Below are 57671 nucleotides of genomic sequence, written 5' to 3'. Positions count from 1 at the left end.
GCCGAGCGTGCCTTCGCCAGTGACCCGAACACCACCCTGATCAAACTCCGCCAGCTGGGCGAAGCCCTCGCCCAGCACCTGGCTGCACTGTCCGGTATCGAGTTCGACGAACAAACCAGCCAGTCCGAACTGCTGTACCGCCTGAACCGGGAATTGCGGCTGGAACCGCAGATCAAAGAGCTGTTCCACATCCTGCGCATTGAAGGCAACAAGGCCACGCACCAGTTCCGCACGCAGCACAAAGAAGCCATGGACGGCCTGAAAGTGGCGCGGGCCCTGGCCATCTGGTTTCACCGCTCCTTTGGCAAAGCCGGTGCCGGCTTCAAGCCCGGCCCCTTTGTACCGCCAGCCGACCCAAGCGCTCAGTTACGCCAGCTTCAGGGCGATATCGAAAAACTGCGGCACGATCTTCAACACGCCAATATGGCGCTGGACAGCAGCCAGCAGCTCAGCCAGCTGATTGAGAAAGAAAAAGCCGAATACGAAGCCCTGGCGCTCGCCATGGATGAAGAATCCCGCGCTTTGGCGGAACAGGCCCGCCAGCACGAACAAGCCCTGAGCCAACAACAACAAGCCTACGAGCAAAAGATCAAAGCGCTGCAACAACAGCTCACGGAGCAGGGCGAACAAACCGTTAATCAGCAGCGCCAGCAGGTAGCCAAACAGACCAAAGCCGCTACCCACACCCTGGTACTGAACGAAGAACTCACCCGCATCCTCATCGACCAACAACTGCAGGACGCGGGCTGGGAAGCCGACAGCCAGGACATCACCTTCCAGAAAGGCGCCCGCCCGGAGAAAGGCACCTATCGCGCGATTGCCGAATGGCCCACCAATCACAATGGCGAGAAGGGCCGGGCCGATTACGTGCTGTTTGCAGGCCTTACGCCCATCGCAGTGGTAGAGGCCAAGAAAGAGAACACCAACGTCGCCGGCAAAATCCGCCAGGCCGAACGTTACAGCAAAGGCTTCAAGGTAGACGCACCCTTAGTCGGCGCCTGGGAGTTGATGGGCCGCACCATCGCCTGGCCCGCCGATGAAAGCGGCCATTACCACGTACCCTTCGTGTATTCCTGCAACGGCCGGCCCTATATTCCGCAACTGGCGGAACAGTCCGGCACCTGGTTCCGGGATGTGCGCGAACCCAGCAACCTGCGCCGGGCACTGCCGCAGTTCCACACCCCCGGCGGCCTGCTGGATTTGCTGGAAAGGGACAAGGAAAACGCCGAGAAGTTGTTAAAAGACGAACCCTTCGGTTACCTGAAACTGCGGGATTACCAGCAGAACGCCATTGTCGCCACCGAACACGCCCTGGCCCGTGGCGTGCGCGCCGCACTGCTGGCCATGGCCACCGGCACCGGTAAAACCCGCACCATCATCGGGCTGATGTACCGCTTCCTGAAAGCCGAACGCTTCCACCGCATCCTGTTCCTGGTGGACCGCACCGCCCTGGGCCAGCAGGCCATCGACGCCTTCAACGAAGCACCGCTGGAACAGAACCACACCCTCAGCAAGATCTACAACGTGGCCGAGCTGGGCGACATGGCCGCCGAAGCGGAAACCCGCATTCAGGTGGCCACCGTGCAGGCCATGGTGAAACGCATCTTTATGAGCGACAACCCGCCGCCCATCGACCAGTTCGACTGCATCATCATCGATGAAGCCCACCGGGGTTACACCCTGGACCAGGAAATGACCGAAGGCGAACTGGCCCTGCGGGACACCAGCCAGTACCTGTCCAGCTACCGCCGCGTGCTGGATTACTTCGATGCGGTGAAAATCGGCCTCACCGCCACCCCGGCCAAGCACACCAGCGAAATCTTCGGCAAACCCGTCTACACCTACTCCTACCGGGAAGCCGTGGCGGATGACTGGCTGATCGACCACGAACCACCCATTCGCTACGAAACCCTGCTCAGCCAGAATGGCATTACCTTCGAGAAGGGCAAGCCGGTCGAAGTCATCAACACCCGGACCGGCGAAGTGGACACCACCGAACTGGAAGACGAACTCAGCTTCGAAGTGGACGCCTTCAACCGGCGGGTAATCAACGAGAACTTCAACCGGGTGATCTGTGAACAGCTGGTACAGGAGCTGGACCCGTTCGGCGACGAGAAAACCATGATCTTCTGCGCCACCGACCTGCACGCGGATATGGTGAAAAGCCAGCTCGATAAAGCCTTCAAGGACTTGTACAACGGCCGCTACAACGAAGCCGCCGTGGCCAAGATCACCGGCCAGAGCGACAAGGTGGACCAGCTCATCCGCCGCTACAAAAACGAGCGTTATCCCAACATCGCCATCACAGTAGACCTGCTCACCACGGGCATCGACGTACCGCGCATCTGCAACCTGGTGTTCATGCGCCGGATACGCTCACGCATCCTGTACGAACAGATGATCGGCCGCGCCACCCGCCGCTGCGACGAGATCGGCAAAACCGTGTTCCGCATCTACGACCCGGTAGACATCTATGCCGCGCTGCAGGATGTAAACACCATGAAGCCCCTGGTGAAAGACCCCAACATCACCCTGGAACAACTGGTGGACGAACTCACCGACGACGAGCAGCTGGAAAAGGCCCTCAACAGCCCCGGTGAACAACCCGATGAAAGCCACGCGGATGTGGTACTCAGCCAGCTCAGCCAGAAACTTATGCGGGTGCTGCGCAAGGCCGACAACATAGCCGAAAACCGGCCGGAACTAAAACAGAAACTGGACGAACTGCAGCAGAGCTGGGGCGTGGAACCCAAATCCCTCCACCGGCACCTGCATAAACTCGGCCCACGGCAGGCCTCGGAATTCATCAAACAACACAGCGGCCTGCTGAACCAGCTGGCCGAGGTGAAGTCCCTGGTGGGCAGCGAATACATGCCGTTGATCTCCGACCACGAAGACGAAATCCGCGAACGTATCCAGAGCTACGGTGTACACGACAAGCCGGAAGACTACCTGGACAGCTTCAACGAGTTCATCAAACAACAGCTCAACCAATCCGCCGCGCTGGCCGTCGTCGTCAACAAACCCCGTGACCTCACCCGGGAACAGCTACGGGAAGTAAAACTGCTGCTGGACAACCACGGCTACTCCGAAGCCCGCCTGCAAAGTGCCGTGCGCAACCAGACCAACAAGGACATCGCCGCCAGCATCATCGGCTACATCCGCCGTGCCGCCCTGGGCGAGCCGCTGATTCCTTTCGAACAGCGCGTAGCGGAAGCCATGGATCGCATCTACACCCAGCACAACTGGACCCCGAACCAACGCAAATGGCTGGAGCGACTGGCCAAGCAGCTGGTGCACGAAGTGATCATCGACCGGGAGTTTGTGAACCACCGGTTTGCCGACGATGGCGGGGCCAGGCAGATGAATAAGGTGCTGGGGCAACAGCTGGATACCGTGCTGGAGGAATTGAATGAGGCGATGTGGCCGGAGCGGAGTGCTTGAGAATGCCATGTTTATGGAATCGACATAGGTTTAACCTGTGTCGATTTTTCAGTATTTTTTCGACACAGATCATTGCTATGTTTACCGCATAAACATAGACTGCGCAAAACACACACCTTTGTCGAAATTTTCAAGGAATTTAAACATGGCCTGGCGACCGGATCAGCCTTACAACCAGTTACCGCCGCTTCCGCCTGCCAAAGAAGTGACCGAGACTCTGGGCATCCTCAAAGCCTGCATTCCCGCCCGGGCCGCTCTGGCTGAGCTTAAACAGGCAGGTGAACTGATTCCGAATCAATCACTGCTGATAAACCTTCTGCCACTGCTGGAAGCCAAAGACAGTTCCGAGATCGAGAACATCGTCACCACCACCGACAAACTGTTTCAGTTTTCGCAGGAAGATCAGGGGGCCGATCCGGCCACCAAAGAAGCGCTCCGATATCGCACAGCCCTTTATGAGGGCTTCGTTCATCTTCAGCGCAAACCACTGTGCGCGAGCACCGCTATAGAGGTGTGCAGCACGCTGAAAGGCGTGGATATGGATGTACGTAAGGTGCCCGGGACCATCATTGGCAATCAGGCAACCGGTGAAACCATCTACACCCCACCGGTTGGTGAAGAGGTTATTCGCAACCTGCTCACCAACTGGGAAAACTATCTGCATGCAGACGACGACACGGACCCACTGATCAAAATGGCCATCAGCCATTACCAGTTCGAAGCCATTCATCCGTTCCACGACGGCAATGGACGAACCGGCCGTATCGTCAATGTGCTTTACCTGATCGAACAGCGGCTACTCACCCTGCCCATACTCTACCTGAGCCGCTACATAGTTCAGCACAAAAACGATTACTACCGCCTACTGACCCAGGTTACCCGCACCGGTGAGTGGCAGGAGTGGATTATCTTTATGCTTAACGGCGTGGAGCAGGTATCGTCCTGGACCTGCGCCAAGATCGCCGCCATGAGAAAGCTCATTACTGAAACTGAAGACCATGTCAGACAAGCGCTGCCCAAGATCTACAGCCACGAACTGGTCCAGACCATTTTTGAGCAGCCCTATTGCCGCATCAGCAACCTGGTAGAAAAAGACATAGCCAAACGGCAGACAGCATCCAGTTACCTGAAACAGCTGGTCGAGATTGGCGTACTGCAGGAGAAAACAGCAGGCAACGAAAAGCTGTTCCTCAATCCGCGCCTGCTACGCCTGATGACCAGCGATAGCAACGAGCTTCAGCCTTACCACTGAATTCAGCAACCTTGAGAACACACATGACCAACAACGACATCGTCCAGAAACTCTGGAACCTCTGCGACGTTCTGCGGGACGACGGCATCAACTACTCCGACTACGTCACCGAACTGGTGCTGTTGCTGTTCATCAAGATGGTGCACGAGAACACCGAAGCCGGCACCCTGAAAAAGCACCCGCTGCCGGAAGGCTGCCGCTGGACCGACCTGAACGGCAAATCCGGCATCAACCTGCTGAACGACTACAAACGCATCCTGCTCAGCCTGTCCACCGGCAACGACGGCGACGGCAATCTGGTACACGACGACCCGCTGATCAGCGCCATCTACGCCGATGCCCAGACCCGACTGCGGGAGCCGCGCCATCTGGAACAGATGATCAAAACCCTGGACCAGATCGACTGGTTCAGCGCCCAGAAAGACGGCCTGGGCGACCTGTACGAAGGCCTGCTGGAAAAGAACGCCAATGAAACCAAATCCGGTGCCGGCCAGTACTTCACACCCCGCGCCCTGATCAACACCATGGTGCGCTGCCTGAAGCCGCAACCCGGCGAACGCATCCAGGATCCGGCAGCGGGCACGGCTGGCTTTCTGATTGCCGCCCACGAATACATCAAGAGCCAGACCGACGACCTGTACGACCTGACCACCGAACAGAAAGCCTTTCAGACCACCAAGGCCTACGTGGGCATCGAACTGGTGCCCGGTACCCGCCGCCTGGCCCTGATGAACTGCCTGCTGCACGGCATGGAAGGGGATACCGAAGGCGTGGTGCACCTGGGCAACGCCCTGGGCCAGACCGGTGCCGGACTGGAAAAGGCCGACGTGATTCTCGCCAACCCGCCCTTTGGCACCAGCAAGGGCGGCGACGCCAGCATCACCCGGGACGACCTGACCTACAAAACCAGCAACAAACAGCTGGCCTTTTTGCAGCACATCTACCGCAACCTCAAACCCGGTGGCCGCGCCGCCGTGGTACTGCCGGACAACGTGCTGTTCGAAGCCGGCGTGGGCACCGACGTGCGCCGGGATTTAATGCACAAGTGCAACCTGCACACCATCCTGCGCCTGCCCACCGGCATCTTCTACGCCCAGGGCGTGAAAACCAACGTGCTGTTCTTCACCAAGGGCAGCGCGGCAGACAAGTACCAGGAAGAAAACTGCACCGAAAACGTCTGGGTCTACGACCTGCGTACCAACATGCCCAGCTTCGGCAAACGCACCCCCTTTGGCGACCCGCACCTGAAGGCGTTTGAAGCCGTGTATGGCGAAAGCCCCAACGGTGACAGCGAGCGCAAGGAAGGCGAATACAGCTTCCATTCCGAAGACATCGAACTGCCGGAACACAGCGACGAAAACGAAGGCATCGACCCACGCCTGGCCCACAGCCGCTGGCGCAGCTTCAGCCGCCAGTGGATTGCCGAGCACAAGGGCGACTCGCTGGATATTTCCTGGCTGAAAGACAGCGACAGCGTGGATGCCGCCAACCTGCCGGAGCCGAGTGTGTTGGCGGGTGAGGCGATGGGGGAGCTGGTGCAGGCGCTGGGCGAGCTGGATGCGTTGATGCGGGAGTTGGGGGCTGAGGAGGAGGCTGATGGGGCCCGGGTGCTTTTGCAGGAAGTAATGGGTGAGGTTAAGTAATGGCCCAGCTCAAACTGCCCCAGGAATGGCTGCAAATTCAGCTTGGCGATGTCGCTTCCTACGGTAAAACTCAGAAATGCGAGCTCTCGGATGTCACTGACGACACATGGGTTCTGGAGCTTGAAGATATTGAAAAAGACAGCTCCCGAATAATCAGTCGGAAGACGGCCAAAGAACGGCCATTTAAAAGCACGAAAAACCGGTTTGAGAGAGGGAATGTTCTATATGGCAAGTTGCGCCCCTATCTCAACAAAGTGGTTGTTGCCGACACTGACGGAGTTTGCACCACAGAAATCATCCCGCTCGATTCTGAGCCATTTGTCCTTAACCGATACCTGTTCCATTGGCTTAAAACCCGCGATTTCCTGAATTACGTTAACGATGTCAGCTACGGCGTCAATATGCCTCGGCTTGGTACAAAAGATGGAGTGGCTGCACCCTTCATACTGGCACCCCTCGCCGAACAAAAAGTCATCGCCGACAAACTCGACACCCTGCTGGCCCAGGTGGAAAACACCAAAGCCCGCCTCGAACGCATCCCGCAAATCCTGAAACGCTTCCGTCAGTCCGTGCTGGCTGCGGCGGTGAGTGGGCGGTTGACGGAGGAGTGGAGGAGCCAGAACTCTCTCACTCCCCCAAGAGACACATGGCCTGACTATGAGGAAATAACTAAACCTTTCGATATTCCGAGCAATTGGGCAGGTGTTGCCCTTGGGTCAGTTTCAGAAAGGGTTTCAGTTGGCCATGTTGGGAAAACATCAGAATTCTATACCGATGAAGAGAGCGGCATTCCATTTCTACGTTCCCAAAATGTTCGTCCGGGCAGGATCTCCCTTGATGGTTTAGCCTATATCACCGAACCCTTTCATCAGTCTCTCAGAAAATCTCAGCTGCAGCCTGGTGACCTGTTAATCGTTCGTGTAGGCGCAAACCGGGGAGACGCTTGTGTACTTCCCTCAATATTTCCGCAGGTAAATTGCGCCAATATCGTCTTCGCTCGTCCCCAGCGCGGACTGTCACCTTATCTGAACCTATATTTTCAGTCGCCTCTATCCCAGGAATTGCTATTAGGCACAACTGTCGGTGGTGCTCAAGGGGTAATCAACACCAAGTCTGTAGCTCAGACCTTCCTGGCGTTACCGCCAGTAGAAGAACAAACCGAAATCGTCCGCCGAGTAGACCAACTCTTCGCCCACGCCGACCGCATTGAACAACAGGTCAACAACGCCCTGGCCCGCGTCAACAACCTCACCCAGTCCATCCTGGCCAAAGCCTTCCGGGGCGAACTCACCGAGCAATGGCGCAAGGACAACCCGGAGCGGATCAGTGGGGAGAACAGTGCGGAAGCTTTGCTGGAGCGGATCAAGGCAGAGCGGGCGGCTGTGGCAAAACCCAAGCGCCGAAAAGCGAACGCATAAATAACGCAATCACCTACAAGGAGTGTAAGTAATGGACAAGCAATTGCAGCAACTACACGAGAGCCTGAATCAACGGCTGCAACGCCCGGACGAGCAATCGGACATCGAATTCTGGTTTGCCCGGGACCTTCAGCAGCCCCTCGGATACGCCCGTTGGGAGAACTTCCTTACCGTCATCAACAAGGCCATGGCGGCCTGTGAGGGTACCGGAATAACTGTCGACGATCATTTTCGTGGCGTCACGAAAATGATCAGCCTCGGCAAAGGTGCAGAGCGCGAAGTCGAAGATTTCATGCTCACCCGCTATGCCTGCTACCTGATTGCCCAGAATGGTGACCCGCGTAAACCGGAAATCGCCTTTGCCCAAAGCTACTTCGCAGTTCAAACCCGCAAACAGGAAATCATTGAAGACCGGATGAAACTCCAGGCCCGGCTGGAAGCCAGGGATCGCCTCCGGGAATCGGAAAAGGCTCTGTCACAAAGTATCTATGAGCGTGGAGTTGATGACGCAGGTTTTGGCCGCATTCGTTCCAAGGGCGATCAGGCGTTATTCGGCGGTCGAACAACCCAAGCCATGAAAGAACGCTATGGAATCGTAAAGAGCAGGCCACTGGCAGATTTCCTGCCCACTCTGACCATCGCTGCAAAAAATCTGGCCACGGAGATGACCAACCATAACGTCACTCAGGAAGACTTGAAAGGCGAGCAGGCAATTACACGCGAGCATGTACAGAACAACCGAAGTGTCCGAGGCATGCTCGACCAGCGTGGTATCCAACCAGAACATTTGCCCGCAGAGGAAGACCTCAAGAAGCTGGAGCGAAGGGTCAAAGCTGAGGAAAAGAAGCTCAGCAAGCAAACACCAAAGCTACCGAAGGATGACAACGATGCCTGATGCCCGGGGTCTTCAAACTTAAGCCGGCTGAGGGGCGATGTGCTAAAGTTCGGTTGGTATATTGATTAAAACTGCCAAACTCAGGTGAATTGTGGGAAGCCATCACGAGATCAATGACCTAGAGGCGAGTCTCCTTGGCGTGGGTTTATACACACCTGCCGAGGCCGCTGCTTATACTGGGATTCCTGCGCCGCAGATTCGTCGATGGCTGTTCGGCTACGAGTCTGGTGGGAAACACTATTCCGGCCTGTGGCACCCTCAACTGGAAGGTAAAGCGGATCAGGCTCTGGGATTCCACGACTTGTTGGAAATTCGCTTTGTGAATGCCTTCAGGCGCCACGGCGTTAGTTTACAAGCTATTCGTCTTGCTTCCATGCATGCCCGGGAAATGTTCAATCAGGCCTACCCGTTTACCTGCAAGCGTTTCCAGACAGATGGAAAGGCCATTTTTGCCATCGTGCTGGAGGAAACCGGAGACGAAAGCCTCCTCGATCTGGCGAAGAAGCAGTATGCCTTCAAGCAAGTGATCTCCTCCTCCCTGTATCGGGGTATCGAATACTCCAATAATGAAGCCCAGCGTTGGTTCCCCCTGAACAGGAACCGACGGGTGGTGCTGGATCCCGCCCGGAACTTTGGCAAACCGGTTCTGACAGAGGCGGGTATGACGGTAGAGGCCATTGTCAGTGCCTGGCATGCAGAAGAAAAGAATACTAAACGTGTGGCCTCGCTGTACGAAGTGAACGTGGCTGATGTGGAGGCAGCCATTCAATTTGAGCAAAGGACTGCTGTTTGAAGTTTTTATTAGACAATAACCTACCTCCGCCATTGGCGAGAGCCCTCAATGAACTGTCAAAAAAAGAGGGCCATACCGTTGTTCATTTGAAGGATAAGTTCCCTCCCTCCACGCCGGATATTGAGTGGGTAAAAACCCTGAAAGCCGAGGGCGATTGGGTGGTGGTTTCTCAGGACCAGTTCAAGAAAAGCGATTTGGAGAAGCAGGCGTTTCGCCAAGCTGGCTTAACAGTGTTTTGCCTCGCGAAGCACTGGAGCAAAGCGTCTTACTGGGATAAAGCTCATCAGATCGTTCGCTGGTGGCCAGCTATTCTAGAACAGTCAGAGCGATTCATGGGTGGGGCAACACTGCGAGTGCCATGGCAGTACCGAGGCCGGTTTGAGCAGATCAAATGATAAAGCCAAAGCGACCGAACGCACTAAACTGACCAAAACCTCGAAATTACCGCCAAAAACGCTTTTTACTGGCCTGAACGGGCATAAAAAACACTAAACTGATTTCATTGTTAAATTTTGGGCTGCTTTTTCACTTTACTGATTGAGTGACCTCACTGCTCCACCACTATCAACTCCCCAAGCTCAAACCCCTCAGCCTCAGCCCGCCCCCTGAACGCATCCAACACCTCATCACTCACCTCCGGCGTGCGGGACATCAGCCACAGGTAATCCCGGTTGTAGCCAGTCAGGTAGGCGGTGGAGTAGTCCTCGTCCAGCCCAAACACCACGTACGAGCCATAGAAGGGCCCGAAGAAGGACACTTTCAGGTGGCCCACGTCGCTGTCGCCCACAAATTTTGCCCGGCCTTCGGCTTCTTGCCATTCGCCTTCCTCGGCGTTGTAGCCCCGGTTGATGACCTTGATGCTGCCGTCGTCGTTCAGGGTGTATTCGGCAGTCACCTTACTCAGGCCTTCCTCGAAGGAGTGGTCCAGGCGGGCGATTTCGTACCAGGTGCCCAGGTAGCGGTCTTTGTCGAAACCGGTAACCGGTTCGATGCCTTCAGGCAGGCCGGTGCAGCCGGCTAACAGCAGCAGGGTGGCGGTAATCAGGCTCAGTGCTTTCATGGTTCTATCCTCAAACCGACAGGTGTCTGCGGAACAATATCAGAGCGGTGGAGAAAAACACTCCGCCAATGGCCACCAGCGCCAGCATTTGCGGCCACACCACCTCCAGCCCGGCACCCCGGTACAGAATGGCCTGGGCCATGCTCACGAAGTGGGTAGTGGGGGCGGCCAGCATGATGTTCTGCACCAGGTCCGGCATGCTTTCCCTTGGGGTGATGCCGCCAGACAGCAGCTGCAAGGGCAGGATGGTGAGGATCAGCAGCAGACCGAACTGGGGCATGGTGCGGGCCACGGTGCCGATCAGGATGCCGATGGCGGTGGTGGAGAACAGGTGAATGAGCGCCCCCAGCAGGAACAGCCACACCGAGCCGGCAATGGGTACGTTCAGCCAGCCCTGAATCACCAGGGTGATCGACACAGACGCCGCCAGCAGCACCACCAGGCCGTTGGCCCAGACCTTGGACGCCATAATCTCGAACGGCCGCAGCGGCATTACCATCAGGTGTTCCACGGTGCCGTGTTCGCGCTCGCGAATCAGCGCTGCGCCGGTCAGGATAATGCTGATCAGGGTCACCTGGCTGATCAGTTCCATCACGCCGCCAAACCAGGTGCCGTCCAGGTTGGGGTTGAAGCTGGCGCGGGTCACCAAAGTCACCGGCAGGCCGTCCCCTGAGCTACCCGGCTGCAGGAATTCCGCCACTTCGGTCATGGCGAAGCGTTCTATGTAGGTGGTGCCGATAAAGGCCTGGCTCATGCGGGTGGCGTCTATGTTCAGCTGCAGGCTTACCGGCTGGCCCTGGCGCACCTTGCGCTCGGAGCCTTCCGGGATTACCAGGGCGAAGGTGTGGCTGCCCTTGTCCAGCAAGTCGTCTATCTGGTCATAGCGCACCATGTCTGGCGGCAGAAACCAGGGCTGCTGCAGGGCATTGATGACCCGGCCGGAGAGCACGGTCTGGTCTTCATCCACCACCGCCACCGGGGCGTTGTGCAGCTCCATGGAACCGGCGGAGCCGGCGGTGTAAATCATCAGGGTGAAGGCCACCAATACGAACACCATCAACACCTTGTCCTGCCAAAGGCTGCGCAGTTCCTTGATGCCCAGATGCCAGATGTTACCGAGAGATTCCATCATCAGCGCCCCTGTTTCCGCAGCAGTACCATGGCCAGGCCGGTCAGCACCGGAATAAACGCCGCCAGCGCCAGAAACGCGCCCTGCATGTCGGCCAGGGTCAAACCCTTGGTGAACACGCCCCGGCTGATCTGCAAAAACCAGGTGGCCGGCCAGAAGGGGCCGATCCAGGCGCCAGCACCGCTCAGGGACGATACCGGCTCGGTCAGGCCGGAAAACTGCACGGTGGGCAGAATGGTGAGTATGGCCGTGGCCGCCAGGGCGGCAATCTGGGTGGAGGCAAAGGTGGACATCACCTGGCCCAGGGCGGTGGTGGCGGTAACAAACAGCAAAGCGCCAAAGGTCAGGGTGAGCAGGCCGCCCTTGAGGGGCACATCAAACACATAGACCGCCAGCAACACCAGGCTGGCGTAGCTGACCATGCTGAAGGCGATGTAGGGCAACTGCTTGCCCAGCAGGAATTCCAGCCGGGTGACCGGGGTGACGTACAGGTTGGTGATGGAACCCAGTTCTTTCTCCCGGACAATGCCCAGGGCCATCAGTATGGCCGGGATGAAGATCAGCAGGATCGGAATCACCGCCGGCACCATGGCATCCAGACTGCGGAAATCCTGGTTGTAGCGGTAGCGGTCTTCCAGGCTGACCAGGCTCAACGTGGGTACTTCGCCCCACGCCTGCCGGGCCTGTTCGCTCAGGTAGCTGATGTGCATGCCCTGTACGTAGCCGAGGATGGTTTCGCCCCGGAACGGCATGGCGCCATCCACCCACACCGCCAGCTCGGTGTCGCGGCCCCGTTTCATATCCCGGCCAAAGCCGGAAGGAATCTCGATAGCCAGGCTCAGCTCCCCGGAGCGCATGCGCCGCTCCAGCTCCTCCGCCGTCGACAGCGCCGGTTGCTCGACAAAATAGCGGGAGCCGGAGATCGCCGCGATGTAATCCCGGCTCTGGGGCGTCTGGTCCCGGTCCAGCACCGCAAAGGGCAGGTCTTCTACATCCATGGTGATGCCGTAGCCCAGAATCAGCATCAGCAGGGCCGAGCCGATAAAGGCAAAGGCCATGCGGATCGGGTCCCGCAGCAGTTCCCGGGCTTCGCGCCGGCCGTAGGCCAGCAGCCGTTGCGGGCTGAAGGCCCTGGGGCGTTCCGGCTGGCCGCCCTCTTTATTCAGCAGGGTGCCGCCAGTCTGGCTTTCCGGTTCCTTGTCCACCGCTTCCAGGGTGGTCATAAATGCGCCTTCCAGGCTGTCACTGCCGGTTTGTTCGATCAGTGCTTCGGGGGTATCACAGGCCAGTACTTCGCCCGCGTGCATCAGCGATATCCGGTCGCAGCGCTCGCCTTCGTTCATGAAGTGGGTGGAGATAAAGATGGTCACCCCGTCTTCCCGGGACAGCCGCATCAGCAGCTGCCAGAACCGGTTACGGGCGCCGGGGTCTACACCGGAGGTGGGTTCATCCAGAATCAGCAGTTCCGGCTCGTGCACCACCGCCACCGCTAAAGACAATCGCTGGCGTACCCCCAGCGGCAGTGCGCCGGCCTGGTGGTCCAGCACCTCTTCCAGGCCGAATTCCCCGGCCAGGCTGCTGATGCGCCCGGCAATTTTTGCCTCCGGCAGGTGGAACAGCCGGGCGTGCAGGTCGAGGTTCTGGCGCACGGTCAGCTCGCCGTACAGGGAGAACGACTGGGACATGTAGCCCACCTTGCGGCGGGTGGCCAGGTCTTTGGCATTCAGCGGCTCACCGAACAACGCCACCTTACCCTCGGTGGGGGTCAGCAGGCCGGTGAGCATTTTCATGGTGGTGGTTTTGCCGCAGCCGTTGGAGCCCAGAAAACCGAAGATCTCGCCTTTCGGGATGGTAAAGCTGACGTCTTTGACCGCGGTGAAGCTGCCGAATTTCAGGGTCAGGTTCTCCGCCACGATGGCCGGAGTGCTGTTTTCGGGAGTGGGTGAAGCTGTCGCTTGTGCCGATACCGGCACGCCCAGCTCCTGCTCCCGGCGGCTGTCCGGCAGCAGGGCGATAAAGGCGTCGTCCAGGTTATCGGTGCCGGTTTGCTGGCGCAGCTCGGCAGGGGAGCCGGTGGCCAGCACTTTGCCTGCGTCCATGGCCACCAGCCAGTCGTAGCGTTCCGCTTCTTCCATGTAGGCGGTGGCGACCAGCACGCTCATGCCACTACTTTGCCCGCGGATGGTGTCGATCAGGTCCCAAAAGCGTTTGCGGGAAAGCGGGTCTACGCCGGTGGTGGGCTCGTCCAGGATCAGCAGGTCCGGGTTGTGGATAAGTGCACAGCACAGGCCCAGTTTCTGCTTCATGCCGCCAGAGAGCTTGCCGGCGGGGCGGTCCCGGAAGGCCAGCAGGCCGGTGGCATCCAGCAGGCGGTCGATCTGCAGCCGGCGGGAGGCGCCGGTGAGGCCGAACAGGTCGGCAAAGAAGGCAATGTTCTCGTCCACCGTCAGGGTGTGGTACAGGTTGCCGCCCAGGCCCTGGGGCATATAGGCAATGCGCGGAGCGGCCCGGTTGCGAAACCGGTGGCTGGCCATGTCGCCGCCCAGCACCTGCAAACGCCCCTGTTGTAACTCCCGGGCACCGGCAACCAGCCCCAGCAGGGTGGATTTGCCCACCCCGTCCGGGCCGATCAGGCCCACCATGCAGCCAGCGGGGAAATCCAGCGTAATGTCGCACAGCGCAGCGGTTTCCCCGTAGCGGTGGCTGATTCCTTCCAGCCGGGCTACGGTGTCAGTCATTGGGCAGGCTCACCTTCAGGCTGTCGGGCCAGGGCAGGCTTTCATCCAGGCGCACATAGGCTTCGCCCGGCACACCGGTTTTTACCCTGTCCCGGTAAGCTTTGAGCAGGTCCGGATTGATGCGGATACGCACCCGGAACATCAGCTTCTCCCGCTCGCTGCGAGTTTCCACCGATTTGGGGGTGAACTGGGCTTCTGCCGCCACAAAGCTGACCTCCGCCGGCACCACGTAATCCGGCAGGGCATCCAGGATGATGCGCGCTTCCGAGCCGACCCGCACTTTGCCGGCCTGGGCCGTGGGCAGGAAGATGGTCATGTAGACGTCGGTCACATCCAGCACTGTGGCCACCTTGCCGCCGGCGGCCAGTACTTCGCCGGGTTCCGCCAGCCGGTAGAGCACCCGGCCACCCACCGGGGTGGAAAGCTGGCTGTCATCAATGTTGGTCTGGATCTGCCGGATGGCGGCCCGGGCCGATTCAATGCCGGCATCGGCCGAAGCCACCTGTACCCGGGCCGCCTGCAGGGCAGCCCCGGCGGTTTCTGCCGCCGTGCGGGTGCGGTCCAGCTGCTCCCGGGAGGCATGGCCCCGGTCGACCAGGGTTTCAATACGGGCGAGTTCGGCACGGGCATAGCGCTGCTCGCTTTCCCGCTGCACAACGACGGCTTCGGCCAGCAGCCGGGCCTGTTCAGCCTGGTGCAAGTTGGCTTCAGCGGCGGCCGCGCGGGCCTTGAGTTCGTCGGTGTCCATTACCGCCAGCAGCTGGCCGGCTTCTACCATGTCGCCTTCACGCACCTCGAAGGATTCCAGGCGCCCGGGTATACGGGTGGCGATATCCACTTCGGTGGCTTCAATACGGCCGTTGCCGGAAGCAATGTGCTCGGGGAGTTCGTCGCCGTTCGGCATCAGGTACCAGACAGCAGCCGCTATCACAGCCACAATCAGCAGTGCCAGCAGGAGTTTGGAGGCAGTTTTGGCACTTTTACCGGCCATATGACGTCCTTGATCAGATGAGTACTACGGAAGGGAAGTATAGAAAAAAAGTGTGACGATAGGGCTGACAGAAGTCAAGATAGCTTACGATCTATCCCGTCTGTCAGCCTGCGACACCCCTAATAAGCGCCGCGGATCAGATCAATTCCCGGCTTCAACACTTCCCGCCAGGCTTCGCGCAGTGCCGGCGTGTATTCAGGATCGTGCGTGCGCACGGTTTTCAGCAGTGAGTCTTCCCACAAGTCATACCACTCTGGCTGGATGTTGTGGTTGTGCCGGTTGTGGCTTTCGCCCAAGTCCTTGAGTTTGCGATCAGACATTCCGCGGGCGACCAGGATGATCTGCATAACACCATTACGCAGCAGGTGGCGCTGGGCGCCCATGTCGGTATTCTCAAAGCGGTTGCGAATGGCATCGGAGCTGGACATGAAGAAGTTGTAGAAATCCACGAAGAACTCATCGTTTCGGCAACAGCGCCCGTAGCTCTGGAAAACAAGATCCGTGTTGTTCATTTGCAGTGGTTGTCCTTGTAAAAACCGAGGGAATTCTGATCAGGGCAGTGATTGTAAGCAAGCGACCGAAATTAGATATAGCGGCATGCCGCTACTACCAGTGCTGCGACAAAATGTCGCCGACCGCGGAAAAGCGTTATTCCGAACCGACCTGAACGGCAACTCCATTCGTTAAATTCTGCATGGCAAAATAATGTAAAACGAGCTTTCAAATTCACTTCGCTAAGCAGGGTTTGCGATAGACTTGCCGGCAAATACCCAGGAACCACGTTAAGGAACTAACGAATGGCGTTTGAATACGGTACCCAGAAACTCAACATCCGGAACCCGTTCCGGTTCGAAGGGCTTGTCCGGTCTGTTCGAGGTCTTGTGCTGACGGCGATCGGCGTTTATCTCCTGTTGCAGATCCAACCATTGCTCTCGACGGACAAAACTCAGGCCTGGGTGAATCTGGTGATTGGTGGTTTATTTGTGATTGGTGGTTTCAAAGCTCTGGGTGTCGGGCTGTTTCAGGTTATGCGTTTTTTCGTGGGCCGGGCAGCCCCCGCCTCGCTGACCGGCAACGTCGCCCGGGAAGCGGTTCAGGAAAAAGAACCAACGCTCTACACAGCACGCAGCATACACAACATGCTGATGAGCAAAAGTAACCCGACCTTTACTGAACCCCAGGGGTGGTTTGCCCGCGCCGTGCATTCGGTATTTCCTGGGCTGATCGTAACGCCCTGGCCTATCCGGAACATGGCCAAAACGCTGGTGATGAAAATCACGCGTAGCCTTATCGCGCTATGCGCCTTCCTGATCGCCTCCCTGGTGGTGATGATGGTGTTCTCCGGCACTGCCGGCGGCGAAGCGGGCAGCGTTGTGGTGTCGTTGGTTTTTCAGCTTGTGTTGCTGGTTTATCTCGGCTTGATTTGGGTAAAACTGGGCAATCCACTCACTCGCCAAAACATGACCAAACTGCACACATACTCCAGTGGCGGGCTTGCCCTGGTGGTCATTGGTGCGATCGTTGTTCCGGTATTGGTTGCGCAAGGCTGGATTGCGCTCTGGTCCGAGCTGCGCCCTGGAAGCCGCGCCGAATTTGTTGAATTGTTGCCCATTCTCGAGCCGGTCTTTTACACCGGAACTCTGATCACGCTGACGCTGGTTTGCGCAGCCATTCTTGCGGCCATTGCCGTGATGATGATTCGCGCGCGTATTCGGATGGTTGAGATCAAAACCAGTAGCTCGGAGAAAAACAACAGTTGGCGCTACGACCTGCACCCAAGACAAATCTTCACCACGCTGAGAGATCTGGTTTTGATGGGAAAACGGGAGCAGGAACTTCCGAATCGCATGTACCTGGATGAAAACGACACCGGCCAGGCTAACCGGGATAACGAGCAATTTAATGGCGACTTGATTACCGAAATTCAGCCCGTGGCCGAGGATATGCCTGAATCCGTTGTTATGCGCTACTCGCGGATCGGTGGCACGGTATTAGCCCAGATCCTGATGTTGTTGGGTGCCGTCTTATTCTGGCTGGGAGCACAAAGCGTGTTGCCCCATATCGATACATGGCGTCAGCTGGTCAGCCAAAGTGCAGGTGTTGAAACCGTGGTCAGTCAGCTATTAGTGCCGGTTGGTGCGACCGCAGCCACTTTGCTTGCGGGTCTTTTGCTGATGGGCTTTGGCCGTACGCTGGACAGAATCTGTCATATGTTCTGGGCCGAGATTTTCTTCCGCTCCAGGATTTTTGATTTTCATTGCGAGGGTACCGTCATGCGGGCCACTCATTTTCGCGGGGCTGACCGCCACAGCGCTTCCAGCGAGCAGGATGTTTTTACCTTTGATGCAACCTACTTTGCTTTGGCGGCAGACACGGTAAGCTCCACTTTTGCGGTATCTGGTCAATACAATCTTGAACAGCCACGCTATGTGTTATCAATGAGCCCCTGCGATGGCTTCATGGAAAGCGTTATGGGCGATCTGGAGCAACAGTTCCGCCAGCGGAATGAAGAAATTCAGAACGAAAAGCGGTCAGACAGGGAGCAGCGTCTTGACTATATTCGTCAGGAACAGGAAGCCCGCCGCACAGGCGATATGACAGCGCAAGGCCTGGTGCCTCCCCAGCAACCTGCGCTGGACTCTGAGATGGTAAGCCCGAATGCCGAGCGTGAAAAAATTGCTCGCTGGGAAGGGGATAACGACTGAGGCTGCCCGGCCGGAATCAGCCGGGACCTGAAAACCACCAGCGGGGCAGTAACCGGTTAACGCCGGGCTGCAGAAAGCGATCGTCGATCAACCAGATCACGCCCCGGTCGTCCGGGGTGCGGATCACCCGGCCGGCGGCCTGGGCCACTTTCTGCAGGCCGGGAATCAGGTAGGTGTAGTTGTAGCCTTCACCGAAGCGCTGCTGCAGGCGGTCTTTGAGGATTTCGTGCCAGGCATCGAAGGGCGGCAGGCCCAGGGTAGCCACGAAGGCGCCGATCAGCTGGTCGCCGGGCAGGTCGATGCCTTCACTGAACACGCCGCCGAGTACCGCGAAGGCAACTGAGCCTTCAGGTTTCTGGAATTCTGCCAGGAACTGCCGGCGCTGCTCCGGGCTCATGCCCGGTTGCTGGGCGCGTTGGGGAATATCCGGTGCGTGTTGCGCCAGGGTGTCACTCACTTCCTTCGCATATTTAAAGCTGCTGAAAAACGCCAGGTAATGGCCCGGCCGTTCCCGGTATTGCCGGGCGATCAGTTCGGCGATGGGTTGCAGCGAACTCTCACGGTGCACCTGCCGGGTGCTGATGCCGGGGGTGAACTGCACCTGCAATTGTTCGGCGCTGAACGGGCTGGGCAGGGAGGTGAAGCGGGCGTCTTCAGGCAGGCCCAGCAGGTCCCGGTAATAGACGCCGGGGCTGAGGGTGGCGGAGAACAGCAGTACCGAGTGGGCAGCCTTGAAGCGCTCCGTGAGGAAATCCGCCGGGACCAGGTTCTGGATGGTCAGGCTGGCGCGGCCCCGGCCGGTGCGCTGGAACTCACACAGGGAGTGGTCACCGAAGCTGTCCGCCAGCTTCATAAAGGCCACGCTTTCGAACATCACTTCCTGCAGGGCCAGGTCCGGCGGGTTGTCGGCCAGGTAATCGGTGATCACAGAAACCATGGCCTGCAACGCGCCCAGTAATTGCGGTGGCAGAGTCGCCAGGAACACCGGCTGGGGCTGTTCGCCGTGATCCCGGATCAGCGCTTGCCAGGCCCGGGCGGTTCGGTCGAGCGCCGCTTTTACCGGTTTGGGGGCAATCTTCTTCAGCTTTAACAGCCGCTGCTGCTCCAGCTGCACCGAATACATGCCCCGGGCACGGTCCACCAGGTTGTGGGCTTCGTCCACCAGCACGCTGGCCTGCCAGTTGTTCTGGCGGATCAGGCCGTGCAGCAGGGCGGACTGGTCGAACATGCGGTTCACATCAGCGATCACCAGGTCACTCCAACGGGCCATTTCCTGGGCGAGGAAGTAGGGGCAAATGTCATGCCCTGCGGCGATTTTCGCCAAATTCTGCTGATTTAACGGCTCTTTGCTCTGCACCGCCTCGGCCCGGGCATCGGGCAGGCGGTCGAAGAAGCCTTTTGCCAAGGGGCAGGACTCGCCGTGGCAGGCTTTGTCCGGGTGTTCACAGGCGTCGTCTTTCGAAACCAGTTCCAGGGTACGCAGGGGCCAGGGCTGCAGCTCATCTTGCGCGGCCCGCAACTTATCCACAGCATCCAACGCCAACTGCCGGGCGGTGTTGCGGCAGGTGAGGTAGAACAGCCGGTCCTGCTTTGCGGCAGGCATGGCCATCAGGGCCGGGAACAGGGTACCCAGGGTTTTACCCAGGCCAGTGGGGGCTTCCAGCAGCAGGGTGCCGGCTTTGACCGAATTCTTGTACACGGTTTCCGCCAGCTGCCGTTGCCGGGGGCGAAAGTCCGGGAACGGAAAGGTCAGGGTGGCCAGCAGGGCATCGCGCTGCTCCCGGTGGTGTTCTTCCTGCTCGGCCCAGTCCTTGTAGAGGCGGCACAGGGTTTCCAGTTCCTGCCAGAGTTCGTCGGCTTTGGCGGTTTCGGTAAGTACCGTTTCCTTGTCCCGACCCGTGCCGTAGTAGACCAGCGCCAGTTCCACGCTCTTGCGGTTTTCCTGCCGGCACAGCAGGGCGCCATAGGCCCGTAACTGGGCCCGGTGCAGGGCCCGCTGGTGGGGGCGAATACGGGACACATCACCCCGGTGGGTTTTGATTTCTTCCAGCCGGTTCTTGTGCGGGTTATAGCCGTCAGCCCGGCCGGAAAGCTCAAGATCTAGGCATTTACCGGTAAGTGAATACTCGCTTTTATAGCCGTAACCACGTTTTGCCTGGATCGCCTGGTGGCCGGCAATGCCCTCTTCGCTACTGGGCGCCGGGGTATAGCGGAAGTCCAGGTCGCCGTGGCGAGCCGCGAATTCACAGAGGGTACGGACGGCAACTTTCACACGCTCGCCTCATCGTCATCCCAGCGCACATAGCAGACGCTGGCCGGGATGCCTTGCCGAGCGAAGAACTGCAGCCAGCGAATCTGGTGGTCCTGCAGGCGGTCGCCGGGGCCTTTTACTTCGATCATTTCATAGCGCTGTTCCGGTTGCTCGGCCTCCGGCACAAACCGGATCAGGTCCGGGAAGCCACTGCGATGTTCCTTGATGTTGTGGAGCAGGCGGCGGAACAGGGACTCCAGGTGATGGGCGGGAATGCAGTGCAGGGCCAGTTCCAGTAGAGCTTCATCCAGTACCGGCCAGAATACAAAGGGATTGGCGATGCCCTGTTTGTTCCGGAAGGTGTCGCGAATGTGCTGTTTATAGGCATGGGTTTTCAGCAGGCCAAAGCGCTCCTCAAAGGCCTGCGCGCGTCGGGCGACAAAGTCTTCCCGGGTCAGGTCCGCCGGGCCGATGTGGAACGGATGGAAGAAGGCGCCGGGGATGGGTTTGAAGATCACCGGCCAGCACAGCAGCCCGAACAGGGCATTGATCAGGGTGTTTTCCACATAGACCACCGGTGCCGCCTCTGTGCTCAAGTGCTGAACCGCCGCCAACTCCACGGTGCCGGTGTCTGGCCTTGGCAAGGTGAGGGTGAATTCCCGCAGCGGAGGGTTATCCACAGGCTCGGGTTTGTCGGCCCCCACCTTGGGCGCCAGCCGCTTCAGCAGGCGACCCAGGCCCTGGGCTTCAGCATCACTCAGTTGTGTAGTCTGCCACTGGCAGGCAATGGCCCAGGCATCGTCAAAGCGCTTCATCCGCTCCAGCAACCGCAGCTGTTTCAGCCGCGCTTCCCGGTGGCCGCTGGCCGCCCATACCTGCAACGCCAGTTCCTGTTCACCCTGGCGTTCCGCCTGCCGGCCCAGTTCCAGCAACAGCCGGTCCCGGCGGCTGGTGAGCCAGGGGTTATCCACAGGGCCGGGAACATCGGGCCACACGTCCGCAGCCGGTTCGCCCTTATCGAGCCGTTCCCGGCACTGATGCATCTGCAGGTAACAATCCACTTCCGAGCGATGCTGAAAGGCGCGGGATTCCGGGGTAAAGGGCACCGGCTCGAACTGCTGCACGCCCAGTTCCACCAGCACGAAATCGGTCCAGCTCTGGCGCAGGTTGCCGAAGAACATCAGGCGGATGCGGTCGAAAAGGGCCATGTCCTGGAGCTGGACGACTTGCGCAGCTTCACCGTCATCAGGCATCCAATCCCGCAAGGGCCGGGGTTCGCTGAACGGTTCCGCCAGCAGCTCGCGCATCTGAGCTTTTCCCAAAGTTTTCGGGTGGCCCTGCTGTTGCAGCCAACCGCCAAATACTGGCCTTAGTTCCGCCAAGGTAAACAGCCGGAACAAATCATCCAGGCTCAGCTCCGGCGAGTTATCCAGCCAGCCCTCCTGCACCAATAACTTGAGCGCGTCTGCCTCCGGCACCGGCAGTTCCGGGTAGCGCAGCTTGTCAGCCCGGAACAGCTCACCGGAGCGCATCACCATGCGCGTGAGCAAGGCCCGAGGGCCGGTCCCGAGGTTTGCAAACGCCGACAGCCGGTTTCGCTCCCGATCGGTCAACAAATCCGCGTGATGATCGGCCACCCAGGACACAATAGTGTCCATGTTGCTCAGGTAATAAAGGGGGTCTTCAAGGTTTGCTGTTTGCGGGCGCTGGCCCGTGAATTCTGTCGTCATAGGGCTGGGACTGTAATCCATGCACAAAAATTAATCATCACACACCTTGCTAACCCACTTAATGATAACTATTATCATTTGCATCAAGACAAGGAGGACGCCATGAAATTTCTCTGCTCACGCCACCGCCAGATGTTTTCCAGCCTGTCCTTAACTGAACAGAACGACCTGTGGCTGTTCTGGATGGAGTACGCCTTCACCTTCTGCGAGAACCAGGATACCGAAAAGATGATTGCCGCCACCGGCAGCGCCTTTGACCTGGCCTGCCTGGCGCGGGCTGACCACCCGGACTGCATGCATGTGGAGCTTACCCTGGCCGCCATTCTGGTGTGCCGGGCCCTGCACGACCGGGGCGACCATACCGCCGCAGAATACGTACTGTTCAGCGCCCTGGAAAGTCTGCAATCGGCCGAGCCCTGCCATGGTAGCCCCAGCGGCTGTTGCAGTACTGATGAATGCATCGAAGTGCTGCTCGATACCCCACGCCAGGCCGACTTTTTCTCAGAGTACCTGAACTGGCCAGACATTCCCGCATCCTACCCCACACCGCAAACCGCTATGGCGGCGCACTGAACTTCGGAGGCTCTATGGGAATGGCGCTCTTAAACCCGAATCTGGCCCAGACCAACCACTACCAGCATGTGAACTGGTCCGCTGCACCTGACAACAGGCAGGTTTCCATCTCGATCTCGGCCGACTCCCTGTACCGGCTTCTGAAAAACCACCAGCTGCACGTGGAAGACCTGACCTGCCTGGATGCGGAATCCAGCGCCCGGGTGCGGAAAATGCTGCTCGACCTGGTGCGCTGACCGCACGCGACCTTCTTTGTCGCAATCCATAGGTATCCTTTGTTCTGCAACCTGGCGCACCCTCTGCGAATCCGGGAGCGCTTAAGGTAAGCTGTTTGCCATCTATTCCAGCGAATTCCGCAGCTAAGGACACCCATGGCCGCCATTGAACCCGGCTTTCACGCCATCCACGCCAACCACCTGGAAGACCTGCGCCGCGCCGTGGTCTATATCTGTCGGCAGAACCCCATGCCGCCGCTGCAGAGCGAGACCTTTCTGGTGCAGAGTAACGGCATTGCCCAGTGGCTGAAGCTGGCGCTGGCGGAAAAGCGCACCGACGATGGTGTGGAAGGCGGCTTGGGCATTGCCGCGGGCATGGACTTCCTGTTTCCCGCGCGCTTTATCTGGCAGGCCTACCGGGCGGTGTTGCCGGACGGCGAAGTGCCGGAGCAATCCCCCTTCGACAAGCGCCGGCTGGTGTGGCGGCTGTACCGGTTGTTGCCGGAGCTGGTGGGACAGGATGAGGCCTTCACGCCCCTGGCGCGATTCCTGGACGGCAGCGATACCGATCTGCGCAATTTCCAGCTGGCCGAGAAGGTGGCCGACCTGTTCGACCAGTACCAGGTGTTCCGGGCCGACTGGCTAGCGGCCTGGGAGCAGGGCAAGGATGTGGTGATCACCGCCCGGGGCGAAGAAAAGCCCCTGGATGCGGAAACCCTCTGGCAGCCGTTACTCTGGCGCAAGCTGGTAGAAGACGTGGGCAGCGAGGCCCACACCAGCCGCTCGCAAATTCACACCCGCTTTATGGAGCAGGGCCAGCGCATCAGCGAGCCGGCCAATCCGGGGCGCCTGCCCAAACGCATCGTGGTGTTCGGGGTGTCGTCATTGCCCCGGCAGGCGCTGGAAGCTTTGTACGTATTGAGCCGCTTTAGCCAGGTGGTGTTGTGCGTGCACAACCCCTGCCAGTTCTACTGGGCCGACATCATCAGCGACCGGGAGCTGCTGAAAGCCGAACGCAAGCGGGGCGCCGCACACCCGGTGCTGTCACAGATTGATGACCCAGACCAGCTGCACCAGCATGCCAACCCTCTGTTAGCGGCCTGGGGCAAGCAGGGCCGGGACTACATCCGCCTGCTGGATGAGTTCGACAATCCGGACGACTACCGCGCCAGCTTCCAGACCCCCGGCCAGAAGATCGATATCTTCACCGACCATGGCGATGTGGATAACCCCTGCCTGCTGCACCAGCTACAGAACGATATCCACAACCTGACCCCATTGCAGGAAATCCGCCAGCAGCACCGCACGGTGGATCTGGCCCGGGACCATTCCGTGGTGTTCCACGACGCCCATGGCCCCCAGCGGGAGGTGGAAATCCTGCACGACCAACTGCTGGCCGCGTTCAATGCCGACCCCACGCTGCGGCCCCGGGATGTGATTGTAATGGTGCCGGACATCAACGTGTATGCGCCGCACATCCAGGCCGTATTTGGCCGCTATTCGCCGGGCCGCAAACGCCACATTCCGTTTACCATTTCCGATCAGGGCCAGCGCCACCACGAACCAGTGCTGATTGCCCTGGAAACCCTGATGTCGCTGCCCCGCAGCCGCTTTGGCGTGAGCGAAATTATCAGCCTGCTGGAAGTGCCCGGCATTCGCGACCGCTTTGATATCAGTGAAGACGAGATCCCCCTGGCCCGGCGCTGGGTGGAAGGCGCCAACATTCGCTGGGGCCTACATGGCAAGCACCGGGAAAGCCTGGACCTGCCGGCAGAGCTGGATCGCAACACCTGGCAGTCTGGCCTTCGGTCCATGCTGCTGGGCTACGGCATGGGCGATGACGAACCCTGGGGCGGGGTAGAGCCCTATGGCGAAATCGGTGGCCTGCAAGCCAGCCTAGCCGGGCGGCTAGGCGAGTTCGTGCACCAGCTGGAAACCCTGTGGCAGGCCCTGCAAGCCACCCGCACGCCCGGTGAATGGGAAGCCCTGTTCTCCGCCATGCTGGAGCAGTTTTTCCACAAGGTGGAGGGCCAGGACCTGCTGTTGCTGAACCGCTTCCGCCGCCAGCTCGAGCAATGGCTGGAAGATGCCCTCGCCGCAGGCCTTGATCACCAGCCGCTGCCCCTGAACATCGTCAAGGATGTGCTATTGCAGGGCCTGGACGAAGGCGGCCTGAACCAGCGCTTCCTGGCTGGCAAGGTGAACTTCGCCACCCTGATGCCGATGCGAGCCATTCCGTTCCGCAAAGTGTGCCTGCTGGGTATGAACGACGGCGATTACCCCCGCTCCCGGCCGCCGGTGGATTTCGACCTGATGGCGCAGGATTACCGGCCGGGGGACCGCTCCCGCCGGGAAGACGATCGCTACCTGTTTCTGGAAGCCCTGCTGTCGGCCCGGGAACAGCTGTACATCAGCTGGGTGGGGCGCAGCATCAAGGACGATTCCGAGCGGCCACCCTCGGTCTTGATCGGCCAGTTGCAGGATCACCTGGACAGCCTGTGGTCTGTGGCAGGACAACCGGAACTTGCGGTGACCAAAGCCCTGACCACCCAACACCCGTTACAACCCTTCAGCCGGGACTACTTCCCGAAAGCCAATGGCCTGGGCGAAGGCGAAGAGGCCCAGCCCAAACCGCTGGCCGAAGTACTGCAGGCCCGCGGCCTGTTTACCTACGAACGGGAGTGGCGCAGCGCCCACGGCGTGGAAGCCCTCGAGCAGGCCCATCAAGCGCTGCCGTACCAGGCTCCGGAGGAACCCATCAGCCTGAATGAGCTGGCGAACTTCCTGAAAAAGCCCATCGACAACTTCTACCAGCGCCGGCTGCAGGTGCGCTTTGAAGACGTGGAAGACGAGGATACCGACAACGAAAACTTCGACCTGAACGGCCTGGACCGCTGGCGCCTGGATAACGAACTGATTCAGAACAGCGTACTGAAAGCCGCCAGCGAGGAAGAACTGCACGAACGTCTTGCAACCAGCCTGGACCGCATGGCCCGGCGCGGCGACCTGGGCATGGGGGTCACCGAACACCGCCTGCGCACGGAACTGGCCGGCCGGCTGCCGGACCTGTTCGAGCGCTATCGCGGTGCCCTGGCGGAATGGCCGGAAGTGATGGCGGAGCCTTTACCCTTCGAGTTTCGCTATACGGGTGACCTCGGTTCGGTGGAAGTGGCGGACCTGATCGACAACCTGCGCTGCAATCCACAAGGGCAAGTGTGCCGGCTGGTCATCGCCAGCTCCGGCCTGCTCACCGGTTCCGGCTACTCCAAGAAAGTGCGCTACGCCAACCTGCTGCGGGACTGGCTGATTCACCTGGCCGGGCAACTCAGCGGCCAGCCCTTTGAAACCCTGATTCTGGGTAAGGAAGAAGGCCGAAAATTCCAGTTCCCGGTGATGGCACCCGAACAGGCACAAAAACATTTCGAAGCCATTCTCGGCCGCTGGATGGACGCCACCACCCGGGCCCTGCCCATTCACTGCGAAGCCGGCTTTGCCTGGATCACCAGTTTCTACGGCGGCAAGAAATACGTGGGTGACCACGAGCGCGCTATCAACGAAGCGGAACAGGCCTATACCACCGCCCTGGAACGGGACACCGGCTACCTGCGCGGCGCCTTTGAAAGCCCCGAGGCGCTGATGGCCAGCGGCGAGTTCGAAGCCTTGCTGCACCAGCTTTACGTGCCTCTTTGGGAAGCGGAGCAGGGCAAATCAGCAGCCGAGCAGGTGGGTTACCAGGAGGAGCAGGCATGAATCAGACAATCGCTAACCGCAACCCGAAGCTGGACCCGCTGGCGCTGCCCCTGAACGGCAGTTCCCTGATCGAGGCCAGTGCCGGCACCGGTAAAACCTTCACCATCGCCATCCTGTATGTGCGCCTGGTGCTGGGCCATGGCCAGAACGAAGACAGCCCGCTGCAGAACCTGCTGCCACCAAACCTGCTGGTGGTGACCTTTACCGACGCCGCCACCAAGGAGCTGCGGGATCGCATCCGTACCCGGCTGACCCAAGCTGCCGAGGTGTTTTCCGAGGCCGCCGACAGCCTGGAACCCACCCCGGAAACCGCACTTATCCACAAGCTGCGGGATGACAGCTATCCGGACCCGGCCAGCTGGCCCGACTGCCGCAAGAAACTGCTGCTGGCCGCCGAGTGGATGGACGAAGCGGCGGTGTCCACCATCCACGGCTGGTGTAACCGCATGCTCAGCGAACACGCCTTCGACAGCGGCAGCCTGTTCAAACTCACCCTGGCCACCGACCAGAGCGAACTGCTGGAAGACGTGGCCCGGGATTACTGGCGTACCTTTGTCTATCCGCTGCCGCCGGCCCTGATGGACGAAGCCCTCAGCCACTGGAAAACCCCCACCGACCTGCGCAAGGCGGTGCGCAACCTGATCGACGATCCGGACGCCCTGGGCACACCACCAGAGAACGTGCACCAGGCCATCAACCAGGTGGTCAGCGAACGGCAGGCACGGGCCAATGAACTGAAAGCGCACCCCTGGGCCCAGTGGCAGCAGGAAGTCACCGACCTGTTGAACGACCTGCACAAAGCCAAGCGCCTGCACGGCGGCAGCAAGAACGCCATGCTCAAGGTCTGGGACAACCTGCTGGCCTGGGCCGAATCCGACGAACTGCTGCCGGAGAAACTGGACAGCGCCGCCGGTTACAAGAACCAGACCCCCGAAGGCCTGGATAACATCCTGAAAGGGGAGGAGCCCGGCCCCCATCACCCGGCCTTCGACGCCATCGAAGCCTTGATGGAGTTCGGCCAGAACCAGCCCAGCGCCAAGTCTGACATCCTGCGCCACGCCAGCCACTGGATTGCCAACCGGCTGGAAGCGGAGAAACAGCAACGCTCGGAAATGGGCTTTGACGACCTGCTGACCCGCCTGGACGACGCCCTGCACGGCCCCCGGGGCGACCAGCTGGCCGCCACCATCCGCCGGCAGTTCCCGGTGGCGCTGATTGACGAATTCCAGGACACCGACCCGGTGCAGTACCGCATTTTCAACCGGGTCTATAACGTGGAAGCGAACAGCCCGGACACCTGCCTGCTGATGATCGGTGATCCGAAACAGGCCATTTACGGCTTCCGGGGCGCCGATATCTACACCTACCTGCACGCACGGCTGGGTGTGCAGGCCCGCACTTACACCCTGGGCAAGAACTTCCGCTCCGCCGAAACCATGGTGCGCGCCGTCAACCGGGTGTTTGAACACAGCGACCAGCACAGCGCCAAAGGCGCCTTCCTGTTCGGCAAGGGCGACAGCACGCCGCTGCCATTCCAGGGCGTGGATGCCAACGGCACCAAACGCCTGTGGGCCGTGAACGGAGAAATCCAGCCCAGCCTGATGTTCTGGACCCACGAATCCGGAGAAACCGACAAGGAAGGCAACCCGAAGGGGCTCGCCAAGGGCACCGCCACCACCGAGGTGGCCGAAACCTGCGCCAGTGAAATTGCCCGGCTGCTGACCCTGGGCCAGGCGAAGCAGGCCGGCTTTGCCCTGCCGGATAACCCCGCCGACCTGGAGCTGGTGGCACCGAAAGACATCGCCGTGCTGGTGAACAACCGCAACGAGGCGGCCGCGGTGCGGGATGCCCTCGGGCGCCGGCGCATCAAGAGCGTGTACCTGTCAGACCGGGATTCGGTGCTGACCTCCCAGGAAGCCAAGGAAGTGCTGTGCTGGCTGCGGGCCTTCGCCGAACCCCGGCAACTGGCCTTTATCCGTGCCGCCCTGGCCACACCGACCCTGGGCCAGAGCTGGCAGACGCTGGACTTGCTGCTGACCGACGAGCTGGTGCTGGAACGGGAAATCGAGCGTTTTCAGGGCTACCAGCAACAATGGCAAAGCCAGGGCGTATTGCCCATGCTGCGCAGCTTTCTGATGGACTTCGAGGTGCCCGGCCTTTTGCTGCAACGCCCCGACGGTGAGCGAAGGCTTACTGATATCCTGCACATTGCCGAACTGCTGCTGCAGGACAGCCTGCAACTGGACGGCGAGCATGCGCTGGTGCACCACTTCACCCAGATTCTGCGGGCGGCAGACGAAGAAGACGAACACCGCACCCTGCGCCTGGAAAGCGACGCCGGGCTGGTGAAGGTAATTACCGTGCACAAATCCAAGGGCCTGGAATACCCGCTGGTGTTCCTGCCTTTCGGCACCGCCTTCCGGGCAGAGAACCAGAAGCAGGCGTATGTTCGCTACCACGACGACTCCGGCAAGCTGGTGACGGTGTTCGACCCCACGCCGGAAGACATCGAACAAGCCGACCAGGAACGCCTGGGCGAGGACATCCGAAAACTCTACGTGGCCCTGACCCGGGCCCGGTTTGCCACCTGGGTGGGCGCGGCGGCTGTGGATAACTGGCACCAGAGTGGCCTGGGCTATGCGATTGCCGGAACACCGGAGCAGCCCATCAGCCAGGCCCTGGCTCAGCTGGCGCAAGGCCGCCCGGAAATCCGGATGACCCCGCTGCCGGAAGCCGAAAGCACGGTATTCACCGAAACCGCCCCGGAAGCCCTGGGGCCGGCGCTGGTCTCCACCCGGGAAGCGAAGGAAGACTGGTGGATTGCCAGTTACTCCAGCATCGAATACACCGGCATGGCCGGCACCGGTATTACCTTCACCGGCGAGGTGGAAGACGCCCAGACCCAGAACCTGCTGGAAGAAAGCGCCCAGGAACCAGCCGAAGAAGCCCCGGCCATGCCCAGCGTACGGAACCATCACCACTTCCCCAAAGGCGCCGGCCCCGGCACCTTCCTGCACGAATTACTGGAATGGTGCACAGCCCAGGGCTTCCAGCGGGTTGTGGATAACTCCGAGCTGCTGCACGAACAGCTCACCCGCCGTTGTGGCACCCGGGGCTGGGGCGACTGGGTGGAACCCCTGCAGCAGTGGCTGCTGGCGTTGATCCGGAAACCGCTGAAACTGGACCGGGACGGGCAGCAAAGCGCCAGCCTGGCAGAGCTGGGCAACCTGCGCCCGGAGCTGGAGTTCTGGTTTGAAAGCCGCAACGTCAGCATCCGACAACTGGATGCGCTGGTCACCCGTCACACCCTGAACGGCGCGGACCGGCCCCGGGCCGAAACCTACCGCTTCAACGGCATGCTCAAGGGCTTTATCGACCTGGTGTTTGAACACAAGGGGCAGTATTACGTGCTGGACTACAAATCCAATGCTTTGGGCGAGGACGACGCCGCCTACACCGACCAGGCCATGGGCCAGGCGATCCTGGACAAGCGCTACGACCTGCAATACGTGCTCTACCTGCTGGCCCTGCACCGGCTGCTGAAAGCCCGGCTGCCGGGTTACGACTACGACCAGCACATCGGCGGCGCAGTGTACCTGTTCCTGCGCGGGGTGAATTCCGCCAGTGGCGGCGCGTTTACCGACAAGCCCCCCAGAGTGCTGATTGAACAGCTGGATGCCCTGTTCGATGGCGAGCCGGTTTCCGGGGAGGTGGCCGCATGAGCCGTACCCGCCACACCGAAAACCAGTTTGCCCTGGACCTGGGAGACGATGCACCGGTGAACACAACAGCAACGGAACCGCGCAAGCCTGTGGATAACTCTCAGCTACTGGCCAGCCTGAGCGACACCGAAACCCTGTTAGGGCAATGGCAGCAGGCCGGCTGGATTCGCCCGCTGGATACCGGCTTTGCCCGACTGATCCGGGAACTCAGCGAAGAACAGGGTGAAAGCCCGCAACCATTGGTGCTGCTGTTGGCGGCGCTGACCTCCCACCAGGTGGGCCGTGGCCACGTGTGCATCGACCTGGCCACGCTGCTGGCCGATGCCGGCCATACCCTGGCGCTGCCGCCAGAAGAACCGACCCATGCCGGTCTGTCCGAAGCCGAGGTGGCCAACCTGCAAGGGATTTATCCACAGGAGCTGCTGGCCCGGGTGCAACTGGCCGATTGCCTGGCGGCCCTGCAAAGCTCTCTCGCTGTTAGCGATGGCTCCATGCCGGCACCGCTGGTGCTCAACGGCAGCCGGCTTTATCTGCGCCGGTTCTGGCGCTACGAACAGCGTATTGCCGAGGGTATCCAGCAACGGCTGGCCTTGTCATCGCCGCTAGCAGACCCTCAATCAGTGGCCGCGCAAACCTTATCAACAGCCCTCAACAAACTGTTCCGGTCCACCAAACCGGTGGATTACCAGAAACTGGCCTGCGCCCTGGCCGCCCGCAACCGCTTTGCGGTGATCACCGGCGGCCCGGGTACCGGCAAGACCACCACTGTCGTTAACCTGCTGGCTGCCCTGCAGGCCGTAGCCGGGGAAAGCCCGGAACGGGCAGGGCGCAAGTACCGTATCCGCCTGGCCGCGCCCACCGGCAAGGCCGCCGCCCGCCTGAACGAATCCATTGGCGGCGCCGTCAGCAAGCTGCCGCTGGCAGACCTGCCCGGCTCCGTGGAACTGGACGACATTCCCACCAAGGTAACCACATTGCACCGGTTACTGGGCAGCCGGCCGGATACCCGCCAGTTCCGCCACAACCAGGACAACCCGCTGCTGGTGGATATCCTGGTGATCGATGAAGCCTCCATGGTGGATGTGGACCTGATGGCCTCGGTGTTCGACGCCCTGCCCGCGAGCGCCCAACTCATCCTGCTGGGCGACAAAGACCAACTGGCCTCGGTGGATGCCGGCGCGGTGCTGGGCGAGCTGTGCCAGCGGGCCTTCGACGCCCACTACACCCCGGACACCGCCAGCTGGCTGGCCGCCATGACCGGCGCCCGGGTACCCGATGGCCTTGTGGATAACTCAGGCCAAGCCTTGGACCAGGCCGTGGCCATGCTGCGCAAGAGCTACCGGTTCGGGCAGGACAGCGGTATCCGCGAACTGGCGGAAGCTGTGAACACCAGCGCGCTCACCAGCCGTGTATTGGGGCAGATCCGGGGCACCGAGTTCGAGGATGTGATCTGGCTGAACGGCGACACGCCGAGACCCGACCCGGAACAGACGCTTGAGCTGATCTGCCGCCACGCCATCACCGGCACCCCGGAGAGCTTCCGCAACGCCGGGCAGGGGCGGGTGGTGAATGGCAAAGCACTGCCACCGCCGGTGGGCTATCGTCATTATCTGGAAGTTATCCACAGCTCAGGTTTAACCGCGGACAGTCCCCGGGAAGCCTGGGATGCCCACGCGGCAGAAGTGCTGGAAGCCTTTAACGATTTCCAGGTTTTGTGTGCGTTACGCAAAGGCCCCTGGGGCGTGGAAGGCTTAAACCAGCAAATCGCCCAAAAGCTGCTGGCGGAAAAACTGATCGAAAAAACCGAAGGTTGGTACGCTGGCCGTCCGGTGTTGGTCACCGGTAACGATTACAACCTGGGACTGATGAACGGGGATATCGGTATCACCTTCAGCGTGCCCTGGGATAAGACCGAAACCGGCGAGCCCAAACAGACCCTTCGGGTAGCCTTCCCCAGCGGTGACAGCACCGGCGGCATCCGCTGGATTTCCCCAAGCCGATTGCAGCAACTCGAGACCGTATACGCGATGACTGTACATAAGTCCCAGGGCTCGGAGTTCAACCACACCTGTCTGGTGCTACCGGATCGCCTCAGCCCGGTGCTTACTAAAGAGCTGGTTTATACCGGCATCACCCGGGCCAAGAACTGGTTCAGCCTGATTACCGGCGATGCGCAGGTGTTCAAGGATAGCGTAGGGCAGCAGGTGGTGCGGGCTTCAGGTCTGGCTCTTCGGTTAACGGAGTAAAGGTCCCGGGGTTCAGCGGGGGAGGCCTTTCCAAAACACGCTGTGAATACATCCCTGTACGCTCTGCTCCGCCATCCATGGCTCCGCAAGGTTTTGGAAAGGCCTCCCCCGCTGAACCCCTAACTTCTCAGTTATCCTCGCTCCGGTGCTGTTGTTCCCACAGATGAGCGTAATGACCACCGCGGGCTAGCAAGTCATTGTGGCTGCCGCTTTCCACTATTCGGCCACCATCCATCACAAGGATGGTGTTGGCATCGCGGATGGTGGATAACCGGTGGGCGATCACCAAGGTGGTTCTCTGCTGACTGACTTCTTTCAACGCGCCGAGAATTGCCTGCTCAGATAGCGAATCCAGAGACGAGGTAGCTTCATCCAAGATCAGCAGCGGCGGGTTCTTCAAAATCACCCGGGCAATGGCCACCCGCTGCTTTTCGCCACCGGATAACTTCAGGCCACGCTCTCCCACTTTAGTTTCGTAACCTTCTGGCAGGCTGTGGATAAAGTCTTCCAGGTGGGCCATGCGTGCGGCCCGGTAGACTTCTTCCTCGGTCGCTTCGGGGCGGCCGTAGGCGAGGTTGCGGTACAGGGTATCATTGAACAGGACGGTGTCTTGCGGTACCACACCGATGGCCGAGCGCAGGCTGTCCTGGGTCACGTCGCGGATATCCTGGCCATCAATCCGGATGGCACCTTTATTCACCTCATAGAACCGGAATAACAGCCGGGCGAGGGTAGACTTGCCGGCGCCGCTGGCGCCTACTACGGCCACGGTATGGCCGGCAGGTATGGTGAAGTTAACATCCTGCAGGATGGGCCGGTCCGGGCGGTAGGCGAAGTGAATGTGTTCGAAGCGTACCTCGCCGTTATCCACAGCCAGGGGTTTGGCATTCGGCGCATCCTGGATGGCGGGTTTATCCCCAAGCAGTTTGAACAGGCGCTCCACGTTTACCAGGGCCTGGCGGATTTCCCGGTAGACGAAACCCAGGGCGTTCAGGGGGATGAACAGCTGGATCAGGTAGGCGTTTATCATGGTGAAGTCGCCCAGGGTGATCTCGCCACTGGCCACTTCACCCACCGCCATGGCCATGATGACAATCAAGGCCATGCCGATGATCAGCGCCTGGCCGGCGTTCAGGGTGGCCAGGGACAGGCGGTTTTTCAGCCGGGCCTTTTCCCAGTCGTCCAGGTCCTGGTCGTACAGTTCGGCTTCGTAGCGTTCGTTGTTGAAGTATTTGACGGTTTCGTAGTTGAGGAGGCTGTCGATGGCCCGGGAGTTGGACTGGTTGTCCCGGGCGTTGGCTTCCCGCACGAACTTCGTTCGCCACTCGGTGATCTTGATGGAGAACACCACGTAAACCACCACTGCCACCAGGATGGCCAGTACATAGCCGACGTTGAACACGACTAACAGGATGCCCGCGACCAGCAGGATTTCCAGGATGGTGGGCACGATGTTGAACAGGGTGAAGCGCAGCAGGAAGCTGATGCCGTTGGTGCCCCGTTCGATATCCCGTGCCAGGCCACCGGTTTTTCGGTCCAGGTGAAAGCCCAGCTCGCGCTGGTGCAGGTGTTCAAAGATCCGCAACGACACCCGCCGCATCGCCCGCTCGGCTACCCGGGCGAACACGGCATCCCGAAGCTCGTTGAACAGAGTGGCGCCAAAGCGCAGGGAGCCGTAGGCCACCACCAGCACCACCGGAATCCACAGCAGCATGTCGGCGCCGCGGTTCTGGTCCAGGTAATCCACAATGTATTTCAGGGCTACCGGGGTGGCTACGGTGGCCAGCTTGGCCAATACCAGCAAAGACAACGCCAGTGCTACCCGGCCCCGGAACTCGGTCAGGTAGGGCCAGAGCCCGGCAATCACTTTCCAGTCGGGTTTGTGGTCGGCGGGGTAGTCGTTATCAGCGTAGGCGCGCACGGGATTTCCTGTTCGGTTGGTAAGGAGCAGATTGTGCCAGATTCATCGTATACTGTGGGCATTCACAGGGTGCCTGAACAGCACCAAATTTTCAGACTCAGGTATTTACATGACTTCGGATAATTCCCAGCCCAAGACCACGCCGGATCACCAGCCGCGCCCCTGGATCGATTTGCTGGTCAGTATCGTGATTCCCTCCGTTATTCTGATGAAGTTCAGTGGCGATGAGCACCTGGGCAGTGTTAATGCGTTGATCCTCGGCCTGGCCTTCCCGTTAGGCTGGGGCCTGTTCGAACTCATCCGGTACCAGAAGAAGAACTTTATTGCCCTGCTGGGCCTGATCAGTGTGGGCCTGACCGGTGGTATCGGCCTGCTGGAACTGGACGCTGGCTGGCTGGCCATTAAGGAAGCGGCGGTGCCCGCGGTGATCGGGCTGGCCGTGCTTATCTCCACCCGCACCAGGTACCCGCTGGTACGAACCCTGCTGTATAACCCCAACGTTCTTGATGTGGATAAAATCCATGCTTCTTTGGAGGAGCGGGGCAGTGTGGATGAATTTGAAGAGCGGCTGATGAAAGCCAGTTACTTCTTTGCCGGAACCTTCCTGTTCTCGTCCATCATGAACTACGTGCTGGCGAAGTGGATTGTGGTCAGCCCGTCTGGCACCCAGGCGTTTAATGAAGAACTCGGGCGGATGACCCTGGTCAGCTACCCGATGATCGCCATTCCCTCCATGGTGATGATGATGCTGATTTTCTGGTACCTGTGGCGCACCATTCGCAGGCTTACCGGCCATACCCTGGAAGAGGTGATGGCGCCGCACCTGGTGGAGAAGGAAAAAGAAAAGGAACGGAAGCGGGCACAGTCTTCCAAATAGTACGGACTGGAATATTCACTCGGTACTGATAACAAAAACGGTGGCTCCTTGCGGATGCCACCGTTTTTTTTGGCCTGGATAGCGCCCGGGTGTCAGACGTCCAGGTTGGTTACTTCCAGTGCATTGGTCTGGATAAACTCCCGGCGCGGCTCCACATCGTCGCCCATCAGGGTAGTGAAGATCTGATCCGCCGCAAAGGCGTCTTCGATGGTGACCTTCATCATCCGGCGGGTTTCCGGGTCCATGGTGGTTTCCCACAGCTGTTCCGGGTTCATTTCACCCAGACCCTTATAGCGCTGGATGTTCAGGCCGCGCGAGGCTTCCTTCATCAGCCACGCCAGGGCGCCCTCAAACGACAATACAGCCTGCTTGCGCTCACCACGCTGGATGTAGGCACCCTCTTCGATCAGGCCTTCCAGGGTTTCGCCAAGGCGGGCAATGGCCTTGTAGGAGGCAGATTCGAAGAAATCGTGGCTGAACACGTGCTCGTAGGGAATACCGTGCACGTAGATCGTCACCTTCGGCAGGTACAGGCCACGCTCTTCGTCCCGGGTAACGGAGAAGGTGTACTTGGTGCCAGTCTTGGTATCCAGCTCCAGGCCTTCACCCAGGCGTGCCACCCAGCGTGCGACCGGTTCTTCGTCCTTCAGCTGCTCCGGTGTCAGGGTGCTGTTGTAGATCATCTGCTGCAGCACCATGGCCGGGTAGGCACGGGACAGGCGATCAATCATTGCCATAACGGCCTGGTAGTCCTTCACCATGGTCTCCAGGGCGGAATCCTTGATGGCAGGTGCCTCAGGGTTCACGTACAACTGGGCGCCTTCCAGGGCGGTCTGGGTCAGGTAGGCTTCCTTCGCCTTTTCATCCTTCAGGTACTGTTCCTGCTTGCCGCGCTTGACCTTGTACAGGGGCGGCATGGCAATGAACACATGGCCACGCTCGATGATTTCACGCATCTGCCGGAACAGGAAGGTCAGCAGCAGGGTACGAATGTGGGAGCCGTCTACGTCGGCGTCCGTCATGATAATGATGGAGTGGTAACGCAATTTGTCCGGGTTGAATTCTTCCCGCCCGATACCGCAACCGAGGGCGGTAATCAGCGTGCCCACTTCGGCAGACGACAGCATCTTGTCGAAACGGGCTTTCTCTACGTTCAGGATCTTACCCTTCAGGGGCAGGATGGCCTGGGTTTTCCGGTCACGACCCTGCTTGGCACTACCACCCGCAGAATCACCCTCCACTATGAACAGTTCAGACAGAGCGGGGTCTTTTTCCTGGCAGTCAGCCAGCTTGCCGGGCAGGCCGGCGATATCCAGCGCACCCTTGCGACGGGTCATATCCCGGGCTTTACGGGCGGCTTCACGGGCACGGGCCGCTTCGATCATCTTGTTGACGATCACCTTGGCTTCGTTCGGTTTTTCCTGCAGGTAATCGGCAAACTTCTGGTACAGCTCCTGCTCAACCGCGGTTTTCACCTCGGATGAAACCAGCTTGTCCTTGGTCTGGGAGGAAAACTTCGGGTCCGGCACTTTCACGCTGACAATGGCTGTCAGGCCTTCCCGGGCATCATCACCGGAGGTGGCTACCTTGGCTTTCTTGCCCAGGCCTTCGTGCTCGATGTAGTTGTTCAGGGAACGGGTCAGAGCCGCGCGGAAGCCGGCCAGGTGCGTACCACCATCCCGCTGGGGGATGTTGTTGGTAAAACAGTAGATGTTCTCCTGGAAGGCATCGTTCCACTGCATCGCGACTTCCACGGCAATTCCGTCTTCACGTTCGTGGGTGAAGTGGAAAACCTGGTTCAGCGGGGTCTTGTTGGTGTTCAGGTGCTCAACAAAGGCCCGCAAACCGCCTTCATACTCGAAAATCTCTTCCTTGCCGCTGCGCTCGTCTGTCAGGCGGATACGCACACCACTGTTCAGGAACGCCAGTTCCCGCAGGCGCTTGGCCAGGATGTCGTAATGGAATTTGATGTGAGTGAAGGTTTCCGGTGAAGGAATAAAGTGAACCTTGGTACCGGAATCCTGGGTGTCGCCCACTTCGGCCAGCGGTGCGTTGGGAACACCGTGGGTATAGGTCTGCTCGTAGACCTTGGCATCACGACGGATGGTCAGGGTCAGGGTAGAGGACAGGGCGTTAACCACTGACACACCCACACCGTGCAAACCACCGGAAACCTTGTAGGAGTTGTCGTCGAACTTACCGCCGGCGTGCAGTACCGTCATGATAACTTCGGCAGCGGATACACCTTCTTCTTCATGGATATCCACAGGGATACCACGGCCGTTATCCTTGACCGTGATGGACTCATCGGGGTGGATGATCACGCCGATTTCAGAGCAGTAACCCGCCAGAGCCTCGTCGATGGAGTTATCCACCAATTCAAAGACCATGTGGTGCAGGCCGGTGCCATCGTCGGTATCGCCGATGTACATACCCGGGCGCTTGCGCACCGCATCCAGTCCCTTGAGGACTTTGATGCTGGAGGAATTGTAGTTCGATTCACTCATTAACGAGACTCCTGAGGTGATTCCCGGTCTATTCTTCCGTCAATTTTCCATGTTCCACGTGGAACATTCTGTATTCAGGGGCATCGACACCGGCCCATAACACGTCGGGTTCCGGGTGTTCGATGGAGGTAATAAACACCTGACAACGCAATTCCTGGAGCTTGCGGGCCAACATAATCCGGTGGCGCACATCCAGCTCCGCATTGATGTCATCCAGCAGGAAGGTAACCTGTTTACCGAGATCGCTCAGAACCTTGCCCTGGGCAATCTTCATCAGGATCACGAGGGTTTTCTGCTGTCCCCGTGAAAAGGTTTCTGCCACCGGACGCCCGCCTAGCTTCAAGCGAATGTCGGCACGGTTGGGGCCGTACAATGTGTGCCCCATCCGGCGTTCCTGTTCCCGGTGACCGGCCAGTACCTCAACCAGTGACTGGCTGCGATCCCAGCCCGGATAGAACTCCAGCTTGAGGCCTTCTGTCCATCCGGCATCCAGTTCTTTGAGCACTTCATTGAAGGCTGTTTTGAACTTCCTGAAAACCTGTTCCCTGATGTCGCTGAGGGTTTCTGCAAGGGCACCAAACTGATTGTCCCATACCCGCATCAATGATTCGTCCAGTCTACCATTTCTGAGCGTTTGATTCCGCTGTGATGTCACTCTCTGGCATTGTTGCCAGGTTAAAGAAAAGGAAGGTTCCACGTGGAACACTAACCAATCCAGAAACTGGCGACGCTTACCCGGGCCCCCGGCCACAATGTCAAAAACACCGGGATCAATAACCGACACCGGAAGATGCATGGCCAGTGCCGACAAACTACGAACAGCCTCACCGTCCACGCGAAGAGAAGTTTCCTTCGCTGCAACATCCCGGGCAATACCCAGACGATGAACAACAGGTTCCTGGCTGTCATCTGAAGTTCCGGCCATGCCTTTATCCAGGCCACCAAAAACCGTGAGTTTGCTCTGACCATGGGAAACGACCGCCTGGTGCCGGGTAACCCGGAACGAGCGACCGAGCCCCAGATAACCAATGGCTTCCAGTACGCTGGATTTACCACTGCCATTGGCACCGTAGATCAGGTTAAAGGAGGGAGAGAAGCTGATGGGATCCGGCGCCAGGTTACGAAAATTCTGGGTCTGAAGTTTCACTAGCGCCATAGGGAGAAAATCTCGATAAACCTGGGCCCCGTTAATGCAGCATGGTCAGGCGTTCATCCATAAACACATCCATTTCCGGCGCCAGGATATGCACATAACGGTCGAAGTACAGGAACTGTTTCAGTAACAGCGCGAACTCACGCGGGAAGTGCAGCCCGTGGCTTTCGCCAACCTTGACCATATCCATCAGGATGTTGTTCACATCATCCTCGGCCTGGTCCACCTGATAGGGCACATCGTCCGGCACCATGCGATCCATCTGACGGTACAGTTTCTGCAAATCCGCAGACAAATCTTCCACCCGCACAGAGCGACGGGTCACGCCGATACGAATCATGGCATCGGCCATGCCATCGAAGTTGCCCACCATGATGGCGGAAATAAAATCGCTTACCGCCTGCCAGGTGTCCGGCTTGATACGGCCCACAATGCCGAAATCAATAAACCCGACCCGTCCGTCCTTCAACACCATCAGGTTACCGGCGTGCACATCCGCGTGGAAAAATTCGCACTTGGTCAGGCTGGCAAACCAGGTATTCATGGCCGTAATCAGGGTGCGTTCCGGATCGCTGGAAAATCCGCGAATACTTTCCAGGTCGGTCAGCGGTACGCCATGGAAGCGTTCCATGGTGAGGATCCTACGGCTGCTGCAATGCTCGTACACCAGGGGAACCGTGGCGTCTTCGTTGTGGGTATCGTTCAGGAACTGTCGGAAAACCTTGAGGTTATTGGCTTCCTTGATGAAATCACATTCTTCCATCATGGTTTGCTGGATTTCATCGACAATGCCCGACAGGGAAGTCCAGGACAGTTTCGGAGCCAGGGTTTCCAGGATACGGGCAGACAGATACAGAAAATTCAGGTCCGTCAGCAGGATGTTTTCCACACCCGGCTTCTGAACCTTGATCACCACATCTTCACCGGTCACCAGCTTTGCCGCATGTACCTGGGCAATGGATGCGGAGGCGAGGGCCACCGGATCGATCTCGGCAAACACCTGGTCAATCGGCCGGCCCAGTTCATCCCGGATAATCTTGCGGATGACGCTGAAGGGCAGGCTCGGGGTTTTATCCAGGCAATACTGGAACTCCTCCACATACTCCTTCGGGAAAAAGGTAGGCGAGCTGGCGATAAACTGGCCCAGCTTGATGTAGGTAGCACCCAGGTTTTCGAAGGTCTGGCGCAGCAGCTGCGGGGTAGGGGGGCGATCGCCCCGCACCCAGTTCAGCCCGGTACGGCCCAGCACCGACAAGGTCTGGCCAATTCGGAAAGCACCTTTGATTCCATTCGTTACGGCACCCATAAAGTCCTCCAGAAATAATTACAGCCGCATGGGCATGACAACATACAGACAGCTGTTGTCATTCTCGGCTTCAATCAGCGCACTGCTGTTTGGATTAGACAGAGTGATCTTCACCTGGGCATCGTCCAGGACGTTCATCACATCCACCAGGTAGCCTACATTGAAACCGATCTGCAGGGATTCGCCCTGGTAGTCTACCGGCAAGGCATCTTCGGCCTGTTCCTGGTCCGGGTTGTTGGCAAATACCTGCAACTGTCCCGGGGACAGGTTCAGGCGCACGCCGCGAATGTTTTCATGGGACAAGATACCGGCCCGCTGCAGGGTATTTTTCAGTGTGGCGCGATCGGCCAGGACAATCTTGTCGCCGCCACGGGGAATAACCCGGTTGTAGTCCGGAAACTTGCCTTCAATCAGCTTGGAGGTAAAGGTGTACGCACCCACTGTGGCACGGAGATGGTTATCGCCGATCACCAACGTGACGGGGGACTCGTCGTCATCGAGCAGGCGGGCCAGCTCAAGGACCCCTTTTCTCGGCACAATCACCTGGCGCAGGTCCGGACAACCGGTCTGCAGATCGCTGTGAGCCATGGCCAGGCGATGGCCATCGGTAGCCACGGTACGGACATGGCCGCTGTCCACTTCCAGCAACAGCCCGTTCAGGTAGTAACGCACATCCTGCTGGGCCATGGCGAAGGCGGTGGCATCGAACATGCGGCCGAGTTCCTTCTGGGGCAACTCCAGGCGGAAGCTTTCCGGCTCGTCTTCCACGTTCGGGAAATGCTCAGCCGGCAGGGTGGACAGGGTGAAGTGGGAATTACCCGCGCGCACGTGCAAGCGATCGCCTTCCAGTGCCAGGTCAATCGGCGCCTCGTCGCCAAGCGCACGACAGATATCCGACAGCTTGCGGGCCGGAACCGTGATCCTGCCAGGCTGGTCCACGTGTACCGGGGTTACCCGGCCTACCAGCTCCACTTCCATATTGGTACCGGTCAGCGTCAGGGTATTGTCTTCCGCTTCCAACAACACGTTGGACAGCACCGGCATGGTCTGTTTCTTTTCCACAACGCCCGCAATGCTTTGCAGCGGGGTGAGCAGGGATTCACGGCTGATTGTCAGTTTCATGGCACTCGGCTTCAGTTATCGGAAGTGAATGTTATTGGTTTTGCCACCCCGGTCAGGTGGTCAGCAGTCTCATAAAGTTCTGGTAGTCTTCCCGGATGCCCGGATCGGTTTCCTGCAACTCGATTATCTTCTTGCAGGCGTGCAGCACCGTGGTGTGGTCACGGCCGCCAAAGGCATCGCCAATTTCCGGCAAACTGTGGTTGGTCAGTTCCTTGGCCAGGGACATCGCCACCTGGCGGGGCCGGGTGACGGTACGGGTCCGGCGCTTGGACAACAGGTCCGATACCTTGATCTTGTAATACTCCGCCACGGTGCGCTGGATATTATCAATACTGACCTGCTTTTCATGCAGTGCCAGCAGGTCTTTCAGGCTTTCCCGGATAAACGGCGGGGTAATCTCAGAGCCAGTGAAGTGAGCATTCGCTATCACCAAACGCAGCGCGCCTTCAAGCTCCCGGACGTTGGAGCGTATTTTCTGGGCAATGAAAAACGCCGCTTCGCTGCTCAGCTTCACATTGGCCTGCTCGGCCTTCTTCATCAGAATCGCGACCCGGGTTTCCAGCTCCGGCGGCTCGACCATCACCGTCAGGCCCCAGCCGAACCGGGATTTCAGTCGCTCTTCCATATCCACGATTTCTTTCGGGAAACGGTCACAGGTCACAATCACCTGCTGACCACCCTCAAGCAGCGCATTGAAGGTGTGGAAAAACTCTTCCTGGGAGCGCTCCTTGCGGGCGAAGAACTGGATATCGTCAATCAGCAAGGCATCGACCGAGCGGTAGTAGCGTTTGAATTCATTGATGGCGTTCAGCTGCAGCGCCTTGACCATATCGGCCACAAACCGTTCCGAGCGCAGGTACGCCACCTTGGCCTTCGGGTTGCGACGGACAATCTCGTTACCGATGGCGTGCATCAGGTGGGTTTTACCCAAGCCTACGCCACCATAAAGGAATAACGGGTTATAGGCGCCACCGGGGTTCTCTGCCACCTGCATGGAGGCCGCGCGGGCCAGCTGGTTGGATTTACCTTCTACAAAGGTATCGAAGGTAAAGGTTTCGTTCAGGAAACTCTGGTGCTTGATATCACCCTCAACCTGCACCGGGCGCCGTTCGTTACCACCGGTCCTGCCGGCAGACGTGCTGCCTGGCGCCTGGCGCGGACTGGCCACCGTAGCCGCCACGCTTTTCTCTTCTTCAGTAACGGTCTCGCCGGTTTCATCAGACAGGCGTTCCGGAACCGGCTCGGCCACCGAACGCACCACCGGCTCGCTCGCCTTGGGGGCAGACCCCACTTTCATCTGAACCCGGGGGGCCTGACCGCCTCCCAGCTCCTTTAATACTTCTTCTATACGGCGCAGGTATTTTTCATTCACCCAATCCATCACGAAACGGTTGGGAGCGAACAGCATCAACTGCCCTTCGCGCTGATCCGACTGGAGGGGCCTCAACCAAGTATTAAACTGCTGTGCGGGAAATTCATCCCGGAGTACTTCAAGACATTGATGCCACATACTGTTCGGCACGACCGCCTGCTCCCGACTACCTGACTGTTCTTACACCGGAAAGGGCTTTCCCGTTGCTCAAGGTGACCCCGGATTCTACCCCGAGCCGGGGTTCAGTAAAAGGCCGGCTGTGCAGGTCATGAACAGCCTGTGGAAACTTTTTATTTTCAGTTTCAAATTCTTACAAACCTATCTACAGCCTTGTGTACAGAAAACCCCTGAAAAAAAGTTATACACAGGGCTCTGTGTAAACCACCGCTTCAACCCTGTGTGCAACACCTTGACCGAACCATGGATAACTCGCTCCCTGATTCCGAACCGGACTTGTTCACAATTCGACAGGGCGTTCTCCACAGGGCTCAGAGCGACCTGTCACAAGCCTTATTATTATTCTATTTTTTTGTTTCTGTTGAGATTTTTAGGCTTTTCCACAGAAATCATGGTGCGTAATAACAGTAATAAATAATCTTTGAAAGAATTTAAAAAAGACTTATAGATTCTGTTAGTGAGCCTTGCGGGTTTTACCCATACGGAAAACTTGCTTTACCTGTCGCTCAAACATTGAACTTGTCTCAGGATTTGACTAGAATGCCGCTCCTGTTTTGGCTGTCTATTTTCCAGCCAGTTACCAATGTCCATTGACGATTTGTGAGATCATCACCATGAAAAGAACATTCCAGCCAAGCGTCCTGAAGCGCAAGCGTGTTCACGGTTTCCGTGCCCGTATGGCGACTGCGAACGGCCGTAAGGTAATTTCCCGTCGTCGTGCCAAAGGCCGCGCACGTCTGTCTGCGTAACTTTACGCTCGCCTCATGAAGGCTTTGACGTTTCCGAAGTCTCATCGACTGTTGAAACCTTCGGACTACAGCAAGGTCTTCGATGGCGTACAGCTGAAAGTTCCGCACAGGAATTTTCTGATCCTGGCTGCTCCCAATAATCTGGGGCACGCCAGGGTCGGACTGATTTTCTCGAAGAAAAACCTGAAACTGGCGGTCCAGAGAAACCGGATCAAACGCCAGGTACGGGAAACCTTCAGAAATCAGCAGGATTTACCCGCCCTGGACATCATTGTTCTTGGCAGACAAGGCCTTGCCCAGCTGGAAAATCCAGCGGTGCATTCCGCTTTGGACGATATCTGGCGCAGAGTGAAAAAGCAGTTCAACAAGCAACTCGAAAAAACGTACCGAAAATCAACGTCTGAGGGCCCAGACGCGACGTCCCGAGGTACAGATTGATGCGCCAATTACTGCTTTTACCCATCCGGTTCTACCAATATGCCATCTCTCCAATGATGGCAAGCCATTGCCGGCACTACCCTACCTGTTCACAATACGCTGTCGAAGCCATTCAGCATCATGGCGCTCTCAAAGGCAGTTACCTGGCAGGTGCGCGTCTACTCAGATGTCATCCCTGGGCCGAAGGCGGTTATGATCCTGTACCGGGAACCGGGCACGTTGCTCCAGAGCCAACCGGCAACCTGACTGAATCCACTCACACCACTACTCAGACCAGACCCTAAGTTTATGGATATTCAACGCATCGTTTTGTTTGCCGGTCTTGCGATTGTCAGTTACCTGATGGTGCTAGCCTGGAACGAAGATTATAACCAGCCGCAAACTACCCAGGTGGTAGAGGCTGAGTCCTCCGTTAACGGCAACGCAATGGCAGACGATATGGTGTTGCCGGAGTCCGGATCGACAGCATCAGGCAACGATGAATTCGCCACACCGGAAACCGGTAGCCTGTCGTCAACGTCTGCAGCTTCGGAAGGTTCAGTCAGCAACCGCTACATCACCGTAACCACCGACGTTTTCCAGCTGAAGATTGACCGTATTGGCGGCAACGTGGTGGAAAGTTCACTGCTCCAGTACGACGAATCCCTCAACAGCGAACAACCCCTGAAACTGCTGACCAGCACCCAGACCCGTACCTACCTGCTGGAAAGCGGACTGATCGGCCGTGATGGCCCGGATGGCCGTAACGCCTCCCAGGCGCCGGTATTCAACACTGAAAGCAGCGAGTTCGAATTATCTGAAGGCCAGGACGAACTCAACATCGACCTGACCTTCACCACCGATCAGGGCGTGGCTATCACCAAGCGTTACCAACTGGCCCGGGACAGCTACGAAATCGGTGTCCGTTACCTGATCAGCAACAACTCGGAATCCGACTGGCAGGGCAACTTTACCGGCAAAATCGTTCGTGACCAGGCTCCGGACCCCACTTCCCAGGCCAGCATGGGTATCAAGGCCTATCTGGGTATGGTGGTCAGTACGCCGGAAGACCCCTACGAAAAATACGACTTTGATGATCTATCCGAAAACCGCATCAACCAGTCTGTTACCAACGGCTGGCTGGCGTTTCTGCAGCACTACTTCCTGACCGCCTGGGTTCCTGACCGTGATCAGACAGCCCAGTTCCAGAGTACCCGTCGGGATCAGTTGCACGTGATGGGCTTTGTTTACCCCGCCACCACGGTGGCTGCCGGTGATACCGCGGAAATTGGCGCAACCGCCTACGTGGGCCCGAAGATCATTGATCGCCTGGAAGCCCTGGCACCCAACCTGGACCGCACCGTTGATTTCGGCTGGTTGTTCTTCATCTCGCTGCCGCTGTTCATCATCCTGGAATGGTTCTATGGCCTGGTGGGTAACTGGGGTGTGGCCATTATCCTGCTGACGGTTCTGGTAAAGGCGGTGTTCTTCCACCTGTCTGCCACCAGTTACAAGTCCATGGCCAAGATGCGTGCGGTCGCTCCGCAGCTGACCCGCCTGAAGGAACTCTATGGCGACGACCGCCAGCGCATGTCCCAGGAAATGATGGCCCTGTACAAGCGGGAAAAAATCAATCCGCTGGGTGGCTGTCTGCCGATCCTGGTTCAGATGCCGGTGTTCATTTCCCTGTACTGGGTACTGTTTGAAAGTGTGCAGCTGCGCCACGCGCCGTTCATGCTGTGGATCCAGGATCTGTCCCAGATGGACCCGTACTTCATCCTGCCGATCCTGATGGGTGCCAGTATGTTCATTCAGATGAGCCTGAACCCGACACCGCCGGATCCCATGCAGGCCAAGATCATGAAGCTGATGCCGCTGATCTTTACTGTGTTCTTCCTGTGGTTCCCGGCAGGCCTGGTACTGTACTGGCTGGTGAACAACATTCTTTCGATCTCCCAGCAGTGGTACATTACCCGCAAGATCGAAGCGGAAACTGCAGGCAAGAAGTACTGATTTAACAGTCCTTCTGACCTGACAAAGGCTCCCTTGGGGAGCCTTTGTTTTTTCTATCCCGGGAAAATGAAGATGCAGCCAGCTACAGACACCATCGCCGCCATTGCCACTGCTCCGGGCCAGGCCGGTGTAGGTATTGTTCGGGTGTCCGGCCCGAAAGCCATGACTATAGCCCGCGCCATGCTGGGCTTCGAGCCCAGACCCCGATATGCCCATTATGGTCCGTTCCGGGACCAACAGGGTGAACTGATCGATGAAGGCATCGGCCTGTACTTCCCCAATCCGAACTCCTTTACCGGCGAGGATGTATTCGAACTACAGGGCCACGGCGGTACCGTGATCCTGGATATCCTGTTGCGGGAAGTCTGTAGCCTGGGTGCCCGGCTGGCCCGCCCAGGTGAATTCTCCGAAAGAGCCTTCCTGAATGACAAGCTGGACCTGGCCCAGGCCGAAGCTATTGCCGATCTGATCGAAAGCAGCTCGGAACAGGCCGCCCGTTGCGCCGTCCGTTCCATGCAAGGGGTATTCTCCAAGCGTGTGGATAACCTGGTGGAGGCCATCACCCATCTGCGCATTTACGTGGAAGCGGCCATCGATTTTCCGGAAGAGGAGATCGACTTCCTGGCGGATGGCAAGGTGGCAACCGACCTTCAGAACCTGCTGGAACAGGTAGAGCAGATCCTGGGCGAAGCCCAGCAAGGCACTATCTTGCGGGACGGCATGAAAGTGGTGATCGCCGGCCGGCCCAATGCCGGAAAATCCAGCCTGCTCAATGCCCTTGCGGGCAGGGAAGCGGCGATTGTGACCGCTATCGAAGGCACTACCCGGGATGTGTTGCGGGAACATATCCACATTGATGGCATGCCGCTGCATATCATCGACACGGCCGGCCTGCGGGACAGCCCGGATGAAGTGGAACGCATCGGCATTGCCCGGGCCTGGGAGGAAATCCGCCAGGCCGACCGTATTCTGCTGATGGTGGATGCCACCACCACCGACAAAACCGAACCCCATGAAATCTGGCCGGACTTTATCGACCAGCTGCCCGCCAGCGCACCGGTCACCGTTATCCGTAACAAGGTGGATTTGTCCGGTGAAGCGGTAGGTATCACTGCAGAGCCGCATCAAACCGCCCCGGTTATCCGGCTTGCCGCCAAGGTCGCGGAAGGCCTTGAAGTACTTCGGGATCACCTGAAACAGTGCATTGGCTTTGCCAGTACCACCGAAGGCGGCTTTCTAGCCCGGCGCCGGCACCTGGATGCGCTCGAGCGGGCGCGGGATTCCTTGCTCCAGGGCCAGACTCAACTCGAAGGTTACGGCGCCGGTGAATTACTGGCGGAAGACCTGCATGCGGCCCAGGATGCCCTGGGGGAAATCACCGGGCATCTGACGCCGGATGAGCTTTTGGGTAAGATTTTCAGCAGCTTCTGCATCGGGAAATGAAGCGTGTTTTGTGGATAAAAAACCTTCAAAACCTATTGAACCATATAAAACATATCTTGTTGTTTTATATCTTAATTAAGATTCTTTCCACAGATTAATCTTCGAAAAGCTAGGAAGCATTTTTGATCGTTTCAACAGAAATTGTGCCCTATTTGATCCATGGATAAGATAATGGATCAACGGGATCAAAATTCTTGGAGACGGTCGTGAATATCAAGATCAACAAGCGGAGCCCCAACAGTCAGGGGATGCAGCGCCTTCGTTTGGCCTACTACTACGGTTCGGATAAGGGCGAGGATGGAAAAACCCGGATCAAGCGGCATTACGAACCTCTTGATCTGTACGTGTACCACAAGCCCAAAAATCAGGCTGAAAGACAACACAACAAGGAAATGATGCGCCAGGCTGAGGCGGCTCGTGCTGCCCGGCAGGTAGAAGCGCATGGAAACAAGTTTCAGCTGGAGGACAGGATCAAAACAGCTTCCAGCTTTTTTGATTTCTATGATCGGATAACCGAGAAGAAGGAATCTGGTAGCGTGTCGAATCACGCCAACTGGGTGTCAGCAGGCAAGCACCTTCGACGTTATCATGGCAAAGCAGAGCTCACGTTTGATGAAGTTGACGGCGAGTTTCTGGAAGGATTCAAGCAGTATCTCCTGAGCGAGTCCGTCACCAAATCCCAGACCAAGCTCTCCCAGAATTCAGTTGCTGCTTATTTCGGAAAGATTCGCAGTGCGCTCAACGAGGCATATGCCGAGGGAATTATCAGACAGAACCCAGCCCAGAAGGTTGGTAGCGTCAAAGCCGACAATACTAAGCGCGTCTATCTGACCGTTTCTGAGATGAAGCGCATGGCCGACGCGGAATGCCGGTATCCAGTTCTGAAGCGGGCCTTTCTATTCAGTTGCCAGACCGGCCTGCGTTGGAGCGACATCCAGAAGCTGAAATGGAAAGAAATTGAGAAGTTTGGTGAGGATCATTACCGCATAATTTTTGAGCAGCAGAAAATCAAAAACTCTGCCAGCGGCAAATCCCTTCTCTACCTCGATCTGTCTGATGATGCAGTGGAATTGATCGAGCTGGAAAATCGAGGGGATCCGGAGGATCGGGTCTTCAAAGGGTTGAAATACAGCTCGTATACCAACGTGGCCCTGCTCCAGTGGGCACTCCGGGCAGGAGTGGAAAAACACGTCACCTTCCATGCTGGCAGACATAGTTTTGCCGTTGCATTGCTCAGCCGAGGGGTGAGCATTTATCAGGTTTCACGACTGCTTGGCCATTCCGAGCTCAGAACCACGGAGATCTATTCGGATATTCTGGATGAGGATCGCACCAGAACCATGCGTTTTTCAGTGCCAAGGATTCTGTCTGAGGAAGACGAGCCCGAAACCACGAATTCCTGCCCCCACTGCGGTCACCCGTTGGAAGTCGCAGACTAGGACAGTCTGCGACGACCACGCCCGGCGCGGCGGCGAGATCCGGCTACCAGTTCGGCTACCTCTTTCTGGATCTCGCCCTGGGACTTGATGCGGTTGGCCTCAACCCAGTCCAGCAAATCTGACTTTTTGATCAGAACACGATTGCCACCTGGCTTGGAAAACGGGATCAGCTTCTGGTGGGTCAGGTGGTAAATGTATGATTTCTTAGCGCCGATGAACGCCGCTGCCTCATCCACTGTGAGAAACTCTTTGTCAGCCGGAGGTAACGGCGCTTTCTCCCCAGTCTTTTGTTCGATGACAACTGACAGCAACGTTTTGATCTCTGCGAGTTCTTTGAGCACGTGAGATAGTTCCTGAACTTCTGATGCCATGTTTTACACCCATGTTTCTGTCTGCTTTGATGGGTTTATTGTTTCAGAAGTTCGGGAAAGCGCTGGCCTCTGGAATTGTCCAATTTGGGCGGAAAGAGCAGGTTGGGGCGGGAAATTTCTTTCACATGTGAAAGTTTTCTGCTCATTTTCTCATGGAGCGTTCAATGGCTTGCCATAGCAGTTTTTCCTCGTAAGCCGCTTTGGCCCTGGCTAGTTCCGATGTGTCGAGAAAAACCACGTTGCCACATGGGCAGTGCCATCCCCGGATGTCGTTGATGGTTATCCCCTCGTAGGTCACATCCTGTGAGCCCAAATGCAGATCGGAACAGCCGCAGTGTGAGCAGGTGGGTGAGCGTTCAGATTTATCCATGGGACTTTCACATGTGAAACTTTTTGCGGATCCACCGCTCCAGCGGATCCGCCCAGACATACATGCCAGCACAGACAAGCAAAACGCCGGTCGTGAATGCCAGATAACCGATCAGTGCGCTTTCCATCAGGAGGCTTCCTCTCCAGAATTTTCTTTCACATGTGAAAGTTTTTCTAATCATTTCCTCATGGCACGTTTAATGGCTTGCCATAGCAGTTCTTAAACTGATCTCGAATTGCCGGAGCGAGCTTCTTCCATTCCTTGAGAGCTGATGGTTTGAATGCAAGCGAATACTTAAAGCTCATTCAGATCGACTCGAATATTTGGTTCTGCGCTTCGATCTTTCACAATGGCCACCAGCTCCTGGTCGTCCAGCCTGTCGAGCATGGCTTCGTAGATTTCGGCGGGAACGCAGTAAAAAGCGGGTTTATTCCTGTTCAAAACCGCGATCGGAAACCCCTCTCCTGAATCCACGGCCGCCATCGGATTTTTTTTGAGCTCTGAAATGCTCGCGGTCACTTCAGAATAAATTTGATTGGTCACAGCGCCCTCCAAAGACCTGTTAACAGGTCATACGTTAAGGACGATCGTGCTCATGCGCAAGACAATGACCTTTTAATAGATCGTATAAAGCAATTTTTTCGGTTACCGACTCTATTATCTTGTTAGCCGATTAGTGCGCTTTCCATCAGGAGGCTTCCTCACCAGAATTTTCTTTCACATGTGAAAGTTTTAGCTCAGAGACCGGCACGACCTCAACCTCTTTGTGCGCAGGCGCATAGAACAGATACCAACCACCAAACTCGGTAGTTTGTTCGCTCAGAACATTGCCAGTGGACTTATCCACAAGCGCAACTCGAATACCGTCTGCGTCTAGCTGCCCCTCCACTTCGCGGATCTCGGAGAGCGGTAGTCGCAATTGGTTTACACCACCACGAACCAACCGGCTTGTTTCAACAGCGCTGTACCGAGGAGACAAACCGAAATCACCGCCCACTTGAACGTTGTACCGTCGATACGGAGTAAGCGAGTCCACCACAGCAGGCGTAATAACCTCATGATCACCAATCTTCGCGCTTATACCGGTAACATCTGGCTCATCGTCCTGACACATTCCATCGGCATTGGTATCACGGCATGTGGATAACTCCATCATGGCCTGGTTTCGTTGGGGGATTCTGGTTAGACCGTTCCGACCAAACGATCCGGAAATGGTGAGGCTGACGCTCTTATCCCCATTGGCTGAGCGAGAGACGCCCGCTGATAACGTTGCAGCATCCCAGTTCCAGACGTTCACCCTGAAACTCTGCTGCTGAGTGGCCCAACCCTGGCCAAAATTGTTTGCTGTATGGCGATAGGTCAGGCGGCCCAAACCAAACCTTTTGGATAACTCGCCTTGGAAACGCTGGATATTCTGAAAATCGCTGCGGCTTTCGTACTCATAATTTGCGGTGGCCTGCCAGCCATCAGGCATATTCACCAGAGTTCGGATCCCGTAGACATTGTAATCCTGGCTATTCCGCTCCCTGACTGAAAAATAGGGGGACAGCGATGCTGAGCTCCGGAGTGGCCTCATATAGAGATTGTGATACGTGCGGAGTGTGGCTTCCTCCGACTCGTACCCAGTGGCGCTTGACCGACTGGTGTACTGAATCGAGGGCCGAAATGCCCCGCGAAAATTGAGGTTGACCGACTGCTGTTCATAGTCGTCGAGATCGCTGATTCGACCAAACAGAGAGAAATGGTCGTTCTGCCAGTTTCCGTTGAGGCCCCAGCCGGAGCTGCCATACCATGAGGCCTCCAATGATGAATTGTCACGGGCGTACAGAGTCGATAAGTAGGTTCGCTCCTGATAATCGCGGCCACCAAAAATGGAAACCTCATTGGACAGGCCATAGGAGACGTAGCCCGTGGCTAGGGATTCTCCGTCCGGGATCTGTCCAGCTGCCAGCCGATAGTTGAGCCTTCCCACTGGCGCGAGCCTGCCAGAAACCGATCTTTCCACAATGCGTTCATCTGTCCGACCATCAGGCAAAACAGCCCGGAATTGATAGCGATTTTGTGCGTAGTCCAGTTCGATTTCGTATTGATAGGGATCACTATCCAGCACCACCGATTCGATATACGCGCCGCCTCGATACACATCGACGCGAGTTCCCGCAGGCCAGTACAGCTCAATCTGGTCAGTGGCAAACCGCCCAGTGGATAGGTGGCTCTCATTGGTGAGACTGAGCCCATCGAGTCCGTACCGCTGAACGCGACCCAGTTCCAGATTTTTCACATATCGGTTGTCTTCATCGTGCCATTGGCTGGAAAAATAGTTTTCGTGGTTGCCAATCCCAGCTCGCACATCGAGATCGAACGACGCCATGCGCCCCGTAGCAGTGATGCTGCCCACGAGCGATTCATCGGACTCGCTATGGTGAGTTAGATAGTAGTCAGCCGATTTGATGTCGTACTCAGCAACGGTAGGCTCAATGCGGGCTTCAGGCTCAATCAGTTCCCGGCCAGTTTCTGTCTGGCGTGGATAGAAATAGATGGTTTGTTCCGACCAGACAATTTTCGATGTGCCTATTCCGTTCAGCCGCTCCAGCGGTAGCGGCTCGGTGGCATTCACTCCGGCTGCTCTCCAGAGAGCCGCTTCAACCGTAGCTTCCGACTTATCGCGTGAAACCAGATACTCTCCCTTACTTTGTCCGTTCACGACAAAGGTCATCAGGTAGTCCTCAGCCTTGGCCGGAGCTGCGGTTAGGGCGAGCGCGCCAGCGACGGCAAAAACTTTCACATGTGAAAGTCGGGAGCGAAACTTCATTTTTCTACCTCCCGCACCGGGATTCGCAGTGTTAGCCGGGCGTGGCTACCGGTTTTCTCTGGCCGATCCACGGCATAGCTGAACGCGAGCCTGGCTCCGGGCTCAATATGACCCGAAATCATCCGCACCTTGATCACCTGCCGGTCACCGGGTAGCAGGCGAGCACGGCGTGGAAATACCTGCACTCCTTCTGGTGGCGTGATGCGGAGAACAATTGGATGATCCTGAGTGTTTTTCACCGGGATCGAGAGCGTTTCGCTCTCGGTCAGCGTGACCTCGTGATGACGGAGCTGGAAAGCGTTTGCCTGAGCCGAAACGGACAGGGTGACGATGAGCACCAATGCGGAAACGATATATTTCATGGAGAACCTCCGGAAAGCTTAGGGCTGGTCTGGCCAGCCCTGCGCTGCGATGTCCTGTCGTTACATTTCGTAATCGACCTGAACATCAACCGTTCCGGTGAACGTTCCTTCTTCCCACTGACTCATCTGCATGAAACCGGAACTGGCGCTTGTGGGTCGGTAGTAGCGCCATGCCACGTACAGCTCACCAGTCTCACCAGTAGTTGCGGCTGTGTTTACATATCCGATCCCCGCCTGCTGAAAACTCCCGGCTATCGCCGAGGCGCAGTCTGTAGTTGACGTGGCCAGTTCAAATTTTGGTTCGCCATAAAATGAGATCTCTGCCCCCTGTGGAGCTGTGAGGCTAGAGTAAGCGGTGACGCCTAGCAGAACCGGTTTAGAGGTGTCGCCAGTGATTTTCAGACACCCTGGCTGAACAGTCTCCGCAGGGTCTACAGCGATCCCGTTGGTAGACCACATTTTCAGCGAAAACTCGCCAGTGGGCATCGTTGCTCCGGGAGCCCGCTCAATCTGCATCTGGTACGGTTGAATCTCTTCAATAGCGAGCGCGGGCGGCATGGCGGTGACCTCAGCAGTGGCGGTTCCGGTGGTGGCAAGTGCGGATCCGGTAGTGGCCAGAGCAGCGGCAGAGGTAATGGCGAGAGCGATATGTTTGATTTTCATGGCTTTCTCCTGTGTGAGTTTCGCTAAACGCAGGAGAAATTTTTCCACAGGTCGGCAAAATCGCAGGTGCGTGGAATTGCCCGTTTTGGGTGCATAGCCAAAATTCTGGTTAAAAGATTTTAATCTTGTAAGCGGAGGGGAGTTTCACATGTGAAACAAAAAGGGGCCGTGTGGCCCCTGATTTCACTTAATGCTTGATTCGAGGTATTCGAGGGTTTTCAGATGCTCTGTGAGCCCTGAATCTGCCGTCTGGCCAGTCAGCGCACCGGCTGCTGCTGCGATAGCCAGAAATAGGCTGAAAGCTGCAATTTTGATAGTTTTCATCGTTTTCTCCTTCTTTCACATGTGAAAGTTCGTGGTTGGTGGGTGGTTGGTGGTTAGTCAGTTTCCGGGAGCGGTGGAGTTTCACGTTCCCAGAAATCCTGGAAAATTTCGTCACCGCCGTGGAGGTGGGTGTGGATCTCATGACCGGCCCAGTCCAGCTCGATAACCGCGAGTGCGGCCTGCTGCAAATCCGGGTCGAGCGCGCGGAGACGGCGCATATCAAATGGCCACTCGAAACTGTTATAGAGTGAGAGCAAAAATCGCCTGCAATGGGCGGCCTGGTGAGTTTCGCCCTGAGCGACTGCGATCAGGCGCTGTAGCGCAGGCACTCCCTGTTGGATACGCCGAACTCGTAGCGACTCGTGGTGGGTCAGTTGGTGGATGAAATCGTTGATCGGGGTTTGTGTGGTCATAGCATTTCTCCTCGTTGCTGGAGAAATTTTTCCACAGGTCGGTAAAATCGCTGGTCTCTGGAATTGCCCGTTTTGGGCGCGTAGCAGGGAAGTAAACTTTTAGATGCGGAAGAAGCCAAATATAGACGGCAGCCTGAAGGGAATAAGAAAGCTCAGAGCTGGCTGGCGCAGACCTCTCTGCATAAGGATTAATTTGTTCTGGGGTGGTTCAGTCTTTTGCGAAGTTTGGCTTTGCTTCTGCGAGCAGCGTTCCTATCTTTGAGCATGGCTAAGAATTTAGAGACCTCGCGCAACTGGGCGAGTAGAAATCCTATACTAGACAACGAAATCGCGAGCAAACCACCGAGTACCGGAACCGCCCACGACAAAATTGATTGAGAATCCCCCCCTACCATCATCAGAAAGAGGGAGAACAATGCCGAAACAACGTAGAAGGCAATGCCTATGTGAACTTGTCGTAATTTTTCTTCGACGATATGGCTCAAACGACGCTTTTCGTCGCGGTTTAACCCCTCAGAATCGGAGTGGAGATCGTTTAGTTTCATCCATGCGGTAATGGCAAATGCCATTGGAATTAGCATGGCACTGAGGATAAACCATGGCACTGAAAAATCATTTGGGGAGATTCTCAGCGCAAAAGAAGCGAGCAGAGCACCGCCAGTTGCAGCACCAAGAACCACAAAAATTCCGATAGTAGTCCATCCCCCGCTTGTGCGGAGGGCATACGAATCAGTCATCTGGTTCAATGTGCTCAACTTCATCGGACTCAATTTTCGAAATTAGCCAGTTGTGCATATCATGGTATAGAGCAGTCTCGTCTACAATTCCATTCGTTGTTTGTACCGACAATTTACCATTCAGTCTGACATCCTTACCTTGAAGACGTCCGCCATCTTTGAGCTCAACTACCACATCGTCATCATGAATATGTCTCATGGATGAGGCGATGTTATCCAGCATTTGCTGGCCTGCCTTCGATGTCTTTCGGAGATAAGTAACCTTGAGCTGAACCTGAAGATTTGCCTCATCCAAGGAATCTTCAAGTTTTAGCTTGTTGCACCAGTCAGTACCAAGCGCAGCGCTTAAAATATCGGCTGCTGTGCCTCCAGGGATCCATTTAACACCTTTCGAATCGTTTTGAGCTTGCTCGGAATCACCATCATGCTTCTCACGCGCTTCGACTGGAGTACCGATACTCACCGTTTTTACAGGGGATTTTTCTACTTTTGCCCGGACTGATTCCGTAATCTTATCTTGTAATACAAGAGTAGAATTTCGAGCTATGAGATTCAGGCAGGTGCCGAGTAACCATCCCAAATGAGCCTCCAGCTCTCTGGTGGTGAGGGCTTGAGACTGCATAACAACCAAGTGATTATCAAGCACCCCAAAGTAGAGGATTGAGTCAATGAATTCTCTACGACGTCTAACCTTCTCAGCGTTTGTTTCTTCATCCACTTCTTCGTGACTGGCGACTGATTCACTTGTGATGGTGTCAATTGAGTATTCAGGAGCCTGGTCATCAAAGGTCATTAGAGCTTGGCCGCGACCTTTTTCGAATCTTACTAATTGGCCAAAAAACATCCCTTGGTGAGCGGTATGGTGATTGATCAACCGGCAGACTGAATCATCATCGGGGTTAGTGGCCTCCATGCGGCGTATAGCAATGTAGGCTTCGCTATCCTCTGCTAAGGCTTGTTCGAGAAGAGTTTGAAGAGACTCAGTCTGATTGGAAATAGTCGCTAGCTTGTAGTGTACAGATTTTTGCTTTTTCTCCCTTGCCACCCATTATCTCCTTGTTGTCTCTGGGTTATTAAGTTTCAGTAGCTAACGACAGGCTATCGCATAAACGCGAGCATAGGAATGAGAGGCTGTAATTACCGTAATTACCGTAATTACGGTAAACAGCTCCGGTTCATGCCCGGAGTTATTGTCAAATCTGGTGTATGAGCATCAGGCGGCGTCTCTGCCGGATTGATCATCCACCCGTTCTCCATCCCGAAACTGAACGTTATTCACGACCAGCTTCAGTTGGTTAAACCCCTTGATCCGCTTCCAGCGTTTCTGGGCGGATTGGAGCAATTTAAATACCATCGATAACGTAGTGTCGCGGTTGCCACAGGACCGGCTTCGCTTGGTCCTCAGCCTGACTGTGGCGAAGGTGGACTCAATGGGATTCGTGGTCCTCAAGTGAATCCAGTGCGCTGCCGGGAAATCGTAAAAGGCCAGCAGTTCATCCCGGTCTTTTTCGAGGTTTTCCATGGCCTTCGGGTACTTGTCCCGGAATCGCCTTAACGTGCTGTCAAAGGCTTTGTGAGCGCCATCACGGGTCTCCGCCAGATAGATCTCATGCAGGTCTGACTTCACCTTCGGCTGTACGGACTTGGGCAGCTTGTCCAGCACGTTGGCAGTCTTGTGAACCCAGCACCTCTGGTGCCGGGTATCCGGAAACACCTTGCTCAGCGCTTTCCAGAAGCCCAAAGCCCCGTCGCCTACGGCCAGCTTGGGCGCATTGTCCAGGCCACGTTCACGCAAGCCGGTGAGCAGCTCTCGCCAGCTGGCTTCGGACTCGCGGTGGCCATCTTCCACCGCGACCAGCTCCTTGTGGCCATGCTCTGTGACCCCGATAATCACCAGCAGGCAAAGTCGATCATCCAGACGAACATTGCTGTAGACACCGTCTGCCCACCAGTAGACGTAGCGCTTCTGGCCCAGGTCACGGCGACGCCAATCCTCGTGCTCCTTCAGCCACCGTGCCTTGAGCCGTGACACCGTGTTGGCGGACAGGCCCTTGGCCTGCTCGCCGACCAAGGCACTCAGGGCCTCCTGAAAATTGCCAGAGGAGACACCGCGCAGGTAGAGCCAGGGGATGAGTTCATCCAGACTCTGGGCCCGCTTCAAATACGGTGGCAGGAGCTGACTGTTGAAGCGAATGCCGGAGCCGCTGCGGTCCCGGACCTTGGGCACCTGAACGTCAACATCTCCAACGCCTGTCTGAATGGTTCGCTTTGGTAAATGACCGTTTCGGACTACCGCCTTGCGACCATCGGGTGTCAATACATCGGCATACTGATCCAGTAGCCCCTGAAGCTCAGACTCGACAGCCCGCGCAATCAGGTCACGGGCACCCTGTCGGATCAGATCGTGCAAGGGATCGTTCGTGGTCGCCTCTGGTTGTGAAAGAGCATGCAGGTTAGACTTGGACATGGCGTATCCATCCTCTGTTGGTTGTGATCTTGGTGGTGATCAACCAACAGGATACGCCATCCTTTCAGCCTGCTTCCATACACCAGAAATCACCATAACTC

General features: G+C 57.6%; 43 protein-coding genes (1 of these 43 running past the window's edge). 20 read left to right on the top strand and 23 right to left on the bottom strand.

From position 1 onward, the window contains the following. The 7 genes from hsdR to B9Q17_RS04725 form a co-directional block, all read left to right on the top strand. Positions 1-3444, top strand: the 3' portion of a protein-coding gene (hsdR, locus tag B9Q17_RS04755; protein ID WP_094624328.1) for a type I restriction-modification system endonuclease. Its footprint begins 84 nt before the window's first position; only the last 3444 of its 3528 coding nucleotides appear in the window; the start codon falls outside the window, past its left edge; it ends in the stop codon at positions 3442-3444. Between the two features lie 145 nt (positions 3445-3589). Beyond that, positions 3590-4696 carry a protein adenylyltransferase Fic gene (fic, locus tag B9Q17_RS04750; RefSeq protein ID WP_081193933.1) on the top strand — a complete coding sequence of 369 codons (1107 nt, stop codon included), beginning with the start codon at positions 3590-3592 and terminating at the stop codon, positions 4694-4696. A gap of 23 nt (positions 4697-4719) precedes the next feature. Then, a complete protein-coding gene (locus B9Q17_RS04745; protein ID WP_094624327.1) occupies positions 4720-6339 on the top strand; it encodes a class I SAM-dependent DNA methyltransferase in 1620 nt (539 codons plus the stop codon). Continuing rightward, the gene (locus tag B9Q17_RS04740) at positions 6339-7757 is read left to right on the top strand and encodes a restriction endonuclease subunit S (RefSeq protein ID WP_094624325.1); all 1419 of its coding nucleotides are present in this window, start codon (positions 6339-6341) and stop codon (positions 7755-7757) included. Before B9Q17_RS04745 ends, B9Q17_RS04740 begins: the two co-directional genes overlap by 1 nt. Positions 7758-7788: 31 nt before the next feature. Next, entirely contained in the window at positions 7789-8652 is an 864-nt protein-coding gene (gene dinD / locus B9Q17_RS04735) for a DNA damage-inducible protein D (protein WP_094624324.1), read from the top strand. Positions 8653-8743: 91 nt separating this feature from the next. Continuing rightward, the gene (locus tag B9Q17_RS04730) at positions 8744-9445 is read left to right on the top strand and encodes a DUF433 domain-containing protein (RefSeq protein WP_094624323.1); all 702 of its coding nucleotides are present in this window, start codon (positions 8744-8746) and stop codon (positions 9443-9445) included. Then, positions 9442-9840 (top strand): PIN-like domain-containing protein, encoded by a 399-nt coding sequence (locus tag B9Q17_RS04725; RefSeq protein WP_094624322.1) that lies wholly within the window; start codon positions 9442-9444, stop codon positions 9838-9840. The genes B9Q17_RS04730 and B9Q17_RS04725 overlap by 4 nt, the downstream gene beginning before the upstream one ends. Before the next feature lie 152 nt (positions 9841-9992). Here the strand turns inward: B9Q17_RS04725 and B9Q17_RS04720 are convergent, their stop codons facing one another. The 5 genes from B9Q17_RS04720 to B9Q17_RS04700 all read right to left on the bottom strand — a co-directional run bounded on the left by B9Q17_RS04720 (position 9993) and on the right by B9Q17_RS04700 (position 15875). Next, complete coding sequence (locus tag B9Q17_RS04720) at positions 9993-10505, bottom strand: lipocalin family protein (protein ID WP_022990423.1); 513 nt, start codon at positions 10503-10505, stop codon at positions 9993-9995. Between the two features lie 10 nt (positions 10506-10515). Next, positions 10516-11634 carry an ABC transporter permease gene (locus B9Q17_RS04715; protein ID WP_094624541.1) on the bottom strand — a complete coding sequence of 373 codons (1119 nt, stop codon included), beginning with the start codon at positions 11632-11634 and terminating at the stop codon, positions 10516-10518. Between the two features lie 2 nt (positions 11635-11636). Continuing rightward, on the bottom strand, positions 11637-14372 hold the full coding sequence (rbbA, locus tag B9Q17_RS04710; protein WP_094624321.1) for a ribosome-associated ATPase/putative transporter RbbA: 2736 nt from the start codon (positions 14370-14372) through the stop codon (positions 11637-11639). Further along, the gene (locus B9Q17_RS04705) at positions 14365-15363 is read right to left on the bottom strand and encodes an HlyD family secretion protein (RefSeq protein ID WP_094624320.1); all 999 of its coding nucleotides are present in this window, start codon (positions 15361-15363) and stop codon (positions 14365-14367) included. Before B9Q17_RS04705 ends, rbbA begins: the two co-directional genes overlap by 8 nt. Positions 15364-15482: 119 nt before the next feature. Further along, positions 15483-15875, bottom strand: coding sequence for a globin (locus tag B9Q17_RS04700; protein ID WP_094624318.1), 393 nt, complete (start codon positions 15873-15875; stop codon positions 15483-15485). A gap of 285 nt (positions 15876-16160) precedes the next feature. Between B9Q17_RS04700 and B9Q17_RS04695 the strand changes: the two genes are divergently transcribed. Then, positions 16161-18068 carry a hypothetical protein gene (locus B9Q17_RS04695; protein ID WP_094624317.1) on the top strand — a complete coding sequence of 636 codons (1908 nt, stop codon included), beginning with the start codon at positions 16161-16163 and terminating at the stop codon, positions 18066-18068. A gap of 16 nt (positions 18069-18084) precedes the next feature. Here B9Q17_RS04695 and B9Q17_RS04690 read toward each other — a convergent pair whose 3' ends face one another. Both B9Q17_RS04690 and B9Q17_RS04685 read right to left on the bottom strand, forming a co-directional pair. Then, entirely contained in the window at positions 18085-20340 is a 2256-nt protein-coding gene (locus tag B9Q17_RS04690; protein WP_094624316.1) for an ATP-dependent DNA helicase, read from the bottom strand. Then, on the bottom strand, positions 20337-22049 hold the full coding sequence (locus B9Q17_RS04685; RefSeq protein WP_094624315.1) for a VRR-NUC domain-containing protein: 1713 nt from the start codon (positions 22047-22049) through the stop codon (positions 20337-20339). The genes B9Q17_RS04690 and B9Q17_RS04685 overlap by 4 nt, the downstream gene beginning before the upstream one ends. Before the next feature lie 102 nt (positions 22050-22151). On the opposite strand from B9Q17_RS04685, the gene B9Q17_RS04680 reads away from it, so the two are divergent. The 5 genes from B9Q17_RS04680 (at position 22152) to recD (ending at position 32555) form a co-directional block, all read left to right on the top strand. Then, a complete protein-coding gene (locus B9Q17_RS04680; RefSeq protein ID WP_094624314.1) occupies positions 22152-22622 on the top strand; it encodes a hypothetical protein in 471 nt (156 codons plus the stop codon). A gap of 20 nt (positions 22623-22642) precedes the next feature. Further along, positions 22643-22858 (top strand): hypothetical protein, encoded by a 216-nt coding sequence (locus B9Q17_RS04675; protein ID WP_094624312.1) that lies wholly within the window; start codon positions 22643-22645, stop codon positions 22856-22858. A gap of 135 nt (positions 22859-22993) precedes the next feature. Next, complete coding sequence (gene recC, locus B9Q17_RS04670; protein ID WP_094624310.1) at positions 22994-26587, top strand: exodeoxyribonuclease V subunit gamma; 3594 nt, start codon at positions 22994-22996, stop codon at positions 26585-26587. Then, the gene (recB, locus tag B9Q17_RS04665; RefSeq protein WP_094624309.1) at positions 26584-30309 is read left to right on the top strand and encodes an exodeoxyribonuclease V subunit beta; all 3726 of its coding nucleotides are present in this window, start codon (positions 26584-26586) and stop codon (positions 30307-30309) included. The genes recC and recB overlap by 4 nt, the downstream gene beginning before the upstream one ends. After that, positions 30306-32555, top strand: coding sequence for an exodeoxyribonuclease V subunit alpha (gene recD, locus B9Q17_RS04660; protein WP_094624308.1), 2250 nt, complete (start codon positions 30306-30308; stop codon positions 32553-32555). The genes recB and recD overlap by 4 nt, the downstream gene beginning before the upstream one ends. A 127-nt stretch (positions 32556-32682) precedes the next feature. On the opposite strand, the gene B9Q17_RS04655 is transcribed toward recD, so the two are convergent. Beyond that, positions 32683-34476, bottom strand: a complete 1794-nt coding sequence (locus B9Q17_RS04655) for an ABCB family ABC transporter ATP-binding protein/permease (protein WP_094624307.1) — start codon at positions 34474-34476, stop codon at positions 32683-32685. A 109-nt stretch (positions 34477-34585) separates the two neighbouring features. Here B9Q17_RS04655 and B9Q17_RS04650 point away from each other — a divergent pair, with 109 nt between their 5' ends. Then, positions 34586-35353: a VC0807 family protein gene (locus tag B9Q17_RS04650; protein ID WP_094624306.1), complete on the top strand. Its 768-nt coding sequence runs from the start codon at positions 34586-34588 to the stop codon at positions 35351-35353. Positions 35354-35445: 92 nt separating this feature from the next. Here B9Q17_RS04650 and gyrB read toward each other — a convergent pair whose 3' ends face one another. Genes gyrB through dnaA form a run of 5 tightly spaced genes read right to left on the bottom strand, consistent with a single transcriptional unit; the run spans position 35446 to position 42963 of the window. Then, positions 35446-37860: a DNA topoisomerase (ATP-hydrolyzing) subunit B gene (gene gyrB / locus B9Q17_RS04645; RefSeq protein ID WP_094624305.1), complete on the bottom strand. Its 2415-nt coding sequence runs from the start codon at positions 37858-37860 to the stop codon at positions 35446-35448. A 28-nt stretch (positions 37861-37888) separates the two neighbouring features. Then, positions 37889-39016: a DNA replication/repair protein RecF gene (gene recF / locus B9Q17_RS04640; protein WP_094624303.1), complete on the bottom strand. Its 1128-nt coding sequence runs from the start codon at positions 39014-39016 to the stop codon at positions 37889-37891. Positions 39017-39047: 31 nt separating this feature from the next. After that, on the bottom strand, positions 39048-40319 hold the full coding sequence (locus B9Q17_RS04635; RefSeq protein WP_058342179.1) for an ABC1 kinase family protein: 1272 nt from the start codon (positions 40317-40319) through the stop codon (positions 39048-39050). 18 nt (positions 40320-40337) lie between these two features. Next, positions 40338-41441 (bottom strand): DNA polymerase III subunit beta, encoded by a 1104-nt coding sequence (gene dnaN, locus B9Q17_RS04630; protein WP_094624302.1) that lies wholly within the window; start codon positions 41439-41441, stop codon positions 40338-40340. A gap of 52 nt (positions 41442-41493) precedes the next feature. Further along, complete coding sequence (dnaA, locus tag B9Q17_RS04625; protein ID WP_094624301.1) at positions 41494-42963, bottom strand: chromosomal replication initiator protein DnaA; 1470 nt, start codon at positions 42961-42963, stop codon at positions 41494-41496. A 641-nt stretch (positions 42964-43604) separates the two neighbouring features. Here dnaA and rpmH point away from each other — a divergent pair. The 6 genes from rpmH to B9Q17_RS04595 all read left to right on the top strand — a co-directional run bounded on the left by rpmH (position 43605) and on the right by B9Q17_RS04595 (position 49051). Beyond that, positions 43605-43739, top strand: coding sequence for a 50S ribosomal protein L34 (rpmH, locus tag B9Q17_RS04620; RefSeq protein ID WP_008172542.1), 135 nt, complete (start codon positions 43605-43607; stop codon positions 43737-43739). Between the two features lie 15 nt (positions 43740-43754). Then, positions 43755-44177 (top strand): ribonuclease P protein component, encoded by a 423-nt coding sequence (rnpA, locus tag B9Q17_RS04615; protein WP_094624300.1) that lies wholly within the window; start codon positions 43755-43757, stop codon positions 44175-44177. Then, the gene (gene yidD / locus B9Q17_RS04610) at positions 44177-44461 is read left to right on the top strand and encodes a membrane protein insertion efficiency factor YidD (protein ID WP_082641126.1); all 285 of its coding nucleotides are present in this window, start codon (positions 44177-44179) and stop codon (positions 44459-44461) included. The genes rnpA and yidD overlap by 1 nt, the downstream gene beginning before the upstream one ends. A 4-nt stretch (positions 44462-44465) precedes the next feature. Beyond that, on the top strand, positions 44466-46169 hold the full coding sequence (yidC, locus tag B9Q17_RS04605; protein ID WP_094624299.1) for a membrane protein insertase YidC: 1704 nt from the start codon (positions 44466-44468) through the stop codon (positions 46167-46169). A gap of 72 nt (positions 46170-46241) precedes the next feature. Further along, on the top strand, positions 46242-47612 hold the full coding sequence (gene mnmE / locus B9Q17_RS04600) for a tRNA uridine-5-carboxymethylaminomethyl(34) synthesis GTPase MnmE (RefSeq protein WP_094624297.1): 1371 nt from the start codon (positions 46242-46244) through the stop codon (positions 47610-47612). Positions 47613-47818: 206 nt separating this feature from the next. Further along, complete coding sequence (locus B9Q17_RS04595; RefSeq protein ID WP_094624540.1) at positions 47819-49051, top strand: site-specific integrase; 1233 nt, start codon at positions 47819-47821, stop codon at positions 49049-49051. Here the strand turns inward: B9Q17_RS04595 and B9Q17_RS04590 are convergent. The 10 genes from B9Q17_RS04590 to B9Q17_RS04550 all read right to left on the bottom strand — a co-directional run bounded on the left by B9Q17_RS04590 (position 49048) and on the right by B9Q17_RS04550 (position 57570). Continuing rightward, a complete protein-coding gene (locus B9Q17_RS04590) occupies positions 49048-49422 on the bottom strand; it encodes a helix-turn-helix domain-containing protein (protein WP_094624295.1) in 375 nt (124 codons plus the stop codon). The genes B9Q17_RS04595 and B9Q17_RS04590 overlap by 4 nt on opposite strands. A 664-nt stretch (positions 49423-50086) precedes the next feature. Beyond that, positions 50087-50335, bottom strand: coding sequence for a type II toxin-antitoxin system Phd/YefM family antitoxin (locus B9Q17_RS04585; protein ID WP_094624539.1), 249 nt, complete (start codon positions 50333-50335; stop codon positions 50087-50089). 145 nt (positions 50336-50480) lie between these two features. After that, positions 50481-52604 (bottom strand): fimbria/pilus outer membrane usher protein, encoded by a 2124-nt coding sequence (locus B9Q17_RS04580; protein ID WP_094624294.1) that lies wholly within the window; start codon positions 52602-52604, stop codon positions 50481-50483. Further along, a complete protein-coding gene (locus B9Q17_RS04575) occupies positions 52601-52966 on the bottom strand; it encodes a hypothetical protein (protein ID WP_094624292.1) in 366 nt (121 codons plus the stop codon). Before B9Q17_RS04575 ends, B9Q17_RS04580 begins: the two co-directional genes overlap by 4 nt. Before the next feature lie 60 nt (positions 52967-53026). Continuing rightward, positions 53027-53629 (bottom strand): hypothetical protein, encoded by a 603-nt coding sequence (locus B9Q17_RS04570; RefSeq protein ID WP_094624291.1) that lies wholly within the window; start codon positions 53627-53629, stop codon positions 53027-53029. 183 nt (positions 53630-53812) lie between these two features. Then, positions 53813-53953, bottom strand: coding sequence for a hypothetical protein (locus tag B9Q17_RS18000; protein WP_154707612.1), 141 nt, complete (start codon positions 53951-53953; stop codon positions 53813-53815). Between the two features lie 53 nt (positions 53954-54006). Next, positions 54007-54366 (bottom strand): DUF7673 family protein, encoded by a 360-nt coding sequence (locus tag B9Q17_RS04565; protein WP_094624290.1) that lies wholly within the window; start codon positions 54364-54366, stop codon positions 54007-54009. Positions 54367-54554: 188 nt separating this feature from the next. After that, on the bottom strand, positions 54555-55103 hold the full coding sequence (locus B9Q17_RS04560; protein WP_094624289.1) for a hypothetical protein: 549 nt from the start codon (positions 55101-55103) through the stop codon (positions 54555-54557). Continuing rightward, a complete protein-coding gene (locus B9Q17_RS04555) occupies positions 55096-56148 on the bottom strand; it encodes a hypothetical protein (protein ID WP_094624288.1) in 1053 nt (350 codons plus the stop codon). The genes B9Q17_RS04560 and B9Q17_RS04555 overlap by 8 nt, the downstream gene beginning before the upstream one ends. A 168-nt stretch (positions 56149-56316) precedes the next feature. Further along, complete coding sequence (locus tag B9Q17_RS04550) at positions 56317-57570, bottom strand: IS256 family transposase (protein WP_011783528.1); 1254 nt, start codon at positions 57568-57570, stop codon at positions 56317-56319. Between the last annotated feature and the right edge of the window lie 101 nt (positions 57571-57671).

Origin of the sequence: Marinobacter vinifirmus, assembly GCF_002258215.1 — a bacterium.
Lineage (GTDB): Bacteria > Pseudomonadota > Gammaproteobacteria > Pseudomonadales > Oleiphilaceae > Marinobacter > Marinobacter vinifirmus.
Note: the sequence above shows the minus strand (reverse complement) of the source record. Positions and strands in the feature narration are given on the sequence as shown.

Excerpts from the sequence above, each read along its gene's own strand:
- mnmE (WP_094624297.1), top strand. The coding sequence starts at position 46,242 with ATGCAGCCAGCTACAGACACCATCGCCGCCATTGCCACTGCTCCGGGC.
- B9Q17_RS04745 (WP_094624327.1), top strand. The coding sequence starts at position 4,720 with ATGACCAACAACGACATCGTCCAGAAACTCTGGAACCTCTGCGACGTT.
- yidC (WP_094624299.1), top strand. The coding sequence starts at position 44,466 with ATGGATATTCAACGCATCGTTTTGTTTGCCGGTCTTGCGATTGTCAGT.
- B9Q17_RS04680 (WP_094624314.1), top strand. The coding sequence starts at position 22,152 with ATGAAATTTCTCTGCTCACGCCACCGCCAGATGTTTTCCAGCCTGTCC.
- B9Q17_RS04635 (WP_058342179.1), bottom strand. The coding sequence starts at position 40,319 with ATGGGTGCCGTAACGAATGGAATCAAAGGTGCTTTCCGAATTGGCCAG.
- B9Q17_RS04715 (WP_094624541.1), bottom strand. The coding sequence starts at position 11,634 with ATGGAATCTCTCGGTAACATCTGGCATCTGGGCATCAAGGAACTGCGC.
- B9Q17_RS04685 (WP_094624315.1), bottom strand. The coding sequence starts at position 22,049 with ATGACGACAGAATTCACGGGCCAGCGCCCGCAAACAGCAAACCTTGAA.
- recF (WP_094624303.1), bottom strand. The coding sequence starts at position 39,016 with ATGGCGCTAGTGAAACTTCAGACCCAGAATTTTCGTAACCTGGCGCCG.
- recC (WP_094624310.1), top strand. The coding sequence starts at position 22,994 with ATGGCCGCCATTGAACCCGGCTTTCACGCCATCCACGCCAACCACCTG.
- B9Q17_RS04575 (WP_094624292.1), bottom strand. The coding sequence starts at position 52,966 with ATGAAATATATCGTTTCCGCATTGGTGCTCATCGTCACCCTGTCCGTT.
- recD (WP_094624308.1), top strand. The coding sequence starts at position 30,306 with ATGAGCCGTACCCGCCACACCGAAAACCAGTTTGCCCTGGACCTGGGA.
- rpmH (WP_008172542.1), top strand. The coding sequence starts at position 43,605 with ATGAAAAGAACATTCCAGCCAAGCGTCCTGAAGCGCAAGCGTGTTCAC.
- dinD (WP_094624324.1), top strand. The coding sequence starts at position 7,789 with ATGGACAAGCAATTGCAGCAACTACACGAGAGCCTGAATCAACGGCTG.
- B9Q17_RS04565 (WP_094624290.1), bottom strand. The coding sequence starts at position 54,366 with ATGACCACACAAACCCCGATCAACGATTTCATCCACCAACTGACCCAC.
- B9Q17_RS04560 (WP_094624289.1), bottom strand. The coding sequence starts at position 55,103 with ATGACTGATTCGTATGCCCTCCGCACAAGCGGGGGATGGACTACTATC.
- rbbA (WP_094624321.1), bottom strand. The coding sequence starts at position 14,372 with ATGACTGACACCGTAGCCCGGCTGGAAGGAATCAGCCACCGCTACGGG.
- B9Q17_RS04590 (WP_094624295.1), bottom strand. The coding sequence starts at position 49,422 with ATGGCATCAGAAGTTCAGGAACTATCTCACGTGCTCAAAGAACTCGCA.
- B9Q17_RS04550 (WP_011783528.1), bottom strand. The coding sequence starts at position 57,570 with ATGTCCAAGTCTAACCTGCATGCTCTTTCACAACCAGAGGCGACCACG.
- B9Q17_RS04675 (WP_094624312.1), top strand. The coding sequence starts at position 22,643 with ATGGCGCTCTTAAACCCGAATCTGGCCCAGACCAACCACTACCAGCAT.
- rnpA (WP_094624300.1), top strand. The coding sequence starts at position 43,755 with ATGAAGGCTTTGACGTTTCCGAAGTCTCATCGACTGTTGAAACCTTCG.
- B9Q17_RS04650 (WP_094624306.1), top strand. The coding sequence starts at position 34,586 with ATGACTTCGGATAATTCCCAGCCCAAGACCACGCCGGATCACCAGCCG.
- dnaN (WP_094624302.1), bottom strand. The coding sequence starts at position 41,441 with ATGAAACTGACAATCAGCCGTGAATCCCTGCTCACCCCGCTGCAAAGC.
- B9Q17_RS04570 (WP_094624291.1), bottom strand. The coding sequence starts at position 53,629 with ATGAAAATCAAACATATCGCTCTCGCCATTACCTCTGCCGCTGCTCTG.
- B9Q17_RS04705 (WP_094624320.1), bottom strand. The coding sequence starts at position 15,363 with ATGGCCGGTAAAAGTGCCAAAACTGCCTCCAAACTCCTGCTGGCACTG.
- B9Q17_RS04695 (WP_094624317.1), top strand. The coding sequence starts at position 16,161 with ATGGCGTTTGAATACGGTACCCAGAAACTCAACATCCGGAACCCGTTC.
- B9Q17_RS04740 (WP_094624325.1), top strand. The coding sequence starts at position 6,339 with ATGGCCCAGCTCAAACTGCCCCAGGAATGGCTGCAAATTCAGCTTGGC.
- recB (WP_094624309.1), top strand. The coding sequence starts at position 26,584 with ATGAATCAGACAATCGCTAACCGCAACCCGAAGCTGGACCCGCTGGCG.
- yidD (WP_082641126.1), top strand. The coding sequence starts at position 44,177 with ATGCGCCAATTACTGCTTTTACCCATCCGGTTCTACCAATATGCCATC.
- gyrB (WP_094624305.1), bottom strand. The coding sequence starts at position 37,860 with ATGAGTGAATCGAACTACAATTCCTCCAGCATCAAAGTCCTCAAGGGA.
- B9Q17_RS04720 (WP_022990423.1), bottom strand. The coding sequence starts at position 10,505 with ATGAAAGCACTGAGCCTGATTACCGCCACCCTGCTGCTGTTAGCCGGC.
- B9Q17_RS04700 (WP_094624318.1), bottom strand. The coding sequence starts at position 15,875 with ATGAACAACACGGATCTTGTTTTCCAGAGCTACGGGCGCTGTTGCCGA.
- fic (WP_081193933.1), top strand. The coding sequence starts at position 3,590 with ATGGCCTGGCGACCGGATCAGCCTTACAACCAGTTACCGCCGCTTCCG.
- B9Q17_RS18000 (WP_154707612.1), bottom strand. The coding sequence starts at position 53,953 with ATGAAAACTATCAAAATTGCAGCTTTCAGCCTATTTCTGGCTATCGCA.
- B9Q17_RS04580 (WP_094624294.1), bottom strand. The coding sequence starts at position 52,604 with ATGAAGTTTCGCTCCCGACTTTCACATGTGAAAGTTTTTGCCGTCGCT.